The sequence below is a fragment of the Nocardioides sp. 1609 genome, assembly GCF_004522105.1.
Taxonomy (GTDB): Bacteria; Actinomycetota; Actinomycetes; order Propionibacteriales; family Nocardioidaceae; genus Nocardioides.
In genome coordinates, this window is sequence record NZ_SPUJ01000003.1 from 170983 (window position 1) to 228412 (window position 57430).

52 protein-coding genes, 1 tRNA gene and 1 riboswitch (2 of these 54 running past the window's edge) are annotated in these 57430 nt (G+C 73.8%); of the genes, 26 read left to right on the plus strand and 27 right to left on the minus strand.

What is annotated here, in order from left to right; genetic code table 11:
• Positions 1-111: the 5' portion of a WYL domain-containing protein gene (locus tag E4623_RS07090; RefSeq protein ID WP_134765833.1), read on the minus strand. Its footprint begins 891 nt before the window's first position; the window shows 111 of its 1002 coding nt (coding positions 1-111); the start codon lies at positions 109-111; its stop codon lies off the left edge, out of view.
• A 103-nt stretch (positions 112-214) separates the two neighbouring features.
• On the opposite strand from E4623_RS07090, the gene E4623_RS07095 reads away from it, so the two are divergent.
• Positions 215-646, plus strand: coding sequence for a VOC family protein (locus E4623_RS07095; protein WP_134765834.1), 432 nt, complete (start codon positions 215-217; stop codon positions 644-646).
• Here the strand turns inward: E4623_RS07095 and E4623_RS07100 are convergent.
• Positions 606-1913 (minus strand): FAD-dependent oxidoreductase, encoded by a 1308-nt coding sequence (locus E4623_RS07100; protein WP_209020560.1) that lies wholly within the window; start codon positions 1911-1913, stop codon positions 606-608. The two genes, E4623_RS07095 and E4623_RS07100, sit on opposite strands and share 41 nt — an antisense overlap.
• A 220-nt stretch (positions 1914-2133) precedes the next feature.
• On the opposite strand from E4623_RS07100, the gene E4623_RS07105 reads away from it, so the two are divergent.
• From E4623_RS07105 to E4623_RS07145, 9 genes are all read left to right on the plus strand, one after another.
• Complete coding sequence (locus E4623_RS07105) at positions 2134-2784, plus strand: HAD-IA family hydrolase (RefSeq protein WP_134765836.1); 651 nt, start codon at positions 2134-2136, stop codon at positions 2782-2784.
• Positions 2781-3995, plus strand: a complete 1215-nt coding sequence (locus E4623_RS07110; protein WP_209020561.1) for a sedoheptulose 7-phosphate cyclase — start codon at positions 2781-2783, stop codon at positions 3993-3995. Before E4623_RS07105 ends, E4623_RS07110 begins: the two co-directional genes overlap by 4 nt.
• Positions 3992-4786, plus strand: a complete 795-nt coding sequence (locus E4623_RS07115) for a class I SAM-dependent methyltransferase (protein WP_134765837.1) — start codon at positions 3992-3994, stop codon at positions 4784-4786. The genes E4623_RS07110 and E4623_RS07115 overlap by 4 nt, the downstream gene beginning before the upstream one ends.
• Positions 4783-6087, plus strand: a complete 1305-nt coding sequence (locus E4623_RS07120; RefSeq protein ID WP_134765838.1) for an ATP-grasp enzyme — start codon at positions 4783-4785, stop codon at positions 6085-6087. The genes E4623_RS07115 and E4623_RS07120 overlap by 4 nt, the downstream gene beginning before the upstream one ends.
• Positions 6088-6090: 3 nt before the next feature.
• A complete protein-coding gene (locus tag E4623_RS07125; RefSeq protein WP_134765839.1) occupies positions 6091-7128 on the plus strand; it encodes a D-alanine--D-alanine ligase in 1038 nt (345 codons plus the stop codon).
• On the plus strand, positions 7125-7916 hold the full coding sequence (locus tag E4623_RS07130) for a TauD/TfdA family dioxygenase (RefSeq protein ID WP_134765840.1): 792 nt from the start codon (positions 7125-7127) through the stop codon (positions 7914-7916). Before E4623_RS07125 ends, E4623_RS07130 begins: the two co-directional genes overlap by 4 nt.
• Before the next feature lie 385 nt (positions 7917-8301).
• Positions 8302-9579, plus strand: a complete 1278-nt coding sequence (locus E4623_RS07135; RefSeq protein WP_167736515.1) for a carboxypeptidase regulatory-like domain-containing protein — start codon at positions 8302-8304, stop codon at positions 9577-9579.
• Positions 9580-9649: 70 nt separating this feature from the next.
• Positions 9650-11140 carry a glycosyltransferase family 2 protein gene (locus E4623_RS07140; RefSeq protein ID WP_245154951.1) on the plus strand — a complete coding sequence of 497 codons (1491 nt, stop codon included), beginning with the start codon at positions 9650-9652 and terminating at the stop codon, positions 11138-11140.
• Positions 11137-11856: a hypothetical protein gene (locus E4623_RS07145; RefSeq protein WP_134765843.1), complete on the plus strand. Its 720-nt coding sequence runs from the start codon at positions 11137-11139 to the stop codon at positions 11854-11856. The genes E4623_RS07140 and E4623_RS07145 overlap by 4 nt, the downstream gene beginning before the upstream one ends.
• 25 nt (positions 11857-11881) lie before the next feature.
• On the opposite strand, the gene E4623_RS07150 is transcribed toward E4623_RS07145, so the two are convergent.
• The 3 genes from E4623_RS07150 to E4623_RS07160 all read right to left on the minus strand — a co-directional run bounded on the left by E4623_RS07150 (position 11882) and on the right by E4623_RS07160 (position 14640).
• Positions 11882-12814 carry a response regulator transcription factor gene (locus E4623_RS07150; RefSeq protein WP_134765844.1) on the minus strand — a complete coding sequence of 311 codons (933 nt, stop codon included), beginning with the start codon at positions 12812-12814 and terminating at the stop codon, positions 11882-11884.
• 55 nt (positions 12815-12869) lie between these two features.
• Positions 12870-13856, minus strand: coding sequence for a glycoside hydrolase family 6 protein (locus E4623_RS07155; RefSeq protein ID WP_134765845.1), 987 nt, complete (start codon positions 13854-13856; stop codon positions 12870-12872).
• A gap of 85 nt (positions 13857-13941) precedes the next feature.
• Complete coding sequence (locus E4623_RS07160; RefSeq protein ID WP_134765846.1) at positions 13942-14640, minus strand: SDR family NAD(P)-dependent oxidoreductase; 699 nt, start codon at positions 14638-14640, stop codon at positions 13942-13944.
• Between the two features lie 101 nt (positions 14641-14741).
• Here E4623_RS07160 and E4623_RS07165 point away from each other — a divergent pair, with 101 nt between their 5' ends.
• The gene (locus E4623_RS07165) at positions 14742-15614 is read left to right on the plus strand and encodes a helix-turn-helix transcriptional regulator (protein ID WP_134765847.1); all 873 of its coding nucleotides are present in this window, start codon (positions 14742-14744) and stop codon (positions 15612-15614) included.
• Positions 15615-15638: 24 nt separating this feature from the next.
• Here E4623_RS07165 and E4623_RS07170 read toward each other — a convergent pair whose 3' ends face one another.
• Positions 15639-18308: a glycosyl hydrolase gene (locus E4623_RS07170; RefSeq protein WP_134765848.1), complete on the minus strand. Its 2670-nt coding sequence runs from the start codon at positions 18306-18308 to the stop codon at positions 15639-15641.
• Between the two features lie 207 nt (positions 18309-18515).
• Positions 18516-18589: transfer RNA gene (locus E4623_RS07175), tRNA-Pro, on the minus strand.
• A gap of 217 nt (positions 18590-18806) precedes the next feature.
• Positions 18807-19023: riboswitch (cobalamin riboswitch) on the plus strand.
• Positions 19024-19158: 135 nt separating this feature from the next.
• Here E4623_RS07175 and E4623_RS07180 point away from each other — a divergent pair.
• The 3 genes from E4623_RS07180 to E4623_RS07190 are packed head-to-tail and all read left to right on the plus strand — an operon-like array spanning position 19159 to position 23211.
• Complete coding sequence (locus tag E4623_RS07180) at positions 19159-21765, plus strand: ribonucleoside-diphosphate reductase subunit alpha (protein ID WP_134765849.1); 2607 nt, start codon at positions 19159-19161, stop codon at positions 21763-21765.
• A 26-nt stretch (positions 21766-21791) separates the two neighbouring features.
• Positions 21792-22766 carry a ribonucleotide-diphosphate reductase subunit beta gene (locus E4623_RS07185; RefSeq protein ID WP_209020601.1) on the plus strand — a complete coding sequence of 325 codons (975 nt, stop codon included), beginning with the start codon at positions 21792-21794 and terminating at the stop codon, positions 22764-22766.
• Between the two features lie 10 nt (positions 22767-22776).
• On the plus strand, positions 22777-23211 hold the full coding sequence (locus E4623_RS07190) for a hypothetical protein (protein ID WP_134765850.1): 435 nt from the start codon (positions 22777-22779) through the stop codon (positions 23209-23211).
• A 10-nt stretch (positions 23212-23221) separates the two neighbouring features.
• On the opposite strand, the gene E4623_RS07195 is transcribed toward E4623_RS07190, so the two are convergent.
• Genes E4623_RS07195 through E4623_RS22945 form a run of 6 tightly spaced genes read right to left on the minus strand, consistent with a single transcriptional unit; the run spans position 23222 to position 32923 of the window.
• A complete protein-coding gene (locus E4623_RS07195) occupies positions 23222-24115 on the minus strand; it encodes an ECF transporter S component (protein ID WP_134765851.1) in 894 nt (297 codons plus the stop codon).
• Positions 24112-25719 carry an ATP-binding cassette domain-containing protein gene (locus E4623_RS07200; protein ID WP_134765852.1) on the minus strand — a complete coding sequence of 536 codons (1608 nt, stop codon included), beginning with the start codon at positions 25717-25719 and terminating at the stop codon, positions 24112-24114. Before E4623_RS07200 ends, E4623_RS07195 begins: the two co-directional genes overlap by 4 nt.
• Entirely contained in the window at positions 25716-26903 is a 1188-nt protein-coding gene (locus tag E4623_RS07205) for an energy-coupling factor transporter transmembrane component T (RefSeq protein WP_134765853.1), read from the minus strand. The genes E4623_RS07200 and E4623_RS07205 overlap by 4 nt, the downstream gene beginning before the upstream one ends.
• The gene (locus tag E4623_RS07210) at positions 26896-27894 is read right to left on the minus strand and encodes a hypothetical protein (RefSeq protein ID WP_209020562.1); all 999 of its coding nucleotides are present in this window, start codon (positions 27892-27894) and stop codon (positions 26896-26898) included. Before E4623_RS07210 ends, E4623_RS07205 begins: the two co-directional genes overlap by 8 nt.
• Positions 27891-29615 (minus strand): hypothetical protein, encoded by a 1725-nt coding sequence (locus tag E4623_RS07215; RefSeq protein ID WP_134765854.1) that lies wholly within the window; start codon positions 29613-29615, stop codon positions 27891-27893. Before E4623_RS07215 ends, E4623_RS07210 begins: the two co-directional genes overlap by 4 nt.
• Positions 29612-32923, minus strand: coding sequence for a hypothetical protein (locus E4623_RS22945; protein WP_209020563.1), 3312 nt, complete (start codon positions 32921-32923; stop codon positions 29612-29614). Before E4623_RS22945 ends, E4623_RS07215 begins: the two co-directional genes overlap by 4 nt.
• A 452-nt stretch (positions 32924-33375) precedes the next feature.
• On the opposite strand from E4623_RS22945, the gene E4623_RS07225 reads away from it, so the two are divergent.
• The 3 genes from E4623_RS07225 to leuA all read left to right on the plus strand — a co-directional run bounded on the left by E4623_RS07225 (position 33376) and on the right by leuA (position 37075).
• Positions 33376-34470, plus strand: a complete 1095-nt coding sequence (locus E4623_RS07225) for a glutamate--cysteine ligase (RefSeq protein ID WP_245154952.1) — start codon at positions 33376-33378, stop codon at positions 34468-34470.
• On the plus strand, positions 34470-35144 hold the full coding sequence (locus E4623_RS07230) for an HAD family hydrolase (RefSeq protein ID WP_167736516.1): 675 nt from the start codon (positions 34470-34472) through the stop codon (positions 35142-35144). The genes E4623_RS07225 and E4623_RS07230 overlap by 1 nt, the downstream gene beginning before the upstream one ends.
• Positions 35145-35332: 188 nt before the next feature.
• Positions 35333-37075: a 2-isopropylmalate synthase gene (gene leuA / locus E4623_RS07235; protein WP_134765856.1), complete on the plus strand. Its 1743-nt coding sequence runs from the start codon at positions 35333-35335 to the stop codon at positions 37073-37075.
• A 25-nt stretch (positions 37076-37100) separates the two neighbouring features.
• On the opposite strand, the gene E4623_RS07240 is transcribed toward leuA, so the two are convergent.
• Complete coding sequence (locus E4623_RS07240; protein ID WP_209020564.1) at positions 37101-37334, minus strand: helix-turn-helix transcriptional regulator; 234 nt, start codon at positions 37332-37334, stop codon at positions 37101-37103.
• A 71-nt stretch (positions 37335-37405) separates the two neighbouring features.
• Positions 37406-38638: an Nramp family divalent metal transporter gene (locus tag E4623_RS07245; protein ID WP_134765857.1), complete on the minus strand. Its 1233-nt coding sequence runs from the start codon at positions 38636-38638 to the stop codon at positions 37406-37408.
• A gap of 414 nt (positions 38639-39052) precedes the next feature.
• Here E4623_RS07245 and E4623_RS07250 point away from each other — a divergent pair, with 414 nt between their 5' ends.
• The 4 genes from E4623_RS07250 to E4623_RS07265 are packed head-to-tail and all read left to right on the plus strand — an operon-like array spanning position 39053 to position 42492.
• Positions 39053-39994 (plus strand): ferritin-like domain-containing protein, encoded by a 942-nt coding sequence (locus E4623_RS07250; RefSeq protein ID WP_134765858.1) that lies wholly within the window; start codon positions 39053-39055, stop codon positions 39992-39994.
• A 60-nt stretch (positions 39995-40054) separates the two neighbouring features.
• Positions 40055-40951: an alpha/beta hydrolase gene (locus E4623_RS07255; RefSeq protein WP_134765859.1), complete on the plus strand. Its 897-nt coding sequence runs from the start codon at positions 40055-40057 to the stop codon at positions 40949-40951.
• Between the two features lie 19 nt (positions 40952-40970).
• On the plus strand, positions 40971-41699 hold the full coding sequence (gene recO, locus E4623_RS07260) for a DNA repair protein RecO (protein WP_134765860.1): 729 nt from the start codon (positions 40971-40973) through the stop codon (positions 41697-41699).
• 28 nt (positions 41700-41727) lie between these two features.
• Positions 41728-42492, plus strand: a complete 765-nt coding sequence (locus tag E4623_RS07265; protein ID WP_134765861.1) for an isoprenyl transferase — start codon at positions 41728-41730, stop codon at positions 42490-42492.
• Positions 42493-42657: 165 nt separating this feature from the next.
• Here the strand turns inward: E4623_RS07265 and E4623_RS22535 are convergent, their stop codons facing one another.
• The 6 genes from E4623_RS22535 to sepH all read right to left on the minus strand — a co-directional run bounded on the left by E4623_RS22535 (position 42658) and on the right by sepH (position 49023).
• Positions 42658-42795: a hypothetical protein gene (locus E4623_RS22535; protein WP_167736517.1), complete on the minus strand. Its 138-nt coding sequence runs from the start codon at positions 42793-42795 to the stop codon at positions 42658-42660.
• A gap of 140 nt (positions 42796-42935) precedes the next feature.
• Positions 42936-43937: a metal ABC transporter permease gene (locus tag E4623_RS07270; protein ID WP_245154953.1), complete on the minus strand. Its 1002-nt coding sequence runs from the start codon at positions 43935-43937 to the stop codon at positions 42936-42938.
• Positions 43934-44716, minus strand: coding sequence for an ABC transporter ATP-binding protein (locus tag E4623_RS07275; RefSeq protein WP_134765862.1), 783 nt, complete (start codon positions 44714-44716; stop codon positions 43934-43936). The genes E4623_RS07270 and E4623_RS07275 overlap by 4 nt, the downstream gene beginning before the upstream one ends.
• Positions 44707-45642: a metal ABC transporter substrate-binding protein gene (locus E4623_RS07280; protein WP_134765863.1), complete on the minus strand. Its 936-nt coding sequence runs from the start codon at positions 45640-45642 to the stop codon at positions 44707-44709. The genes E4623_RS07275 and E4623_RS07280 overlap by 10 nt, the downstream gene beginning before the upstream one ends.
• 217 nt (positions 45643-45859) lie before the next feature.
• Positions 45860-47854 (minus strand): SDR family oxidoreductase, encoded by a 1995-nt coding sequence (locus E4623_RS07285; protein ID WP_134765864.1) that lies wholly within the window; start codon positions 47852-47854, stop codon positions 45860-45862.
• 83 nt (positions 47855-47937) lie between these two features.
• Positions 47938-49023: a septation protein SepH gene (gene sepH, locus E4623_RS07290; protein ID WP_134765865.1), complete on the minus strand. Its 1086-nt coding sequence runs from the start codon at positions 49021-49023 to the stop codon at positions 47938-47940.
• Positions 49024-49109: 86 nt separating this feature from the next.
• On the opposite strand from sepH, the gene E4623_RS07295 reads away from it, so the two are divergent.
• Positions 49110-49730, plus strand: coding sequence for a trimeric intracellular cation channel family protein (locus tag E4623_RS07295; RefSeq protein WP_134765866.1), 621 nt, complete (start codon positions 49110-49112; stop codon positions 49728-49730).
• Positions 49731-49738: 8 nt separating this feature from the next.
• On the opposite strand, the gene E4623_RS07300 is transcribed toward E4623_RS07295, so the two are convergent.
• The 4 genes from E4623_RS07300 to E4623_RS07315 are packed head-to-tail and all read right to left on the minus strand — an operon-like array spanning position 49739 to position 53457.
• Positions 49739-50842, minus strand: a complete 1104-nt coding sequence (locus E4623_RS07300) for a hypothetical protein (protein WP_134765867.1) — start codon at positions 50840-50842, stop codon at positions 49739-49741.
• Positions 50839-51390 (minus strand): SigE family RNA polymerase sigma factor, encoded by a 552-nt coding sequence (locus E4623_RS07305; RefSeq protein WP_134765868.1) that lies wholly within the window; start codon positions 51388-51390, stop codon positions 50839-50841. Before E4623_RS07305 ends, E4623_RS07300 begins: the two co-directional genes overlap by 4 nt.
• A 45-nt stretch (positions 51391-51435) precedes the next feature.
• On the minus strand, positions 51436-52236 hold the full coding sequence (locus tag E4623_RS07310) for a DNA-formamidopyrimidine glycosylase family protein (protein ID WP_134765869.1): 801 nt from the start codon (positions 52234-52236) through the stop codon (positions 51436-51438).
• A gap of 18 nt (positions 52237-52254) precedes the next feature.
• Positions 52255-53457, minus strand: a complete 1203-nt coding sequence (locus E4623_RS07315; protein ID WP_134765870.1) for an MFS transporter — start codon at positions 53455-53457, stop codon at positions 52255-52257.
• A 32-nt stretch (positions 53458-53489) separates the two neighbouring features.
• Here E4623_RS07315 and E4623_RS07320 point away from each other — a divergent pair, with 32 nt between their 5' ends.
• The 3 genes from E4623_RS07320 to E4623_RS07330 all read left to right on the plus strand — a co-directional run bounded on the left by E4623_RS07320 (position 53490) and on the right by E4623_RS07330 (position 55878).
• Positions 53490-54620, plus strand: coding sequence for a ferrochelatase (locus tag E4623_RS07320; RefSeq protein WP_134765871.1), 1131 nt, complete (start codon positions 53490-53492; stop codon positions 54618-54620).
• A complete protein-coding gene (locus E4623_RS07325; protein ID WP_134765872.1) occupies positions 54617-55447 on the plus strand; it encodes an inositol monophosphatase family protein in 831 nt (276 codons plus the stop codon). The genes E4623_RS07320 and E4623_RS07325 overlap by 4 nt, the downstream gene beginning before the upstream one ends.
• Positions 55448-55587: 140 nt before the next feature.
• The gene (locus E4623_RS07330; RefSeq protein WP_134766419.1) at positions 55588-55878 is read left to right on the plus strand and encodes a DUF4193 domain-containing protein; all 291 of its coding nucleotides are present in this window, start codon (positions 55588-55590) and stop codon (positions 55876-55878) included.
• 240 nt (positions 55879-56118) lie between these two features.
• Here the strand turns inward: E4623_RS07330 and E4623_RS07335 are convergent, their stop codons facing one another.
• A complete protein-coding gene (locus E4623_RS07335; RefSeq protein ID WP_134765873.1) occupies positions 56119-56436 on the minus strand; it encodes a DUF4235 domain-containing protein in 318 nt (105 codons plus the stop codon).
• Between the two features lie 9 nt (positions 56437-56445).
• Positions 56446-56964 carry a DUF3093 domain-containing protein gene (locus tag E4623_RS07340; protein WP_245154954.1) on the minus strand — a complete coding sequence of 173 codons (519 nt, stop codon included), beginning with the start codon at positions 56962-56964 and terminating at the stop codon, positions 56446-56448.
• Between the two features lie 53 nt (positions 56965-57017).
• On the opposite strand from E4623_RS07340, the gene dut reads away from it, so the two are divergent.
• Positions 57018-57430 carry the 5' portion of a dUTP diphosphatase gene (gene dut, locus E4623_RS07345; RefSeq protein ID WP_134765874.1) on the plus strand. Its footprint extends 58 nt past the window's final position, so the window shows 413 of its 471 coding nt (coding positions 1-413); it begins with the start codon at positions 57018-57020; its stop codon lies beyond the right edge, outside the window.

Here is a 57430-nt window from a genome sequence, read left to right on the forward strand (position 1 = left end):
CACCGTCCGCGTGCTGACGTCGAGGCGTCGGGCCAGCACCTCGCCCGACCAGTCCCGCCGGGTCTGGAGCAGCGACAGCAGCGCGAGGAGACGGGACGACGTCGTGGGCACGGGGACCATCCTGGTCGATGTAGCGGACACATCCTGTCCTCTACGTTCGAGAGCCTTCTCGGAGGCGGTCAACCGGACCGTCCACCACCTCACGAGGAGCACCATGACCATCCAGACCGTCACCCACGTCAACCTGCGCGGGACTGCCCGGGAGGCGCTCGAGCACTACCGCTCCGTCTTCGGCGGCGAGCTCAGCGTCTTCACCTTCCGCGACGCCGGCAGCGTGACCGACGAGGCCGAGGCCGACCAGGTCATGTGGGGCCAGGTGGTCTCCGAGGCCGGGTTCCACGTGATGGCCTTCGACGTCCCCGCGGCCAGGGCGTGGGAGCCCGGCGTCGCGCCGTACTTCGTCTCGGTGCGCGGCGACGACGCCGACGAGCTCACCGGCTACTGGGAGCGGCTGTCCGCCGACGGCACCGGCGCCACCGTCGTGGTGCCGCTGGGACCGGCGGGGTGGGCCGCGCTCTACGGCATGGTGACCGACCGCTTCGGCGTCACCTGGGTCCTCGACGTCCCGGCGCCGTACCAGGGCTGAGGGGCGACCGCGGCGTCGGCGCGAGCGAGGCCACGACCGCGGCCGCGGCGCGGCGGCCACTGACGAGGGCGCCCTGGATGGAGGCGGTGTCGCGGTGGTCGCCGCAGACGAAGCGCCCGTCGCCGAGCGCGACGGGGCGACGGGCCGAGAACGGCGAGGGCTGGGCCGGGAGGGCGCGGGCGACGTCGTGGCGGGCCACGAGCTCCCAGCCGGCGGGGTCGACGGCGAGGATCTCGGCCGCGTGCCGCCGCAGCGCGTCCTCGGAGGTGGCCCGGCCGGGGGCGAGGAGTGCCGAGGCCTGCACCAGGTGGCGACCGGACGGCGCGTAGCTGGGTGCGGCGTCCGACACGACGGCGCAGTTGACCACCGGTCCGCCGGGTTCGGTCCGGGCGTCGACGTGCAGCAGGCCGTGGGTGGGTCGTCGTTCGGGCGCCGACCACCAGGCGGTGGTCACCCCCCGCGTCCTGGGGACCTCGGTGCGGAGGAGACCGGCCGCCTCCTCGCCACCGGTGGCCACCACCACCGCCCGTGCCGTGTACGTCGTCCCGGCCGTGCGCACCCGCCGCCCGGAGACCGCCTCCGCCGCGGTGTCGAGGACGACGGGCCGCGCGAGCCGCGACGCCAGCTGGTGGGGCAGGGCGCCCATGCCCTCGCGCGGCAGTCCGGGCGTCGCCCGCACGAACATCCACAGCAGCAGCTGGGCGTAGTCGTCGGCGGTCGACCCGTCGTCCTCGAGCAGGACGCCGGCCAGGAACCGGTCGACGGCGCGACGCAGGACGCCGCTGGCGCCAGCCCGGTCGAGGGCCTCGCGCCGCGTCCGGTCCGGACGTCTCGCCAGGACCTCGGCCAGGGGACGGTGACGCCGAGGCGTGGCGAGGGGACGCGCCCAGCGGAGGATCCCGGCGACCTGGCCCGGGCGCCGGCCGCCGGCGAGGAGGGTCGACCCGAGCAGGCCGGGGGCGTGGAGGGGATGACCGAGACGCAGGTGGGCGGGCCCGTCGGCCAGGGCCACGACGCCGGCACCGAACGGCTGGAGCCCGAGGGCCGCGACGTCGACGACGCCCTCGAGCTCGGGGTAGGCCGGGTTGAGGAGCTGGAACCCGCGATCGACGAGGAAGCCGTCGACCGCCTCGGTGCGGATCCGGCCGCCGACGGCGTCGGCCGCCTCGAGGACCACCACGTCGAGCCCGGCCAGCTCCAGCTCGAGGGCACACCGCAGGCCGGCCAGGCCCGCGCCGACGACGACGACGTCCGTCTCCTGGTCCACACCGGCAGTCTGGCACCGCGCCGGGCCGCCCGTCTCACCCCGCGACGGGCGAACCGGATCGCGCCACCGAGGGGTGGGGCGTCGACCGGCCCGCCCTGGCACCGTCGTCTCGACGCCGGATGACCTCAGCCATCCCGGCGGCGACCAGGGCGAGTCTGCACGCCCGGTCACCCTCTCCGACCCTCGACACCGGCGCGACGACGCGCGGAACGGACGACTCATGACGGCGATCCTCTTCGGCTCCATCAGCACCCTGGCCGACACCTCCGAGATCCAGCGCGACGCGTTCAACCGCGCGTTCGCCGAGCACGGCATCGACTGGCAGTGGGACCGGGAGGAGTACGCCGGCCTCCTGGCCTCCAGCGGCGGCCGCGACCGGGTCGCTGCCTACGCCGAGGAGCGCGGCGAGGACGTCGACGCCGACGCGGTGCACGCCACGAAGTCCCGGATCTACCAGGAGACGCTCGCCGCAACCGAGATCGCGCCGCGCGAGGGCGTCGTCGAGACCATCCGCGCGGCGCGCGAGCAGGGGTTCCAGGTCGGCCTGGTCACCACGACGTCGGCCGACAACCTGGCCGCCCTCGGCACCGCTCTCGCCGACAGCGTGGTCTTCGACGACTTCGACGTCGTCGTCGACGTCTCGAAGGTGGGCGCCCGCAAGCCGGACGCCGAGGCCTACACCTACGCGCTGCAGCAGCTCGGCGCGGACGCCGCCGACGCCGTCGCGATCGAGGACAACCTCGGTGGGGTCGCGTCGGCCCGGTCGGCGGGCGTGGCGGTCGTCGCGTTCCCGAACGGCAACACCGTCACCCACGACTTCGGGTCCACCCGCCGGGTGGAGGCCCTCGACCTCGCGGACCTCCGCTCGTGAGCGCCGCGCCGACGGCCCGGCTGACCGCGACCGGGACGACGTTCCGGGTCGAGGCCTACGAGAAGATCGACTACACCCTCGAGTACGTCGCCGGCGTGTTCGACGTCGACAACCTCGAGCTCGCGGACGCCTTCCGCGAGCAGGGGCGCTGTCTCATGGTGGTCGACGAGAACGTCCTGCGGCTGCACGGCGACGCGGCCCGGGCCTACTTCGCGACCCACGGCATCGACCTCGCCGTCGTCCCGGTGCGGATCGCCGAGACCGCGAAGTCGCTGCGCACGCTGGAGGGCATCGTCGACGCGTTCGCCGACTTCGGGCTCAACCGCAAGGAGCGGGTCCTCGTCGTCGGCGGCGGCCTGACCACCGACGTCGCCGGGTTCGCCTGCGCGGCGTACAAGCGGAGCACCGACTACGTGCGGATCCCGACGACCCTCATCGGGCTGATCGACGCCAGCGTGTCGATCAAGGTCGGCGCCAACCACGGGAAGCACAAGAACCGGCTCGGCGCCTACCACGCCTCGAAGCAGGTGTTCCTGGACTTCTCGATGCTCCGCACCCTGCCTCTGGACCAGGTGCGCAACGGGATCGCGGAGATCATCAAGATCGCCGTGGTGTCGAACCTCGGGATCTTCGAGGCCCTGGAGAAGTACGCCGACGACCTGCTCCACACGGCGTTCGGCCACGCCGAGGGGGCCGAGCACCTGCGCGAGGTCGCCGACCGCATCACCTACGACGCGATCCACACGATGCTCGAGCTCGAGGTGCCCAACCTGCACGAGCTCGACCTCGACCGGGTCATCGCCTACGGCCACACGTGGAGCCCGACGCTCGAGCTCACGCCCGACCCGCCGCTGTTCCACGGCCACGCGATCAGCGTCGACATGGCCTTCTCGGCGACGCTGTCCGAGCGGCTCGGGTTCATCAGCACCACCGAGCGCGACCGGGTGCTCGGACTCCTCAGCGCCGTGGGGCTGGCGATCGACAGCCCGCTGTTCACCCCGGACCTGCTCGAGCGCGCGACCCCGTCGATCATGCAGACGCGCGACGGCCTGCTCCGGGCGGCGGTGCCGGCACCGATCGGGACCTGCCACTTCGTCAACGACCTCACCGTCGCCGACCTGGTCAGGACGCTCGTGGCGCACAAGGAGGTCTGCGCCGCCTACCCGCGCGGCGGCGAGGGCGTGGACCAGTACACGGCGCCCGAGCAGTGACGGCGCGGCCGGCGGAGTCGGCGCGGCCGGTCACCCCGGTGGCGATCGCGGCCGACCTGGTGCGCTCCGCGGTCGCCCGGCTCGACGGCGCCGACCCCGACGTCCTGGCCGACCTGGCGCGGGCCGGCCGGCTGCTGGCCGGCCTCGACGAGTACGTCGGGCGGTGCACGACGCCGGCGTCGTCGGCGCTCGAGGCGCTGGAGGAGCGCACCCGGTCCGAACCCTGGGGGAGCGGCTTGGAGCAGGAGATGCTCTCGGGCCACGCCGAGGGGGCCTTCCTCGCGATGCTGGTGGCGATCACCGGCGCCCGGGACGTGCTCGAGATCGGGATGTTCACCGGCTACTCGGCGCTGGCCATGGCCGAGGCGATGCCGGCCGGCTCCCGCCTGGTCGCCTGCGAGGTCGACGAGCGGGCGGCGGCGATCGCGCGCGAGGCCCTCGGCGCCGCACCGGCGGGGACGCTCGTCGACGTCCGGGTCGCACCGGCGCTCGACACCCTGCGCGACCTCGGTGCGGCCGGCGACCGGTTCGACCTGGTCTTCGTCGACGCCGACAAGGCCGGGTACGCCGGCTACCTCGACGCGCTCGTCGACCTGGGGCTCCTCGCGCCGGGTGCCGTCGTCGCCGTCGACAACACCTTGATGCAGGGCGAGCCCTGGGCCTCGGCGACGCCGACGGCGAACGGCGCGGCGATCGCGGCCTTCAACGCCCGACTGGCCGCCGATCCCCGGTGGGAGCAGGTGCTCCTCCCGCTGCGCGACGGCGTGACGCTCGCCCGGAGGGCCGGGTGAACCGGCTGCGGTCGGTCGGGGCGATCGCGCTGCTGCAGGCACTGCTGCCGCTCGACCTGCTGCTGGTGGGGGCCGCCGTGCTGCGCCGCGGCCCCCGGGCCCCGCGACCGGGGCCGCCGGCGGGAGGGCGCCGCACGATCCTGGTCAGCGGCGGCAAGATGACCAAGGCGCTGGTGCTGGCGCGCCTCTTCCACGCCGCCGGGCACCGCGTCGTGCTGGTGGAGACCGCGCGCTACCGCCTGACCGGGCACCGGTTCTCGAACGCCGTCGACGCCTTCCACGTCGTGCCCGACCCGACGTCGCCGGAGTACGCCTCGGCGTTGCTGCGCGTCGTCGCGGCCGAGGACGTCGACGTGTGGGTGCCGGTCTCGAGCCCGGCGTCGAGCCTGCCGGAGGCCCGGGCCGCCGAGCTGCTCGCCGGTCGCTGCGAGGTCGTGCACCTGCCCACCGACGCGCTGCGCCGCGTCGACGACAAGCACGCCTTCGCCGAGATGGCCGAGGAGGTCGGTCTGGCCGTGCCGGCGACGCACCGGATCACCGACCCGCAGCAGGTGCTCGACTTCGACTTCGCCGCGCACCCGGGCCCCTGGGTGCTGAAGAGCATCCCCTACGACCCGGTGCGCCGCCTCGACCTCACCCCGCTGCCGCGGCCGACCCCGGCCGCGACCGCCGCGTTCGTGCGCGCCCTGCCGATCTCGCCGGACCAGCCGTGGATCCTGCAGGAGCTGCTCACCGGCACCGAGTGGTGCACGCACGGCACGGCCCGCGACGGTCGGCTGCTGGTCTGGGCGTGCTGCCGGTCCTCGGCGTGGCAGCTGACCTACGAACAGGTCGAGCACCCCGCGATCCGGGCGTGGGTCGAGCGGTTCGTCGCGGCCCACGCGCTGACCGGCCAGGTGTCCTTCGACTTCATGGAGGACGCCGACGGCTCGGTGCGCGCGATCGAGTGCAACCCGCGCACGCACTCCGCCATCACACTGCTGGCCGGGCGCCCGGAGGTCGCCGCCGCCTACCTCGACGACGACGCCGACCCGGTGCAGCCCGCTGCCGGGGCGCGGCCGACGTACTGGCTGCACCACGAGCTGTGGCAGGCCGTGCGCCACCCGTCGACGGCCCGGTCGCGGCTGCGGACCGTCCGCCGCGGCACCGACGCGGTGCTCGACGGGCACGACCCCTGGCCGTTCCTCGCGCTGCACCACCTGCACCTCCCGTCGCTGCTGCTGCAGAACCTGCGCGCGGGCCGGCCCTGGCTCAAGATCGACGTCAACATCGGCAAGCTCGTCGAGCCGGCGGGGGACTAGACGATGCGGATCCTGCACCTGACCGGCTCGGCCGTCGACGCGCTGCTCGACGACGTCTCCCGGCTCTACGCCCGCGGCTGCCTGGACGCGGTCGCCGGTGGACCCGACGAGCACGTCGTCGCCCACGTCGCCCCGGGCGGCCGGTGGCGGTTCCCGGCCGGGCTCGGCGAGGCCGACCTCGCGGCGGCGACGCCGATGCCGCTGTCCGCCGCGGTGGCGCGCCTGGACGCCCTCGACCTGGACGTCGCGCTGCCGCAGATGTTCTGCCGACCCGGGATGACGGCGTACCGGGGGCTGCTCGACCTGGTCGGGATCCCCTACGTCGGCAACCCGCCGTCGGTGATGGCGCTGGGGGCCGACAAGCCGCACGCGTCGGCGGTGGTGGCCGCCCGGGGGGTGGCCGTCCCCGACGCCCAGGTGGTCCGGCCCGGCGACCCGCTGCGGCTCGCGCTGCCAGTGGTCGTCAAGCCGGCCGACGCCGACAACTCGCTCGGTGTCGCCCTCGTCCGTGCGCCGGAGGAGTACGCCGCCGCCGTCCGGGAGGCGTGCCGGCACAGCGACCGGGCGCTGGTGGAGACCTACGTCGAGCTCGGCCGCGAGGTCCGCTGCGGCGTCGTCGACCTGGGGGCCGGCCCGGTCTGCCTCCCGCTGGAGGAGTACGCCGTCGACACCGCCACCAAGCCGGTGCGCGACCACGCCGACAAGCTCCGTCGCGACGAGGCCGGCGAGCTGGGCCTGGTCGCGAAGGACGCCGACCACGCCTGGGTCGTCGATCCCGCCGACCCGGTCACCGCCCCCGTGCACCAGGCGGCGCTGCTCGCCTACGAGGCGCTCGGGTGCCGCCACCACGGGTTGTTCGACTTCCGCGTCGACCCGCACGGGACGCCGTACTTCCTCGAGGCGTCGCTCTACTGCTCTTTCGCCCCGACCTCCGTGGTCGTGGTGATGGCCGAGGCGGCCGGCATCACGCTGGCCGACCTGCTCCGTTCGTCCCTGTCCCTGGCGCTCGCCGCCCCCGACCTCCCTGAGGTGATCTCGTGAAGACCGATGTCCTCGACCCCGTGGGGGTCCGCCTGACCGGCGTCCAGGTCGCCGACGACCCGACCGCCCTCGTGCCCGTGCTCCGCGGGCTGCTCGCCGAGCACGGCGTCGCGGTGCTCCCCGGCCAGGTGCTCGACGACCCGGCCTTCCTGGCGTTCCTCCGTGGCTTCGGGCCGCTGACCTTCACCGCCGGCGAGGACCCGCTCGACGGCTTCGCCGACCTCAACGTCATCAGCAACGTCGGCCGCTGGGGCACCGACACCCCGCCGAAGAGCTCCTTCCACGTCGACACCAGCTACGTCAGCACGCCCCCGGCGTACACCGCGCTGCGCGCCGTGACCGTGCCCGCCCGGGGTGGCGCCACGCAGTTCACCAACCAGTACCGGGCCGCCGAGACCCTGCCCGACGACCTGCGTCGCCGGGTGGCGGGCCGGAGCATCACCCACGTGGTCACCGGGGTGGACCCCGACGCCGCCGGCGAGACCGAGGCCGAGCACCCGATCCTGCGTCCCCACCCCGTCACCGGCCGCGAGTCGCTGTACCTGACGACGCCGGCGCGGTGCTCCTCGGTCAGCGGCCTGGTGCAGGACGAGGCCGACGCGCTGGTCACGGCGCTGTACGAGCACTCGACGCGCGCCGACAACACCTACGCCCACGCTTGGGCACCCGACGACCTGGTCATCTGGGACAACGGGTGCGTGCTGCACCGCGCCGACCACGCCGGCGTCGTGGGCGACCGGGTCATGCACCGCGGGATGGTCGCCGGCTACGGCGACGTCGAGCAGTAGGTCCCACTGGGCCCGGCCCGGCCGGGGTGGCGGACGCGGATACCTCGGGTTGGATCGATCCAGGCGTCCCCGCAGGGGTGAAAGGGCTCCGGAGGGCATGGCGGGGTCGAGGCTCCACGCCTACCGTGGGTGGCGGTCCCTGTGGACCTGAGTCCCCGTGGGGCGCCACCCGAGTCGGCCGCGCACCGTGGGGACGCTGGCAGGGCTCGAGCAGGACTGCTGGATCCATCTCGGACGGCGGGCCTGCTCGAGTCCGGCGGCCGGCGCCTCCCGGAGCGGTGGCGCCGACCGGGCGCCCCCTCCAGGACGTGTCGGGTGCGCCACAGCGGCGCCCTGATTGAGGGGTTCCGGAGCGGTCGCGTCGTCGATGACGCATCATCGTCGGGTGAGGACTTCTCGGTCGACCCGTCTCCTGTCCGCGCTGCTGTCGGTCGTGGTCGTGGTGGCGGCCCTGCTGCTGACCCCGGTCGCGCCGAGCTCGGCGGCGCCCGACACCGGTCGGGTGCGGGGCGAGATCCTGCAGGTCGGTCCCGGACCGGCGCCGAAGGTGAAGGTGCTGTGGTTCGCCTCCGACTGGACCTACCTCGGCGCCCGACGGGCCACGGGTGGGTACTCGCTGACCCTGCCGACCGGGCGCTACTTCCTCCAGTTCGTCGACCAGAAGCCGAACTACGACGTCACCAAGAACCGTCCGACCACCGTCTCGGTCACCATCAGGTCGGGCAGCACGACGGTGAAGACGGTCCGGATGCGCCGCGGCGCGGCGATCGGCGGCACCGTGCGCACCGGCGGGAAGCCCGGCAGCGGTGCCCGGATCGTGGCCGCCAACACCGACCAGCAGTCGTTCGAGGTCACCGCCGACAAGCAGGGCAGCTACGCCCTCGGCGGCCTCCCGCCGGGCAGCTACTCGGTGTTCACCTACGACCGGCGCGAGCGCTTCGTCGGTCGCAGCACCTACCTGCGCCGGGTGCGCGGCTCGGCGTTCACCAAGGTCGACATCGCCCTGAAGCGACGGGCCGGCTCGCTGCTGGTCGACCTCTACGCCGGGGACCAGCGCTACCCGGGCACCGCCTACGTCACGGCCGTCAGCCGCACCACCGGCCAGTTCTGGACGGCGAAGTCGAAGAAGGGCACGGTCACCTTCGCCGGCCTCCACCCCGGGCGCTACGAGCTGCAGGTGCCGGGCACCGGTGCGTGGCTCGGAGCGACCGTGCGACCGACCGCCACCGTCCGGAGCGGCCGGACGGCGTTCGGCTCGGCGCGGCTGACCAAGCGTGGCGCCTCGGTGACGGGCCGGGTGGTCGACGCCAACCGGCCGGGCAACCCCCTGGCCGGCGCGAGCGTCCGGCTGCTGGACGCCTCGGGCGGCGAGCTCGCGCGCACGACGTCGACGACCAGCGGCGGCTTCGTCCTGACCGGACAGCTGCTGACCCAGAGCGGGGTGAGTGTCGTCGTCGGGCCGGGCCCGTACTCGTCGTACCTCGGCACGGGCGTGAGCTACTGCAAGTACGCCTCCCGCAGGATCTCGGGGGTGGCCCTGTCCACCGGGCGGGCCACCGACGTGGGCACCCTGGGGCTGCCGCACCTGTCCGACGCCGAGCAGGACGGCGAGCAGTGCCGCACACCTGCCCCGACCCGGGTCCCGGTCAGCGCGGGCCGCTGACGCGGGTGTGAGTCGGATCATGTTGCGGCGAAAGCCGCCGCCCGGGCCCCGCATGCCTCAGACTGGTGGGGTGCCTACCCCCCACGACGAGGCGCGCCATGCTGCGCGCGTCGACTTCCCGCCCGCGCCTGCGGCCACCGAGTACGTGCGGCGGCCCGATCCCGACCTCTCGGCCTACGCCGACCAGTACCTGGACGAGGTCTCCTCGATCCCCGAGCAGCGGGCGACGGTGGGATGCGTCATCCCGGCCTACAACGAGGCCGAGACCATCGCGGGGGTGCTCGACTCGCTCCTGATGCAGACGCGGCTGCCCGACGTCATCCACGTCATCATCAACAACACGACCGACGACTCCGTCGAGGTGGCCAGCCACTACGCCGGGCCGCACGAGCGGGAGACGGCCGCCGGCACCCAGCGCACGACCATCTACGTCCACGACATCGGCAAGAACCCCGACAAGAAGGTCGGGGCGCTCAACTACGGCTACGCGCTGGTCGAGCACATGGACTTCCTGCTCGGCGTCGACGGCGACACCACGCCCGAGCCGGACGCGGTCGAGCACCTCGTCGAGGAGATCACCAGCGACGACCGCATCGGCGGGATCTCGGCGATCTACTCCATCGACGACAGCGCGCTCGACGGGCCGATGGCCAAGTTCCTCATCGCCGGCCAGCGCGCCCAGTTCTCGGCCTTCAACATGCAGAACCTGTTGAAGGGCCGCAACATGGCGGTGCTCGGCGGTCAGTTCTCGATCTTCTCGACCCGCGCCCTGCGCGAGGTGCTGAAGGACAGCCACCAGCGCACCCCGTGGGTCAACGACAGCGAGGTGGAGGACTCGCTGCTGTCGTTGCAGATCAAGAGCACGGGCTACCTCACCAAGATCAGCGCCCGGGCCCGGGCCCACGTCGGCGGGATGACGACCCTGCGCGGACTCGACGCCCAGCAAGTGAAGTGGAACTTCGGCGCCATCGACCTGATGTGGCCCGGCCAGCGCGGCGACACCCGCGGTCAACCGCTGCACCCCAACCTGCGGCTGCGGTGGTTCGAGCACCTGTCGATGGTCGTCAACATGGTGACGCGGCTGGGGTTCCTCCTGCTGCTCCTGGGATCGCTGACGATCGACGCGTTCGTCTTCCAGCTCTGGTGGGCCCTCCCGCCCGTCGCCGCCATCGCGCTGAACGCGAAGGTCGCCCACTCGATGGCCTTCGCCAACCGACGCGACTACCTGTTCGCCGTCCTGCTGGCGCCCGCCGAGGTCTACATGTGGATCCGGATGGGGCACTTCGTCCGCGCGTGGCTGAAGTTCTTCAGCCACCAGCAGACCGACAACTGGGCGGCCCAGGCCAAGGCCGAGCGCGGGAAGGGCACGGCCTACCTCTACCCGTACGTCGCGCTCCTGCTCTTCCTCGTCCTGTGCGGCGTCTGGTGGTCCCAGCTGTCGGTCTCGTTCCGTTCCGACGTGCTCTCGGTCGGGTGGCCGGTGCTGGGCGTCGTCACCCTCCTGCAGACTGCGTGGATGCTCGTGAAGATCATGAAGCCGCACCGCGGGTTCAAGGCATGAGGGCGCGTCTGGCCCGCGGCGTCGCGGTGGCGTCCCTGGCGCTCGCGCTCACCGCCTGCGACCTGGTCGGCAGCGACGAGGACGCTGCGCCGTCCGGCACGCCGGCCGGCACGGCCTCGGCCGCGCCCGACCTGACGATCGACTCCGAGTTCACCTCGAGCGGCACCTTCCAGTCCCACTCGTCGGTGCGCGGCGCCCGGGGCATCGACCTCGTGCTCACGCTCTACCCGACGAAGGCCACGCCCCGCACCAACGAGTGGTACCCCGGGGGCTCGAAGTTCTTCACCTTCACCTTCCAGGGCTACGACCTCGCCCAGCCGCTGCAGGCGCCGTTCGACACCAAGCGGCTGATGTACCTCGACACCATCGAGGTCACCTCGGCCACCATCACCGCCGACGGCGGGGGGACCGAGCGGCCCTACTCGCTCGACGCCGAGGCGGCCGAGGTGACCTTCGACCCCGAGCCGGCGCGCAGCCGCTACGGGATGTTGATCACCTCGCCCAAGGGCGCGCTCGAGCTCCGCAACCAGGAGATCGGCTCGATGAGCGCCGACACCCGTGGCGTCGAGCTGACGTTCCGGGCCGTCGTCCACATCGAGACGCGGCCGGGGTCGGGCAAGTACCTCGAGCGCACGGTCGAGCAGGTCGTGCCGATCGCGATCTTCGCCTCCGACGACCCCACCGTGGCCACCGAGATCCCCGAGAACGCCAGCTGAGCAGCGCGGGGGCGGCCGGGGCGGCTCAGCCCGGCTCGGTCGCCATCCGGTAGCCGACCCCGCGCACCGTCTCGATGTAGCGGGTCGCGTCGTCGTCGCCCAGCTTGCGACGCAGACCGGCGACGTGGCCGTCGACGGCGCGCTTGTCGGCCTCGTTGACGAAGTGCGAGGTGACGTACTGCTGGCCCCGGAGCGTGAGGACCAGGTCTGCCTTGCTGCGGACCCGCCGACCCGTCCGCATCAGCGAGTGCAGGATCTCGGCCTCCGCGGAGGTGAGGTCGAGCCGGCGTCCGCCCAGACCGGCACCGCCGCCCGCCGGGTCGAAGGTGAGGGCCCCGAACCGCAGCACCTGGTCGCTGGGGGCCGGCTCGAGCGGCAGCGTCGGCCGCACCGCCGACGTCGTGGTGGAACCCCGGGCCGGCTCGTGGGTCTCGGCCACGGGTGCCGGCGTCTCGGCGACACCGTCGATCCCGACGGCGAGGTGGTCGCGGAGCTCGCGGGCAGCGACCGCCGCCCACGACTCGGGTTGCGGCACGGCCGGGTCGGGACCGGACGCGTCCGGGGAGACACGCTCCGACTCCGCCGCGAAGGCGACCCGGCGCAGCATCGCGTCGGCGCGGGCGCGCAGCTCGCGCGGGCGGAACGGCTTGACCAGGTAGTCGTCGGCGCCGGCCTCGAAGCCCCGCACGATGTCGATCTCCTCGGTCAGCGAGGTGATGATGATCATGTAGGTCCGGCTGAACTCGCGCACGCGCTTCGCGACGGCGAACCCGTCGATGCCGGGGATGTTGATGTCGAGCGTCGTGAGCAGCGGCTCGTGCTCCCGGATGGCCTCGATGGCGCTGTCGCTGTCGTCGGCCAGCACCGTGGTGAAGCCGGACTGGGTCAGGATCAGCTGGATGAGGTCGCGGGTGTCCGGGTCGTCCTCGACGATCACTGCGTTGCGGCTGGCTGGCACCCCCGCATGCTAACAACGCGGGCGCGTCACCTCCGTGCATCCCCGCACTTCGGGATCACCAGCCCGCGGCCTCCGCGAGCGAGACGGCCCGGTCGATCCAGACCTCGCCGGCCGGTGGTCCGCCGTGGCAGGTGCCGTCGCTCTCCGCGGGGGGCTTCACCCACAGCAGGGCGTCGAGCGCGGTGCCGTCGTCGACGTACCCGGGTTCGTCACCGAGGGCCTGGCCGGGCGGGTTGCACCAGTCCGTGACCGGGAGGCCGGTGGCGCTGGCGGCTCCGGACCGACTGGTGTCGACGACGTAGTGCGCGCCGCCGAGCAGGTCGCTGACCTGCTCGGCGTAGCGGCGCTCGCTCTGCAGCGGCTGGTAGTTGGCGACGTTCGTGGCGAAGCCCCGGGCCCGGTCGACGTCGACCTCCTCGAGCAGCGAGGCCATCTCCTCGGCCGGGACCCAGTCGGAGTGTCCGGCGTCGACGTAGGTGGCCACCCCGGCGTCGTCGAGGGCGTGGACGGCGTCGCGGAGCAGGCCGACCCGGGACTCGACCCCCTCACAGCTGACCGACCCCGCGAGGGCGTCCGGCTCGAGCACGACCACGGTCCCCGCTCCGGCCGCCGTGGCGATCTCGCCGACCCAGGGGAGGTACTCCTCGGCCGGCAGCCCACCCGCCGACAGCTGTCCCGTGCAGTCCCGGTCGGGGATGCCGTAGACCACGAAGACCGGCACGGTGTCGGCGCCGGCCGCGACGACCGAGGACACGTAGCCGCCGACGGACCCGAGCGGGTAGCGCTCCGGGGTCAGCCAGATGCCGGTCGGCACGTCGGACAGCCGCTGCAGGACGGCGGCCCGCTCGGTGTCGCCGTCGGTCGTGGCCTGCATGGCCGCCGCCTCGAGACGGGGGTTGGCCACCGCAGCCTGCGGCCGCTCCCGCAGCAGGTTCCCGCCGGTGTCGGCGGTGTCGTCGTCGGAGCCGCAGCCCGACACGCCGCCCAGCACCAGGGCGGCCAGGGCGAGGGGGATGGCCGCGCGGGGACCGAGGGGGAGCACCCGCCCAGTCTGCCCGACCGCGGGGCCGGTCCGGCGACCGGCGCGGTCGAAGGTGCGGGGGGCCGGAGGGCGGGGGTGGGGCCGGTCAGGACCAGGAGGTCTCGCCGTGCCGGTCCACGAACCGCCCGGACCCGTGGCCGGGCCCCTCGGTGGCGAGGCCCACGACGGCGTCGGTGCCCTCGACGACGGTCTGCGGGCCGGTGTGGGCGTTGAGGTCCGTGGCGGTGTAGCCCGGGTCGGCGGCGTTGATGCGGATGTCGGGGAAGGCCTTGGCGTACTGCGTGGTCAGCATGGTCAGGGCCGCCTTCGAGGCCGTGTAGGCGGGCGCGACGACCTGCGACTCGGGGCGGGAGGGGTCGTGGGTGTGCTCGAGGGATCCCATCCCGCTGCTGACGTTGACGATGACGGGGTCCGCCGACCGGCGCAGGAGCGGCAGGAAGGCGGTGGTGGTCCGGACGACGCCGGCGACGTTGACGTCGAGCACGTCGAGGACGTCGGCCCCGGTCAGGTCGGCGGGGTCGACGTGGGTGCCGGCGACGCCGGCGTTGTTGACGAGCACGTCGACGTGACCCTCGTGGCTCTCGACGTCGGCGGCGGCCGCGTGCACGGAGGCGTCGTCGGTGACGTCGACCTGGACGAAGCGGACGCCGAGGTCCGCGGCGGCCGCGGCCCCGCGCACGGGGTCGCGAGCGCCGAGGATGACGGTGTGGCCGAGCTCGGCGAGCCGGCGGGCGGTCTCGAGGCCGAGGCCCTTGTTGGCCCCGGTGATGAAGGTGGTGGTCATGGCTCGATCCTGCGGGGCCCGCGGCCGGTCCACCAGGGACGCCTCGACGGTAGGAGTGGCCGTACCACCACCGCGAGCGGTTCCCGGGGGATGATCGTGGGGTGACGACCACGACGGACCTCGGCTCGACCATCCGTGCGTGGCGCGACCGGCTCGCCCCGTCCGCTGCGGGTCTGCCGGCGCGTCACGGCCGGCGCACCTCGGGACTGCGGCGCGAGGAGCTGGCCGAGCTGGCCGGCGTCTCGGTCGACTACGTCGTGCGCCTCGAGCAGGGACGCGCCACCACGCCGTCGGCCCAGGTCGTCGCCGCGCTGGCGCGGGCCCTGCAGCTGAGCACCGACGAGCGCGACCACCTCTTCCGGCTGGCCTCGCTCGCGCCGCCCACCAGCGGGCGGGTGTCCGAGCACGTGTCGCCGAGCGTCCACCGCGTCCTGTCGCGTCTCGGGGACGCCGCGGTGGCCGTGTTCGCCGCCGACTGGCAGCTGATCTGGTGGAACCGCAGCTGGGCCGCGCTGCTCGGGGATCCTGCCGCGGTGCCGGTGCCCGTGCGCAACTTCGCCCGCTGCGTCTTCCCGGTCGCGGCGGACGGCCCGGCGATCGCCCAGTGGCCCGTGGTCGTGCAGGACCAGGCCCACACCGAGGCGGCGGTGGCCTCCGACCTGCGTCGCGCCACCGGCCGCTTCCCCGACGACCCACGCCTGGCCGCCCTGGTCCGCAGCCTGCTGGCCGGCAGTGCGCGCTTCGCCGAGCTGTGGGCCGCCGGCACGGTCAGCGCCCACCGCGAGGACCGCAAGGTGGTCCACCACCCGGCCGTCGGCCCCGTCGCCGTCGACTGCGACACCCTGACCGACGGCGAGGCCGACCTCAAGATCGTCGTGATGACCGCCGCCCCCGGCACCGACGACGAGAGTCGGTTCCGCCTGGCGCTGGTGGCCGGCGTCCAGGACGCCGTCGCACCCTCGCCCACCGGGTGACCGCTCCGCGACACGCCGGGTCGCTCAGCCGGGCGCCGTCACGCGGACCCGGTGGCCGGTGCTCTGCCCGCCCCACGTCCAGTCGGTGCGCGCCGCGACCACGCGCCACCGCGCGCCGGTGCGCGGGACCACGACCCGCACCGCAGCCCGGCCGAGCCGGTCGGTGCGGACCAGCGCGGCCCGCTGCCACGTGCGCCCGTCGACCGAGCGCTGGAGGCGCAGGGCGCCGTCGACCGCCGCGCCGGACGCCGTCCGCCAGCCGACCCGCAGCACGACGCGCCTGCCCGCACGTGCGCGGTGCGGGCCGCCCACCGTCAGCACCGACCGACGGCGCACGAGCGTGCTGGTGACCGCGGTGCTCGTGCTGGCGGTGAAGGCCGGGTCGCCGGCCCAGCGGGCACGGAAGACGTTGAGGCGCGCCGACCGCGCCCGGACCAGGCGGGTCGTGGCCCGGCCGCGCTCGTCGGTGACGACGGCGCCGGCCGGCTCCCACCCGCCGTCGCGGCTCCGCTCGACGACGACCCGCGCACCGGGCACCGGCGAGCCGTCGTCGGTCTCGAGGGCCAGGCCGAGGGCCACCAGGTCGTCGGCAGGCCCGGCCGGCGCGCTCAGTCGCAGCCGGGTGGCGGCCGGCGCGCCGACGGCCGACTCGGCGGCACCCGCCATGATCACGGCGTAGAGGTAGCTGCGCGTGTTGCCGTTGTCGACGCGCGGCAGGCCCTGCGCGATGGCCAGCGCCCGCTCGGGGTCGGCCAGGCCGAGCAGCGCGGCGTTCCAGTCGATGAGCGGCCGGTTCGCGTAGTCGCCCTCGAACAGCGGTTCGGTGACCGCGCGGATGCGCTCCTCCCCGAGGCTGGAGAGGAACCCCAGCTGGCTGGGGCCCATCGGGATCACGATGATCGCCGTCTTCGCGCTGGCGTCGCCCGAGAACCACGTCTCGTAGGTCGACTTGCCCTGGAAGACCATCGAGACGATCGGGGCGCGCAGCGTGCTCGCCCGGTAGGGGTTCCACCAGTAGGCCCGGGCGGTCGCGGCCTCGAAGGCCAGCATCCACCGGGCGTGCTCCTGCTGCGCCTCGTCGCCGCTGACCTCGCTCCACAGCGCGAGCCCGGCCCAGGCGTTCATCGCCTCCGAGGTCGACTCCTGGTCGTTGCCGTCCATGCCGCCGCCGGTGCCGTTGGCCCACGAGTGGCCGCGCCAGTCGTCGAAGGCGCGACGCTGGATCGTCGAGTCGGTCGTCTGCAGGGCGGCGATGTCCTGCGCCAGGACGTCGGCGGTCTCGCGGTAGCGGTCGACCAGGGCGGGGTCGTCGCGCGCCAGGACGCCGACGGCGTAGAGGAAGTAGCCGTAGTGGAAGTGGTGGTCGTTGACCGACGACGACACCCCGAAGGCGTCGCCGTCGGGCACCACGGTGCGGGTGACGGCGTCGTAGCCGAAGCAGCGGTCGCGGCGCTCGGTGGCGCAGCGATCGGCGTCGAGCCAGACGTCGAGCTCGGCGGTCATCGCGGCCTCGATGCGGGCCGCCTCGTCGGGGAGGCCGAGCTGGCCGGCCAGCAGGTACAGGTTGGCCGCGCGGTACAGCGCCTTGCCACCGAAGTAGGTGTCGGCGGGGAACTCGAGGACGCCGTCGACGTCGGAGCGCACCTGGTCGCGCAGCAAGGTGAGCTGGGCCTCGTCGAGCCCGGACAGGTCGAGCCGGCTGGCGACGTCCCACACCTTCGCGGTGGTGGTGAACGACGTGCCGACCGCGCCGTGCGCCCACCCGGTGGCGTTCTCCCAGCGCCCGGTGAGCGTGGGCAGGCCGTAGTCCTGGTGGGGCATCTGGGTGAGCACGGTGGGCCGTCCGCCGGTCTGCAGCACGAAGGTGGCGCGGGCGAGGCCGCCGCTGACGTCGTGCTCGGTGCGGGTGCCCAGCACCGGCACCGCGCCGTCGACCAACGCGGTGACGTCGGCGGCGGTCGCCCCCTGCGGGGTGCCGAAGACGTGCACGCTCTGGCCGGCGTCGAGCGCGATCCCGCCGCCGCCGACCGTGCCGGCCGTGACGACGTTCAGCACCTGACCGGTGCCCGCCTGCCAGGTGTGGCGACCGCCGGACGCGCTGAGCGCCCGGTTGACGGCGACCGACTGGTCGGTCGCGGCCGTGTACATCACGTACGGCCAGCCCTCGACCGCCCGCAGTGTGCCCAGCTCGGTCTGCCCGGCGTACCAGGTGAGGTCGGCCGAGAGGTCGTCCCACCGCGTGAGGCGGTAGGTGGTGGCGCCCGGCGGGGTCAGCCGGAGGGCCTGGGCGTCCTCCCACGACTGCAGCAGCGCGTAGTCGCCGAAGCCGCGCACGACGGGGAGGGCGACGCCGAAGCCGTCGTCGTGCGAGCGGAAGGCGAGGCCGCCCCCGACCCAGGTGGGCGGGTCGGGAGCGTCGGCCTCGGGGCGGGCGTAGACCGCGCCGCTGATCCACGAGTTGGTCGGGGGCACGACCCCCGGGCCGACCCGCGGCGGCACCGGGACCCGGGTGGCGAACTCGGGCAGGACGTCGGCGGCCGCGGCGGCCGCGGCGGGCGCTCGCGGGGACGCCCGCCCCTCGGTCGGCGCACCTGTCGTCGTGGCCGTGGCGGTGCCCGCGGCCGGCGCGCCGGCGAGGACCAGCAGCGCCGCCAGGGCCACGAGGGCCGGACGACGTCGTCGACGGTCGTTCATGGCGGCTGCTCCTCGTCGGGGGTCCGAGCTGGTGCTTCCGGCGGGCGCCGATCGACTTCGGACCAGCGCCCGCCAGAAGTGGGGTGAGCGTAGCGCCGCTGTGAGGTGGGACACAACGGGTGTCGTCGGACCCGACGAAGGGCCCGCACCGGTCGTCCGGTGCGGGCCCTTCGGCTCTGACCTGCGAGGACTCCGCAGATCCTTCGGTCGGGCTGACAGGATTTGAACCTGCGACCCCTTGACCCCCAGTCAAGTGCGCTACCAAGCTGCGCTACAGCCCGAAACCTTGCGAGCAAGGCGAGTGGACTCTATCGCAGCCGGACCGCGGGCCGGAATCGAGGGTGCCGACACGCCGGCCGGGTGGAGCATCGAGCCCCGGCCGCACGGCGTCGGGGAGGGCCGTCGCGGCCCGCCGCACGGCGGTACCGGATCCTCGGCCGGGCCGACCACCGCGCCCACCACTACATCTGGGTAGTTACAACGGCGTGACTCCCGTATATGGTGGTGCACGCAGCTGGTTCGGCTCCTCATCCAGGGGAGTCGTCGCAAGAGGGAATCCGGTGAGACTCCGGAACTGCCCCGCAGCGGTAAGTGGGAACGACCTCCGTCACAAGCACTGGGTCCGGCGTACGTGCCGGGCCTGGGAAGCGACGGACAGTAGGAACGCAGCACCTGCCCACGAGTCCGAAGACCTGCCAGTGCCCACCGCGATCGGTGGGGTCCGCGACCTCGAGGGAGGGTCAGGGGATCGAACGCGCACGGCGGGCCCGACCCGTCGACCGCGCCCGCCGTCTCCTGCTCGCCTCGCCCCCGGACGCTTCACCGCACGAGTCCACGAGGGGTGGAACCGATGAGCAGCACCATCACGGTCGTCAAGCGCGACGGCAGCCGCGCGCCGTACGACGGGTACGAGATCGCCCGGTCGATCCAGGAGGCCGCCGCCGGCCTCGACGACGAGGTCGCCCGGGCGACGCAGCTGCGCTCCGAGCTGGAGATCACCCTCTTCGACCAGATCACCAGCGAGCAGCTCGACGAGGCCGTCGTCCAGGTCGCCCTCCAGAACGTCAAGGACGACCCGGCCTACGACACCATCGCCTCCCGGCTGCTGGTGAAGAGCCTCTACAAGTCCATCTTCGGCGAGGGCGTGACGCGCGACGAGGTGCAGGCCTTCCACGCCGAGGCGTTCGTGGCGTTCGTCGAGCGCGGTGTCGAGCTCGGCCTGCTCGACCCGCGGCTGGGCACCCACTTCGACCTGCAGCGCCTCGGCGCCGCGCTCGACCCCGGTCGAGACGACCTGCTGCGCTACATCGGCGTGCAGACCATGCGCACCCGCTACATGATCTCCGCACCCGACGGCCGGCCGATGGAGATGCCCCAGTTCTTCTGGATGCGGGTCGCGATGGGCCTCTCGCTCAACGAGACCGAGCAGGACGGACCGGGCGCCAACGCCGCCGCCGAGCGCTTCTACGACAAGATGTCGCGCCTGGAGTACCTCGCGGCCGGCTCGACCCTGGTCAATGCCGGCACGTCCTACGCCCAGCTCTCCAACTGCTTCGTGATGCAGATGGAGGACGAGATCGAGCACATCGCCAAGTCCGTGCGCGACGTCATGTGGCTGACCAAGGGCACCGGCGGGATCGGCATGTCCGTCACCAAGCTGCGCGCCGAGGGCTCGGCGATCAGGTCCAACAACACCAGCTCGACCGGGCCGATCCCGTTCATGCACACCATCGACTCGACGCTGCGCGCGGTCAGCCGCGGCGGCAAGAAGTTCGGCGCGCTCTGCTTCTACATGGAGAACTGGCACCTCGACTTCCCGGCGTTCCTGGACCTGCGCCAGAACTCCGGTGACCCCTACCGTCGGACCCGCACCGCCAACACCGCCGTGTGGATCAGCGACGACTTCATGAAGCGCGTCGAGGCCGACCAGCCGTGGTACCTCTTCGACCCGGCCGACGTCCCGGACCTCGTCGAGCTCACCGGAGCGGCGTTCTCGCGGCGCTACGCCGAGTACGCCGCCCGTGCCGAGGCCGGAGAGCTGCGGCACAAGAAGATCGGCGCGCGCGAGCAGATGCGCGCCATCCTCACCTCGCTGCAGTCGACCTCGCACCCGTGGCTGACGTGGAAGGACACGATCAACACCCGCGCGCTCAACCACAACACCGGGACGATCCACCTCTCCAACCTGTGCACCGAGATCTGCCTGCCGCAGGACGTCGACAACGTCTCGGTGTGCAACCTCGCCTCGATCAACCTCGCGCGCCACGTCACCGGACGCCGCCGCAGTGCCGGGGGAGACGGGGCGAGGATCGACTGGGACCGGCTCGCGGAGTCGGCCCGGCTCGCGGTGCGCCAGCTCGACAACCTCATCGACATCACGATCTCGTCGGTGCCGGAGTCCGAGCGGAGCAACGAGCTCAACCGGGCGCTCGGCCTCGGCGTCATGGGGTTCACCGACGTCGTCGAGCGGTTCGGGTACTCCTACGAGTCCGAGGAGGCCTACGAGCTGATCGACCGGCTGATGGAGTTCATCAGCTGGCACGCGATCGACGCCTCCGCAGACCTCGCCCGCGAGCGCGGCTCCTACGCGAACTTCGAGGGCTCGCGCTGGAGCCAGGGCCTGGTGCCGGTCGACTCCCTCGACCTGCTCGAGGCCGACCGCGGCGTGCCTGTCGAGGTCGACCGCACGACCCGGCTCGACTGGGCCGCCCTGCGCACCAAGGTCGCCGGCGGCATCCGCAACTCGACGTTGCTGGCGATCGCGCCGACCGCCTCGATCGGCCTCGTCGCCGGGACGACGCCCGGGCTCGACCCGCAGTTCAGCCAGATCTTCAGCCGCGCCACCAGCTCGGGCAAGTTCCTCGAGGTCAACCGCAACCTCGTCGAGGACCTCCAGGCGCTCGGGCTGTGGGAGCGGGTGCGCGAGGACCTGCTGCGCCACCAGGGCGACCTGTCCCAGGTGGCCGAGCTGCACCCCGTCCCGGCCGAGCTGGTCGAGATCTACCAGACGTCGTTCCAGCTCTCGGGCCGCGCCTACCTCGAGGTCGCGGCGCGGGCGCAGAAGTGGATCGACCAGGCGATCAGCCGCAACATCTACCTGGCCGACCGCAACGTCGCCAACATGGTCGACCTCTACTCCGCCGCCTGGCGGATGGGCGTCAAGACGACCTACTACCTGCACATGATGCCGCGCCACACCGCCGAGCAGAGCACGGTGAAGGTCAACAAGGCCGAGGCGATCGCGACCGGCGGCAGCGGTGGGGGCGGTGCCCCCCGCCGCGGGTTCGGCGCGGCCGCGCCGGCCGGACGGGGGTTCGGGGCGGTGGCGGCGCCGGTCGTCGAGGCGGCGGCGGCGGAGCCCGTCGTGCCGGACGACGTCCAGGAGCTCGAGCAGGTCGACGGGGCCGAGTGCCCCATCGACCCGATGGAGCGTCTGCAGTGCGAGTCGTGCCAGTGAGCGCCGGCGACGGGACCAGGCGGGGGATCCTCGGCACCGGCATCGAGCAGGGCCTGCTCCTCAAGCCGGTCACCTACCCGTGGGCGATGGAGCTCTACGACCAGGCGGTCGCGAACACCTGGTTCCCGAACGAGGTGCAGCTGGGGGAGGACCTCGGTGACTTCGAGCGGATGAGCGACGACGAGCGCCGCGCGCTGACCTTCCTGATGAGCTACTTCAACCCCAACGAGCTGCTCGTCAACAAGGCCCTGGCCTTCGGCGTCTACCCCTACGTCAACGCCGCGGAGTGCCACCTCTACCTCGCCAAGCAGATGTGGGAGGAGGCCAACCACTGCATGAGCTTCGAGTACGTGCTCGAGACGTTCCCGATCGACCGGGAGGCGGCGTACGCCTCGCACGTGACGGTGCCGTCGATGGCGGCGAAGGAGGAGTTCGAGATCCGCTACATCAAGCGGATGACCGAGCAGACCCTCGACATCACCACCACCGAGGGCAAGCAGGACTTCGTCCGCAACCTGATCGCCTACAACGTGATCCTCGAGGGCATCTGGTTCTACTCGGGCTTCATGGTGGCGCTGAGCTTCCGGCAGCGGAACCTGCTGCGGAACTTCGGCTCGCTGATCGACTGGATCGTGCGCGACGAGTCGCTGCACCTGAAGTTCGGGATCAACCTCGTGCTCACGGTGCTCGAGGAGAACCCGGACGTCGCCACCGAGGAGTTCGCGGCCGAGATCAAGCAGATGGTGCTGGACGCCGTGGAGATGGAGGAGGCCTACAACCGCGACCTCCTGCCGAACGGGATCCTCGGGCTGAACGCCGACTACATCAACACCTACGTGCGCTACCTGGCCGACCGGCGCCTCGACGAGCTGGGCTTCGGCGCGCACTACGGGGTGGCGAACCCGGCGAAGTGGATGGCGACGGCGAACGACACGCTCCAGCTGGTCAACTTCTTCGAGTCGATCAACACCTCCTACGAGGTCAACGCCCGGCAGGGCTGACGGTGGCCTGATGTCCTGCCTGGGTTTCCTCACCGAGCAGCAGCGGGCGGCCCTGGCCGCGTCCAGCAGCACGGACGCGGCCGGGGTGCCGCTCTCGGCGTTCACCTCGCCGCCGGCCAGCGACGGCAAGACCGCGCGGGTCCGAGCGCTCGCGGCGTCCGCCGACCCACGCATCCGCGAGAGCGCCGCGCTCTCGTACCGCGCGCCGGACGACGTCCTGGTCGAGCTGGCCGGCGACGCCGACGCCGCGGTGCGCCGCTGCGTCGCCCGCAACGAGCGCACCCCCGTCGCGGTGCTGCACCGCCTGGTCGACGACCCCGACCCGTTCGTGCGGGGATGGGTCGCGGCCCACCCCGCCGTCCCCTCCCACGTCCTCGACCGGCTGGGCGCCGACCCGGACGCCGCCGTCCGTGCCGTCGTCACCTGGGCGCGCGGCTGGGCCTGATCGCGACGCGTCACCGGGACGCGGTCGTCCTCCCGCCGAGGTCGCCGGGGTCCTCGAAGCTGCCGGCGACGCCGTAGGAGGCCTTGCGGGAGGCCCGGCGCAGGGTGTTCAGGACGGCGGGGCCGAGCACCAGGATCGCGAGGGTGTTGGTGATCGCGCGGCCGGTGTCCCAGCCGGCGGTGGAGGTCAGCAGGGTGAAGACCGCGAACCGGTGCAGGTTCTCCAGCACCGGCGCTCCGGCGACGTAGGAGATCGCGCCCTCGTGGTAGGCGACCTCCGCGCCGGTGACGAACGGCCAGAACCACAGGTTCATGACGAAGCCGAAGGCGTAGGACACCACGATGCCGTAGCCGACGAGCATGGCGATCTCGGCCCTGCCCGTGACCCGCTTCGGTAGCAGCCCGGCGCCCATCCCGATCCACGCCGAGGCCAGCATCTGGAACGGCAGCCAGGGCCCGACGCCGGCGGTGAGCAGTGCGGAGGCGAACAACGACGTGCACCCCAGCACGAAGCCGAACCCGGCCCCGAAGACCCGGCCCGACAGCACGAGCAGGAAGAAGACCGTCTCGATGCCCGCGGTGCCCGCCCCGAGGGGGCGCAGCGCGGCGTTGATCGCGGACAGGACGCCGAGCATCGCGAGCGCCTTGGAGTCCATCCCGCCCTCGGAGAGCTCGGCCAGCACGATCACGATCAGCACCGGCAGGATCGCGAGGAAGACGAACGGCGCGTCGACACCGTGCTGCAGCGAGGAGGGGTCGACGCGCACCAGCAGCGGCCAGCAGAACATCAGGAGGCCGCCGAGCGAGGCCAGCGCCAGCACGAGGGCCGAGCGCCTGCCGATCCGGACGGCGCCGGCGTCGTCCCAGGCCCTGACCGGTGCGGAGACGGGCCGGACGTCGCTCACGGGGTCCTCCCCAGCGCGGCGCCGACCTCGTCGACGGTGAGCCAGCCCGCCCCGAGGATCTTAGCGACCTGGGTGGCGAAGGCGGGGGAGCCGCCGAGGACGTCGCGGGTCGGGCCCTCCGAGACGATCTCGCCCTCGGCCATCACGACGGCGCGGTCGGCGACCTGGGCGACGAACTCGACGTCGTGGGACGCCACCACGATGGCCCGGCCCGCCGCGGCGAGCCGGCGGACGACGGCCACGAACGTCGCCTTCGCGGTGTAGTCGAGCCCCCGGGTCGGCTCGTCGAGCAGCATCACCTGCGGTGCCGCCGTCAGCTGGAGGGCGAGCACCAGCGCGAGCCGCTGTCCCTCGGAGAGGTCGCGTGGGTGCCGGGCGTGGTCGACACCCGGCGCGATCGACTCCAGCAGGGTCGCGCAGGTGCCCGGCTCGGCGCCTGCCTCGACGTCGCCGGTCGCGCACTCGGCGCCGACCGTCTCGAGGTAGAGGAGGTCGGCCGCCGACTGCGGGACCAGCCCGACGAGCTCGCGCGCCCGGGTGGCGGAGAGCTCCTTCGGGTCCTTCCCCGCGATCGCGACCCGGCCGCCCTGGCGCGGGCCGGAGCCCTGGACCGCCCACAGCAGCGAGGACTTGCCGGAGCCGTTGCGGCCCATCAGCGCGGTCACGGTGCCGGGGCGCAGGACGAGGTCGACGCCGCGCACCGCGACCTTCGGTCCGTAGCGGACGACGACGCCGGAGGCCTGGAGGAGTGGGGGCGCCGTGCTCGCGGGCGGGTCGACCGGAGCGCCGGCGACCTCGAGCCGCTCCCGGACGGCGCCGGCCCGGCGTCGTGCGTCACGGACCGACAGGGGCAACGGGTCCCAGCCGACCTCGCGGCCGAGCCGGACGATCGGCGGCGCGATCGGCGTCCGGGCGAGCAGGGCGGCGGGCTCGTCGACCTCGACGCGGCCGTCGGCGTCCACGAACAGCATCCGGTCGGCGAACGGGACCACGCGCTCCATCCGGTGCTCGGCGAGCACCACGGTGGTGCCGAGGTCCTGCACCAGCCGGGCGATGGTTGCGAGCACGTCCTCGGCGGCGGTGGGGTCGAGGGCCGACGTCGGCTCGTCGAGCACCAGCACCTGCGGGTGGGTGGTCAGCACCGCGCCGATCGCGACGCGCTGCTGCTGGCCCCCGGAGAGGGTGCGCAGGGCGCGTCGGCGCAGCTCGGCGATCCCGAGCAGGTCGAGGGTCTCCTCGACGCGGCGGCGCATCACGTCGGCGCGGACGCCGAGCTGCTCCATCCCGTAGGCGAGCTCGTCCTCGACGGTGTCGGTGACGAACCCGGCGAGCGGGTCCTGACCCACGACGCCGACCAGGTGCGCGAACTCGCGGGGCGGTCGCTCGTGCGTGCTGACGCCGGCGACGGTGACCCTGCCCTGCAGGTGGCCGCCGGTGAAGTGCGGCACCAGTCCGTTGAGGGTGCCGAGCAGGGTCGACTTCCCGGCGCCGGTGCGGCCGGTGAGCAGCACCAGCTCGCCCTCCTCGAGCGTCAGGTCGACCTCGTGCAGGGTGGGTCGCTCCTGGCCGTGGTACCAGAACGAGACGGCGTCGAGGGTGATCATGCGCGGCTCCCGACGGGCTGGTCGTCCCGGTCGTGGTCGTGGGTCGGTAGCCGGTCGTCGGGGACGTCGTCCAGCTCGTCGTGGGGCGGCACCGGCGGCGGCGACAGGAACGCGGGCACCAGCCCGATCCAGACCGCGGCGAGCGGCGCCCAGGCCAGCAGCGGCCACGACAGCTCGAGGAGCGAGGGGTTGAGGGCGGCCGGGTCGGCGCCGCCCGAGGTGAGCACCAGGGCCGCGACCAGGACGCCGGAGCCGGCGGTGACGACCTCGGCGAGGTGCCAGCGGTCGGGCCGGTACCGGGTGCGCTGCACCCGTCGTCCGGCCAGGGCGAAGCCGGTCATCCCGATCACGAGTCCGCCGGCGAGCATCGGCCCGCCGAGGTACCCGGGGGTGGTGGCGTCGAGGGTGCCGTAGATGCCGACGCAGAGCCCGACCAGGCCGGTGACCATGAAGAACCCGGTGGTCGCGCGCTGCCGTGGGGTGGCGTCGCCGGCGCGGCCGTAGCCCCGGGAGTCCATCGACGCGGCGAGCCGCAGCGAGCGGTCGAGGGCGTCCTCGAGCACCGGGATGACGACCGAGCGCAGCGCCCGGCGACCCGTCGACGTGCTGCCGCGCAGCCGGCGGGCGCGGTTGACGCGGAGCACCGACTCGGCGAGCTGCGGGAACACCGACAGCGCGACGACGACGGCCGTGCCGACCTCGTAGAGCGCCGACGGCATCGACTTGAGCAGCCGCTTGGGGTTGGCCAGCGCGTTCGCGGCGCCGAGGCAGATCACCATCGTCGCCAGGCGCAGACCGTCGTAGAGGCCGCCGAGGAGCGACTCGGCCGACACGTCCCCGAACAACCGGATCCCGGCGGCCCAGGCGGGCAGCGGGACCTCGGGGAGCCGCAGCACGATCGACGGTCCCTCGGCGCCGCCGAAGACGACGCGGAACAGCACCCGCGCCACGACGATGAACGCGCCGAGGTAGACGTAGAGCCGGAACGACATCGCCCACGGCTCGCTGCCGCGCCGGACGACCACGACGTGACCGACGACGGCGAGCATGCTGGCGAGCAGCCACGGGTTCGTCGTCCTGCTGGCAGCGGTGGCGATGCCGAGCGCCCACACCCACCACGCGACCGGGTGCAGGTCGCGCGGCAGGAAGTACGTCGAGACGACCCGCACGGCGCGGTCACGCACCGTCGCGGGCCCGCCGTCGTCGTCGTGACGTCAGCACGGCCGACGCCGCGAGCAGCAGCATCGCGCCGGCCGCGACCCACGGCGCCAGGTCGCTGGCGCCGACCTGGTCCCCGACCGTGTCGCGGACGTCGGGCGCGGCCTCGCCGCCGGTGAACTCCACGTTGTCGGCCGGGTCGTCGGCGGTGCCGGCCGCGCCGGCGGTCGGGGCCGGGTCGCGGGGCCTCGGCGCGGGGAGGTCGTCGCTGCCGGCCGAGCCGCCCGGCGCGACCGGCGGGTCCTGGCCCGCGCCGGTGCCGGGGGTGTCGGCGCCGGTGGGTGCGGGGCCGGTGGGGGCCGGGGCGTCCGGTCGTGCCTGCTGCGCGAGCGGGTCCTCGCCGGTCGGCGCCGCCTCCCGCGACTCCGTGCACGGCCCGCCCTCGGTGCCCGGCCGGACCGCGGCGACCCGCGGCCGGGGGTTGTCACCGCTCCCGGCGTTGAGCGAGAACGACCAGCCCTCGAAGCCGCCCGCCACGAAGTCGCGGTTCTTCACGCCCCACTGGCTGTAGGTCCAGGCGCAGTTGTTGCCGGCGTGCCAGTAGGACCAGTAGCCCGACGCGGGCGGGGTGTCGAGGCACCCCTCCCGGTAGTCCTCGTCGCCCTCGATGGCGAGGGTCTCGACGGCCGAGGGCCGGTTCTCGACCCGGCAGACGAACGCCAGGCCCCACCGCTGGACGCCCTCGACCTGGATGCCGCTGCCCTGGAGCGCGTCGAGGCCGGTGCCGCGGGTGCTGGTGGGGTTGCACCGCACGATCGGGTCGCCGCCGAGCTGCTGGAAGTCGACGACGACGGTCACGCCGGTGTCGTCGGGGCAGAAGCCCGGGGTGCCCTTGCTGGTGTCGACGGCCGCGACGGCCCCGACGGCCGTGGCGGGGGCCGCGGCGGGCACCCCGGCGACCAGCACGCCCGCGAGCGCGAGCAGCAGGGCACCCGCGGCGGAGGCGAGTCTCCTCACCGGCGGACCACGCGGAAGGTCGCCGCGCCCGAGCGGACGGCGTACGCGCCGGTGGCCCGCACCCGGGCCGTGCCGAACGGCCTGGTGACGCGGACGGTGCGGACCAGGACGCCCGCGGCGGTGGCGCGACCGCGCAGGACCCTGCCGCGGACCCGGAGGGTGACGGCCTCGCCGGCGGCCAGGCCGCGCACGGTGATCCTCTGCTGCGTGCCGGGCCGCAGCCTCGCCGCCCTCAGACGGACCGCGAGCCGCTTCGCGGCGAGCACCTGGATGGTGCCGGCGCCGGTGCGCTCGGAGGTCGACCCGGTGACCACCACCGCGCGGGTCCCGGGCGGGGTGGCGGCGGGGACGACGACGGCGGCGGCGACGGCGCCGGTCGCGGACGCCGTCCCGGTGGCGGCGCTGCGCCCCCCGACGGTGACCCGGTAGGCCTCGCCTCCGGCGAGCCCGGTGGCGCGGACCGCGATCGACCGGCCACGCAGGACGTACCCGGTCGGTGCCGTGACGGCGAACCGGGCGGCGCGCGGGGCGGTCAGGTCCCAGAAGCCGACCTGCGCCAGGCCGAGCGAGGCCTGCGCGGTCGCGCGGACCCAGGTGTCGGGCGAGCCGATGCCGTCGGTGCGGGCCGCGTCGTGCTCGGCCGGGGTGTAGGCGATCGCTCCCACGTCGCCGGCGAGCGCGGTGCCGGCGTCCGCGGCGGTGGCCTGCGCGGACGTGAGGTAGGCCTCGCCGTCCGCGACCGCGCCCACCGGTGCGCCGGCGTCCGCGAGGGCCTGGACGACCAGGCCGGTGCTGTTGGTGTTGGGGGCCTCGGTGCCGACGCCGCCGCCCCAGCCGCCCCCGGCGTCCTGCTGGTCGAGGAGCCAGTCGACGGTCCCGGCGATCTCGTCGTCGAGGCCGCCGACGCCCGAGCGCTGGGCGGCCAGCATCGCGGAGAGACCGAGACCGGTGGCGTCGCGGTCCGGCGCGGCCGACGGGCTCTGGTCACAGCTGCGCGGACCGTCGTAGTAGATCCGGAAGAACCCCGCACCGCAGCGCTGCCACAGCAGCTTGTCGACGACGGGGCCGGCGAGACGGCCCGCGCGGGCGAGCCCGATGACGGCCAGCGTCTGCCCGAAGCTGTTGGCGTTGTTGTAGGTGACGTCGGGCCCGAAGTCGACGACGCGACCGACGTCGGTCACCGAGATGCCGCCGTCGGCGAACTCGCCGCCGGCTGCGAACCGGCCGCCCGGGGCGACGTCGGCCGCCGTGACCACGGTGCTCAGGGTGCGGGCCACGAGGTCCTGGCCCCCGAAGTCGCGGGTGTCGCGTCCCCCGACCTGCGCGGCGACGAGGGTCTTGGCGGTCGCGCCCGCCACGTGCTCCTCGAGCCCGTGCTCGGCGTCCCACTCGACGGCGCTGTAGAAGTTCGCCGCCAGCCCCTCGTCGTCGAGGGCGGTCAGGATCGGCTCGGCGAGCTCGCCGTCGCCGGAGGCGTGCATGGCGTAGATCGCGTCGATCGACAGCCCGTAGTCGGGCCGGGGACCGAACGGTCCCGGGAGCAGGCCGTCGACGAGCTGCGAGGCGAGCCACGCCGAGCTGGACGACGCCGCCGGCAGGTCGCGGCCGGCGGTGGGTGCCGGGGTGGGAGCGGCGGTCGCCGGTGACGGTCCGGTCACGGCGAGGGCGAGGGCCAGCGCGGCGATCGGGACGGCGGCGGGGCCGGTGGTGCGGAGCTTCACGGGGTGCTTCTTTCTTCAGGGGCGAGGAGGCGAGGGAGCGAGAGCAGGAGGACGACGGCGGCGAGCGCGAGGGCAGCCCAGGCCGGCCAGTCGAGGCCGGGCTCCACCGGGCCGGCGGCGGCGTCGGACCGGACGGGGTCGGACGTGTCGGCGTCCGGCTCGGCGGCGAGCGGCAGCAGGACCTGCGCCTCCAGGGGCGACGCGGACGACGTCAGCCACGACGTCCCGGCCACGGCGGGGGCGGCGGCCGCGGAGGTGGAGAGGTCGCTGACGGTCACCGGGGTCGCCCCGAGGGTCGCGGGCAGGCCGCCGTCCGTGCGTTGGGTGCCGACCAGGACGTCGCGGGTCCGGGTGCTGTCGAGGCCGACCGCCTGGCGCGCGATGGCCACCGCCGCCAGCGCGGACACGCGGTCGTCGTCGAGGGTGAGTCCGCCGTCGACGGTGACCGCGGACCGGAGTGCCGCGCCGGCGCCGGCCAGGGCGGCCGTGCGCTCGCCCGGCCAGGCCGCCGGCGCCCGGTCGGCCGGTGCGTCGGCCGGGCCGCTGTCGGGCGGACGGACCGTCGCGTCGAGGGCCTGGACGACGAGCGCGGTGGCGACGGGGTCGCCGGTCGCGCACCCCGCACCGCCCGCGACGGTCGTGGGGAAGAGGCCGTCGTCGCACGGGGCGCCGACCAGGGTGGCGACCGCCCCCGCGGCGGCCTCGGGCCGGCCCGCGGCGGTCAGGGCGAGGACCGCCCACGCCGACCGGGTGGTGGACGCGACGTCGTCGTCCGCGCCGCCCGCGGCGAACCCGGTGGGGTCGGCCCGGCCGGCGAGCCGGTCGGCGAGGGCGGACGCGCGGGCGGCGTCCGCGGGACGGTCCGAGGCGAGGGCGACGAGGACCAGCCTCGCCAGCGGCTCGACGTAGGTGGCGGCACGCTCGTAGGGCGCTGCGCCGACGTACGCCGCGACCGAGCGCCGGTCGAGCAGGAACCGGGTGGCGCGGCGCGCGGCACCGGGTTGCTCACCGCTCTGGCGCAGGGCCAGGACGACCTCGGCGGTGAGGTCGTAGTCGACGTACGCCGTCGCGTCGACGGTGACCTCGACGTGGTCGCCGTCGACCAGGCTCGCCGCGAGGTGCGCGCCGAGCCGGCCGCTCGGCGTGGCCGCCGCCGGCGCGACGGGCGGGGACCCGGGGACGGTGAGGGCCGGCTCGCCACCGGTGCCGGAACCGGTCGCGGAACCGGTGCTCGACGGCGGCGCGGGGGAGCCGGGCGCCGTCGTCCCGGTCGCCGGCGGGGTCGCGGGTGTCGGCTCGTCGCCACGGTCGGGCGCCTCGGGCTCACCACGCGGCGCCCGTTCCCCGAGGGTGACGAACGAGACCGGGGCGAGGGCGAAGATCGCCTGGGTCGTCGCACGACGCCACTGGTCGCGGCCGGTGATGCCCGTCGCGCGCGCCGCCGCCAGGGAGCCCGCGTCGTAGGCGATCGCCCCGCGCTCGGTGGCCAGCGGCCCGGTGCGCGGGGCCGGGACGACGCTCAGCGACCGTACGAACGCCTGGGCGCGCCGGAACGCGGGCCGGCGCCCGGCGGCGGCGAGGGTCTGTGCGACCAGGCCGGTGCTGTTGGTGTTGGAGCCCTCGGTGCTGGTGCCGCCGCCGAACGAGCCGTCGCGGCGCTGGACGCGGACCAGCCACGCCACGCCGCGGTCGATCTCGTCGTCGAGCCCGGCGACGCCGTTCGCGCGGGCGGTCATCAGGGCCTGGAGGCCCATGGCGGTGCCGTCGCCGTCGGCCGCGTCGGCGTCCTGGTCGCAGGTGCGGTCGCTGCGGTCGAACATCCGGAAGTAGCCGGCGGCGCACTGCTGCCGGACCAGGTAGTCGACGGCGACCGTGGGGACGCCACCGGAGCGTGCCAGGGCGATGACCGCGAGGGCCTGGCTGAAGGTGTTGGTGTTGTCGATGCCGACCCCGCTGTCGCGCACCCGGCCGACCTGGGGTCCCCGACGAGCCACCAGCGACAGGGTCTCGCGGCGCAGGTCGTAGCGGCCGGCGGTGAGCGAGCCGTCGGCGCGCATGACCCGGCCGAAGGACCGCGGGTCGCGGCCCGCCACGACGGCGGCCAGGAGCACCTTGGCGGTCGGCCCGGCCCGGCGCACGTCGGCGTCGCCGAACAGCCGGACCCCGAGGTAGTCGCCGGCGTCGCGGTCGAGCGCGTCGAGGATCGTCCGCGTCGCCTCCCGTCCGGTGCCCGCGGCGTACAACGCCCAGAGGGTGTCGACGGTCAGGCCCCAGTCGGTCGATTCGGCCGACGTCGGGATCGGTGCCGGCATCGTGCCGTCGACGAGCTCACCGACCAGCCAGCCGCTCACCTGCCGCGCGGCCGGGTCGACCGGGAGGTCCTGCTGGCCACCGGGGGCCGGGTCCGGCGCCGGGTCCGGACCGGGGTCGGGGCCGGCGCCGACGACCTCGAGGGTGAGCACGTCACGCACCTCGGTGCCGTCGGCCGAGCGCGCGGTGACCTCGTAGCGGTGGGTGCCGGCGGTGGTGGGCCGGACGGTGCGCGCGCCGCCCGGCCGGGCGAGGTCGCCGGTCCACGCCCCGCTCGCGGTCAGCCGGTCGGCGTTGCGCGACGTCCACCTCAGCGTGGTGCTCCCCCCCAGCACCAGGGTCGCGTCGAGCCGGTCGGAGGTCAGCGCGACCTGGGGCGCGTCCGGGTCGACGGCCGGGTTGACGGGCAGGTGCCGCGGCGGCGGGTTGGACTCGGCCGTCGCGTCCAGCGCGAAGGACCAGCCCTCGAAGCCGCCGGGGACGACGTCGCGGTTCAGGACGCCGTGCTCGGAGTAGCGCCAGTCCTGACCGCCGCCGTCGGCGTACCAGTAGGACCAGTACGCCGCCGCGGGCGGCGTTTCGGTGCAGCGCTCCCGGTAGCGCGGGTTCGACCGCACCGGCAGCGTCTCGGACAGGGCCGGGCGGCCGTTGATCCGGCACACGAACGCATCGCCCCACCGGTCGACGCCGGTCGGCGTCAAGCCGGCGTCGACGAGCGCCTGGTGCCCGGTCCGCGGGGTGACCGTGCCGTCGGCGGCCACCGTGCCGGGGGAGCAGCGCACGATCGTCGGCGCCGCCGTGCCGCCGTTGCCGTCGAGCTGCTGGAAGTCGACGACCACCGTGACCCCGCTGCGCGCGTCGTCGCCCGTGCAGGCGCCGGCGTAGGACGGCGACGCGGCGGCTGCGGCCACGACGCCGGCGACCAGCGCGAGGGTGGTGGCCACGAGCGCGAGCGCTGCGGCGCCGGCCGCGACCCGGCGGTGCGTCCCGATCGGCATTGCTCTGCATCTCCCCGTTGGGCGGGGAGGCGCCGGGTGGGCGCTGACCCCACCCGTAGTCCACGACGGTGTGTTGTGTGTATCTGCTCCACGGGCCAGTCCGGCTCACCGCGGCGCCGGGGCGCCGCGATCTACGGTTGCGGGTCAGCGCCGGGATCGAACCGGCTTTGAGCACCGCGGAGGTGTGTTCGGTTGTGGTGCCCGGGCCAGCCGGGCACCGCAGTGTGCGCCCTGCCGACGCGCCCCTGCAACTCGTCGCTCCACGTCCCCGGCGCACGTCGTCCGAGGTGGGCGCCGCGCCGCTGCCCGGTCCACGGGCGCCGGGGCCGACCATCCTGCGGGAGGTGGTGCGACCGCGGGGCCGGCCGTTGACTGGGCTCACGAGGAGGTGCCGAGATGCCAGCCGGGATGTCAGCCGAGACGCCAGCCGAGACGCCGCGACGCGTGGCCGGGTGACGCGTGGCGTGCGCAAGGTCGGGGTCGAGGAGGAGCTCTGGGTCGTCGACCCCGCGTCGCGGCGGGCGGTGCCACGCGCGCCCCAGGTGCTGCGCCTGGCCGACGGCGACGTCGAGCGCGAGCTCTTCCGCCACCAGGTCGAGATCCACAGCGCCCCGTCCACCGACCTCGACGACGTCGGGCGCGACCTGCGGGCGGCCCGGTCCGGCGCCGGGCAGGCGGCCGAGCGGCTGGACCTGGCGCTCGTGGCCTCCGCCGTCCCGGTGCTCTCCTCCGACGTCGCCGTCGTCAGCGACGACGACCGGTACCGCGACATGGTCGCGCGCTACGGCGACGTCGCCCGCTCCGCCGGTACGTGCGGCATGCACGTCCACGTCGACATCGCCTCGGACGACGAGGGCGTGGCCGTCATCGACCGGATCGCGCCGTGGCTGCCGGTCGTGCTCGCGGTGAGCACGAACTCGCCCTTCGCCGACGGTGGCGACACCTCCTACGCGTCGTGGCGCAGCGAGCAGTGGTCCCGCTGGCCCAGCGCCGGCCCGACCGACCCCTTCGGCGACGTCGCCGGGTACCGCGCCGCCGCGCAGGCGCTGGTGCGCTCGGGTGCCGCACGCGACGACGCGATGCTCTACTTCGACGCCCGGCTCGCCGCGGACTACCCGACCGTGGAGGTCCGCGTCGCCGACGTCGCCACCGACCTCGACGACACCCTGCTGGTGGCGGCGCTCGTCCGCGCGCTGGTGCACACCGCCGCCGGCGGTGCGCTGCCCGCCCTGCCGTGGCGCTCCGAGCTGGTGCGGGCCGCGCGCTGGCGGGCCGCCCGGTACGGCCTCGCCGGCGACCTGCTGCACCCGGCCCGACCGGACGCCGAGCCCGTCGGCGCCGCCGACGTCCTGACCGACGTCGTGGACGCCGTCCGCGACGCGCTCGACTCAGCCGGCGACACCGCGCGCGTCGAGGACGGCGTGGCCGGGGTGCTCCGGGGCACCGGCGCCACCCGCCAGCGTGCCGCCCTCGAGCGCACCGGCGACCTCGACGGCGTCGTCGACGACCTCGTCGCCCGCACCCGCGACTCCTGGAAGGAGCCATGATGTCCACACCCGAGGTGACCACCGTGGTCCTCGATCTCGACGGCACGCTCGTCGACTCCGTCTACACCCACGTCCTCGCGTGGCACGCCGCGTTCCAGGACGTCGGCGTCGAGGTGCCCGCCCGCCGGCTCCACCGGCTCATCGGCATGGGCGGCGACCGGCTGGTCGCCGAGGCGGCGGGCGACGCCACCGAGCACGCGCTCGGCGACGAGCTCCGCCGGCGCCACCCGCGCCACCTCGACCGGCTGTTCGGGTCGATCACGCCGACCGACGGCGCCCTCGACCTGCTGGAGGCGATGCGCTCCCGGGGCCTCGACGTCGTCCTGGCCAGCTCCGGTGACCGCGAGACCACCGAGCGGCTGCTCGACCTCCTCCCGGGCTCGCGCGAGCTCCTCGGCCGGATCGTGACCGGCGCCGACGCCGAGCTGAGCAAGCCCAGCGGCGAGCTCGTCGAGGTCGCCCTCGGCGACGCCGAACGCTCGCGCGCCGTCCTCGTCGGCGACGCCGTCTGGGACGTGCGGGCCGCGGCGGACGCCGGCGTCCGGTGCCTCGCCGTGCTCACCGGCGGCCTGGCCGAGACCGAGCTCCGCGACGCCGGGGCGCACGACGTCGTCGCCGACGCGGCGGCCCTCGCCCGGCGGGTGACGGAGACCGGGTCGCTCCTCAGGTCGTGAGGTCCTCGGCCGGCGCCGGCGGGTCGCACGTCGAGACGGCTTGCCCGGCACCGGAGCCGTCCGGCTAGAGTGGTGCGCGTCATGACGTACCGACTCCTCCTTCGCTGCCGCAGCGAGGTCTGAACCGCCGACCTCCTCGCTGCGGAGGTTCTGTGCGCCGGCGCCCCAGCCACCAGCAGGAGAACACCATGACCAGCAGCACCCCGACCGGCAGCCCCGCTCCGACCGGAGACCAGCAGCCCAGCGGCATGCCGCACCGGCGCTACGAGCCGTTCATCCCGCTCGACCTGCCCGACCGCACATGGCCGACGAAGCGGATCCGGACGGCGCCGCGCTGGTGCGCCGTCGACCTGCGCGACGGCAACCAGGCGCTGATCGACCCGATGTCACCGACCCGCAAGCTGGCGATGTTCAAGCTGCTCGTCGAGATGGGCTACAAGGAGATCGAGGTCGGCTTCCCGAGCGCCAGCCAGACCGACTTCGACTTCGTCCGCCAGCTCATCGACGATGACCTCATCCCCGACGACGTCGTCATCCAGGTGCTGACGCAGGCGCGCGAGGAGCTCATCGAGCGCACCTACGAGTCGATCCGTGGCGCGAAGCAGGCGATCGTGCACCTCTACAACTCCACCTCGACGCTGCAGCGGCGCGTGGTGTTCGGCCTCGACGAGGACGGCATCGCCGACATCGCCGTCCAGGGCGCGCGGTTGTGCAAGAAGTACGAGGAGGGCGTGCCGGAGACCGAGGTCTTCTACGAGTACAGCCCCGAGTCCTACACCGGCACCGAGCTCGAGTTCGCCGTCCGCGTGTGCAACGAGGTGCTCGACGTCTTCGAGCCGACCGCCGAGAAGCCGGTCATCATCAACCTGCCCGCGACCGTCGAGATGGCCACCCCCAACGTCTACGCCGACTCGATCGAGTGGATGAACCGGCACCTGCGCCACCGCGAGCACGTCGTGCTGTCGTTGCACCCCCACAACGACCGTGGGACGGCCGTCGCGGCGGCCGAGCTCGGCTACCTGGCCGGCGCGGACCGCATCGAGGGCTGCCTGTTCGGCAACGGCGAGCGCACCGGCAACGTCTGCCTGGTGACCCTCGGCCTCAACCTGTTCACGCAGGGCATCGACCCCGAGATCGACTTCTCCGACATCGACGAGATCCGCCGCACGGTCGAGTACTGCAACCAGCTGCCCGTCCACGAGCGTCATCCCTACGGTGGCGACCTCGTCTACACCGCCTTCTCCGGCTCCCACCAGGACGCCATCAAGAAGGGCTTCGAGCACCTCGAGAAGGACGCCGCCGCGGCCGGCCACGGCGTCGACGAGCACCCGTGGGCCGTGCCGTACCTGCCGATCGACCCCAAGGACGTCGGCCGCTCCTACGAGGCCGTGATCCGGGTCAACAGCCAGTCCGGCAAGGGCGGGGTTGCCTACATCCTCAAGACCGAGCACAAGCTCGACCTGCCGCGCCGCGCGCAGATCGAGTTCAGCCGCGTCATCCAGCAGCGCACCGACGCCGACGGCGGCGAGGTGACGCCCGGTGAGATCTGGACCGCCTTCCGCGCGGAGTACCTCGACCGCGAGGCCCCGCTGCGGCTCGACTCGGTGCACACGAGCTCGGCGGCCGGCGAGAAGGACGCCCTGGCCGTCAGCGTCTACGTCGACGGTGAGGCCCGGACCCTCGAAGGTTCGGGCAACGGCCCGATCGCGGCCTTCGTGACGGCGATCAACGAGCTCCCGCAGGACTTCGACGTGAGGGTGCTCGACTACCACGAGCACGCGCTCAGCTCCGGCGGCGACGCCATCGCGGCGGCGTACGTGGAGTGCGCGGTCGGCGACCAGGTCGTGTGGGGCGTCGGTCTCGACGCCAACATCGTGACCGCCTCGCTGAAGGCCGTCACCAGCGCCGTGAACCGGACCGCCGGGCTCTGACCCACCCGCGCGGACGCGCGGCCGCTCAGCCGGCCGCGCGTCCGCCGCGGCGCTCGAGGGCCCACTCGATCGCGTGCTCCCGCTTCTCGACGCCGATCTTGCGGTAGGCCGAGCGGATGAACGACTTGATCGAGTTCGGCGAGAGTGCGGTGGTCTCCGCGATCTGCTTGTTGCTGAGCCCCTCCGCGATCAGGTCGATCATCTCGGCCTCCCGTGGCGTGAGCGAGTCCTGGTCGGGCGTGGGTCCTTGCTGGTGCACGGTCTCTCCCCAGGGTCGTCGGTCACGCGAGCACCAGGGGTTCGTCGCCGCGGCCCCGACGGATGGCCCGCTCAGGCGAAGGTCAGGTAGACCAGGGTGAGGTTCAGCGCGATGACCACCGCCGCCACCGCCCACGCCACCTGCGTGGTGACCCCTCGGTTGACCAGGCGGCCCATCACGTCGGGACGCCTCGTGAAGAGGATCAGCGGCACCAGGGCGAACGGGATGCCGAAGGACAGCACGACCTGGGAGACCACCAGCGCCCGCGTCGGGTCGACCCCCAGGGCCAGGACGACGAGCGCCGGTGCGAGCGCGACGAGGCGGCGCACCACCAGCGGCATCCGGACCTCGAGGAAGCCCTCCATCACGACCTGGCCGGAGAGCGTGCCGACGCTGGACGAGGCGAACCCGGAGGCCAGCAGGGCGAGGGCGAAGAGGAGTGCGGCGGCGGGTCCGAGAGCGGCACCCAGCCCGGCGTGCGCACCCTCGATCGTGGTCACGGGATCGCCGCCGCGCAGCACCGAGGCCGCGACGACGAGCAGCGCCAGGTTCATCAGCCCGGCGATCGTCATCGCGACGACGACGTCGGTGCGCTGGCTGCGGAGCAGCGCGAGTCGCTGGCCCTCCGTCGTGCGCACGTAGCGCCGGCTGGTCAGCGCCCCGTGCAGGTAGATCGCGTGCGGCATGACGGTGGCCCCGAGCATGCCCGCGGCGAGCAGCACGCTGTCGCTGCCCTCGAACCTCGGGACGGTGCCGTCGAGCAGCGCCAGCGGTTCGAGCCCGCTGCGCAGGACGTCGTACAGGAAGCCCACGAGGATCACCAGCAGCAGGCCGGTGATGGCGATCTCGAACGGACGGTGACCGCGGGTCTGCAGGGCCAGCAGCCCGAACGCGACGCCGGCGGTGATCAGGCCGCCCGCGAGCAGCGGGATGTCGAAGAGCAGCCTGAGGGCGATGGCGCCGCCGACCACCTCGGCCAGGTCGGTGGCGATGGCCACCAGCTCGCCCTGCACCCACAGGCCCCGGGTGACCGGGCGCGGGAAGTGCTCGCGGCACAGGGCGGGCAGGCTGCGGCCGGTGGCGATGCCGGCCTTGGCCGACAGGTACTGGATGAGCATCGCCATCAGGTTGCTGACGACGGCGACCCAGACCAGCAGGTAGCCGAAGGTCGAGCCGGCCGTGACGTTGGTGGCGAAGTTGCCCGGGTCGACGTAGGCGATGGCGGTGACGAACGCGGGCCCGAGCAGCGGGAGGGGACCGCGGACGCGGGCCCGGGCCTCGACCTTCGGGGACTGCTGGTACACGCAGGAGCTCGATTTCGTCGTCGGGCGAGGAGGGGGACGTCAACAGGGGAGGAGCGCGCCGGACACGTCGCCCGGGAGTCAATGAAGCGCCGATCCGTGTTCGGCGCAACACCCTCGCCGGATTGCCTGTCGGCGCTGCTTCACCCCGTCGGATGGAATCGCGGCACGGCCGATCGGGGGTGGTGACACCGACGGGACCGAGGTGCTTCCGTTGAGGAAGTCGGGTGACTCGTCACCGTCCCCTCGGCGCCCTCGGCGCAGGAAATGAGGCTGACCACCGCCGCCGGTCGTTGCGGTCGGAGCACGGACCGAGCCCTGCCGAGAACGGCAGGGCAGGGCGTGACAGCCCGGCCGCGGACGAGCGCGCCCGAACTCAACGCGATCCAGGTCGCACTCACCGCGAAGGAGCACCACATGTTCGGCAAGACAGTCGTCAAGCAGATGATCGAGCGCAGTTCCGAGAACGAGGCCGACCGTCGGCTCTTCCTCAAGTCCGCCGGCGTCGGCGGGCTCGGCGTGCTCGGCGCGGGCGCCCTCGGCGGGATCCTCCCGGACTCGGCCTCGGCCGCGGCCGCGGCGGCACCGAGCGACGGTGCGATCCTCAACTTCGCCCTCAACCTCGAGTACCTCGAGGCGGAGTTCTACCAGCAGGCCGCGTTCGGCAGGAGCCTCTCGGACAAGCTCACGTCCGGCAAGGGCGACAAGGGTGGCGTGACGGGCGGCCGTGAGGTCAGCTTCGCCACGCCGGCGATCCGCAGCTACGCCCGCGAGATCGCGATGGACGAGCTCGACCACGTCCGGTTCCTGCGCACGGCGCTGGGCGGGGCCAAGGTGGCCCGACCGCAGATCAACCTGCGGCAGAGCTTCACCGCGGCGGCCCGGGCGGCCGGGTTGATCGGTGCGGGCCAGACGTTCGACCCGTTCGCCAACGAGAACAACTTCCTGCTGGCCGCGTTCATCTTCGAGGACGTCGGCGTGACCGCCTACAAGGGGGCCGCGCCGCTCATCACCAACAAGACGTACCTGGACGCCTCGGCCGGCATCCTCGCCGTCGAGGCCTACCACGCAGGCATCGTCAGGACGCTGCTGGCCACCAAGGGGCTGAACAAGGAGGCCGGTGCTATCTCCGACGCCCGCGACTCGCTCGACGGCCGCAAGAGCCTCGACCAGGGCATCGGCCGCAAGAAGTGGCTGTCGAACCTGGTCCCGACCGACCGGAACGGCATCGCCTTCTCCCGGACGCCCGGCCAGGTGCTCAACATCGTGTACCTGACCCCGGAGAAGTCGCGGAAGGGCGGGTTCTACCCGCGCGGGGTCAACGGCAGCATCAACACCTCGGGCAACAACGCGGGCTGAGTGTCCGGAACGTCGAACGGCGTCCGTGGGGACCGCCCGTCGGTGTCGTAGCCTGCCCCCATGCTGGTCTCCGAGCGCATCGGTCAGTTCTTCCTCGAGAGCGGGTCGGGCCGCGACCGCCTCGAGTACACCGAGTACGGCGGCGGCGACGCCTGGGTGGTGCTGCTCCCCGGACAGCTGTTGCCGCGCCGGATGCAGCAGCCGCTCGCGCGGGCGCTGGCCGCCGAGGGCATGCACGTCGTCACCCTCGACCTGCTCGGCCACGGTCGCTCCGACCGGCCCGCCGACCCGCTGGTCTACTCGATGACGGCGTTCGGCGAGCAGGTCGTCGCGCTGCTCGACCACCTCGGCGCACCCGAGGCGGTGATCGGCGGGACGTCGCTCGGTGCCAACGCCTCGCTCGAGGTCGCCGCGATCGCGCCCGAGCGGGTGCGCGGGCTGCTCCTGGAGATGCCCGTCCTCGACAACGCCGTCGAGGCGGGCATCCTGGTGTGCGCGCCGCTGATGTTCGCCGCTCGGTTCCTCCCGTTCACGGTGACCGCGCTGCGCCGGGCCACCAGGCCGGTGCCGCGCGGACTGGTGCCCTTCTGGGCCGGGATCGCGCTCGACGCCTGCAACCAGCGCCCCGACGCGATGGGCGCCGTCGTCCACGGGGTGTTCTTCGGCCGGATGGCGCCGTCGTCGAAGCAGCGCCGCGCGATGACCATGCCGGCGCTGGTGGTCGGGCACCCCTCCGACCCGATCCACCCGGCCGCCGACGCGGCGATGCTCGCCGAGGAGATGCCGGACGCGCGGTTCGTCCGCGCCCACCACATCCTGGAGTGGCGGTTCTGGCCGGAGCGGCTCGACCGCGAGGCCGTCGCGTTCGCGCAGGGCTGCTGGGCCCCGGCGTCGCGGACGGCGTCCGGCCCGGTCCGGGGGCCGCGGCGTGCGCGGCGTACCGGCTCGGTCACCTGAGCCCTGTCAGACTGGGTCGGTGCCCGTCTACCGCGACGAGGCGGTCGTGCTGCGCACCCACAAGCTGGGCGAGGCCGACCGCATCATCACCCTGCTGACCCGGCACCACGGACGGGTCCGGGCGGTCGCGAAGGGCGTGCGGCGCACGTCGTCGAAGTTCGGGTCGCGGCTCGAGCCGTTCACGCACGTCGACCTCCAGCTCGCCGAGGGCCGCTCCCTCGACATCGTCACGCAGGCCGAGACCCGGTCGTTGTTCCACGCCGGCCTCGGCAACGACTACGAGCGCTACACCTCCGGCACCGCGATGCTCGAGACCGCCGAGCGGCTGGTCACCGAGGAGAAGGAACCGGCGCTGCAGCAGTTCCTGCTCCTCGTCGGCGGGCTGAGGGCCCTCGCCCTGCCCGAACGACGGCCCGGCCAGGTGCTCGACTCCTACCTGCTGCGCTCGCTCGCCGTCGCCGGCTGGGCGCCGTCGTTCGACGGGTGCGCGCACTGCGGCCGCGAGGGTCCGCACCGTTGGTTCAACCCGTCGATGGGCGGCGTCCTGTGCAGCACCTGCCGGGTGCCCGGCTCGGCCGCCCCGGCCCCCGAGGCGCTGGTGCTGATGGGTGCCCTGCTCGCCGGCGACTGGGGGCACGTCGACGCCGCCGATCCGCGCCACCTGCGCGAGGCCAGCGGCCTCATCTCGGCGTTCCTCTCCTGGCACCTCGAGCGGCAGCTGCGCTCGATGGAGCACGTCGAGCGGTAGGCCGCCCGCCCGTCTAGGGTGGGCGATCGTGAAGCGCGCCGTCCGACCACCCACGCCGCACCCGACCGGGGCGCGGCCGCCGGAGCTCCCGAAGGAGCTCGTGCCGCGGCACGTCGCCATCGTGATGGACGGCAACGGCCGGTGGGCCAAGGACCGCGGCCTGCCCCGCACCCGGGGTCACGAGATGGGCGAGGCGTCGCTGTTCGACGTCGTCGAGGGCGCGATCGAGATCGGCGTCCGGGCGATCTCCGCCTACGCCTTCTCCACCGAGAACTGGACCCGCTCGCCCGACGAGGTGCGCTTCCTCATGGGCTTCAACCGCGACGTGATCCGGCGCCGGCGCGACCAGATGCACGAGCTCGGCGTCCGGGTCCGCTGGGCCGGCCGTGCCCCGCGCCTGTGGAAGTCGGTGATCAAGGAGCTCCAGGTCGCCGAGGAGCTGACCCGCGGCAACGACGTCCTCACGCTCACCATGTGCGTCAACTACGGCGGCCGCGCCGAGCTCGCCGACGCCGCCCGCTCCATCGCCCGCGAGGTCGCCGCCGGCCGGCTGAACCCCGACAAGGTCGACGAGAAGACCTTCGCCAAGCACCTGTACGTCCCCGAGGTCTCCGACGCCGACATGATCTGGCGCACCTCGGGGGAGCAGCGGCTGTCCAACTACATGCTCTGGCAGGCCGCGTACGCCGAGATGGTCTTCACCGACGTCCTCTGGCCCGACGTCGACCGGCTCGCGCTGTGGCGGGCGATCGAGATCTACGCCGAGCGGGACCGCCGCTACGGGAGGGCGTGAGGAGGGACCCAGGAGCGCAGCGACTGGGTGCCCTCCTCGAGGGTGGTCGAGCAAGCCGTCGTGGTGCGAGCCTGCGAGCACCACGAACCGGCGTGTCGAGACCCCGCGAGCGGACACGGGGCCGTGGGAAGACCCCGCGAGCGGGACGCGGGACCGCCGGAGTGCTCAGCCGCCGGCGTTCCGGACGAACCAGCCGTCCTCGACGAGCACCATGGCGGGCTCGAGGATCGGCTCGTCCTCGGAGGTGACGGTGTCCTCGAGCCGGACTTGCTCCGGGAGGCGGGCGAACCTGGGCTCGGTCATGCCCTGACGGTACGCCGGGCCGGGTGGGTCGGCCAGGGGCGGCGGCGATTCCTGGTCGCGTTCCTGGGATCGCTCGGTCGTGCCGCTTGCTCGACCACCATCGACGAAGGTTCGCGCTCGCTGCGCTCGCGCGACCTTCGTCAGTGCTCGTCGTAGTGGGCGCCGTGCGGGGCGTGCCGGTGCCCGTCGTGCACGTAGTCGACGTGGTCGTCGTGCGGGACGGCGACGTGACCGCACGCCGGCCCGTGGTCGTGCGGGTGGGTGTCGGTGACGTCGTGGCCGACCGGTTCGTCGGCGAACGGCGCGTGCAGCCGGGCCCGGTGCCGCAGCCAGGCGCCGATCGGCCAGGTGACGACGAAGCCGGCCAGCGAGAGCAGCACGATCGTCGGGCCCGGGGCGACCGTGGCGTGGTACGACGCGAACGCCGAGATGGTCAGTCCACCGACCGAGGCCAGGCAGCCGAGCGCCATCGCCGAGACGAGCGTGGCGCGGAAGGTGCGCGACAGCTGCTGCGACGTCGCGACCGGCACGACCATCAGAGCCGAGACGAGCAGCAGGCCGACGGTGCGCATCGCGACCGTCACGCTGACCGCCGCCAGCACGGCGACCAGCACGTTGTAGACCCGCACCTTCAGGCCTGCGACCCGCGCGAACTCCGGGTCCTGGGCGACGGCGAAGAGCTGCGGGGCGAGCCCGACGCAGACCAGGATCACGAGCGCGGCGAGGACCATCGTGACGATCACGTCGCCGGCCGAGATCGTGGTGATCGAGCCGAAGAGGTACTGCTGCAGCTGGGCCGCGCTCTGCCCGCCCAGCCCGGTGACCAGGACGCCGCCCGCAAGCCCACCGTAGAAGAGCAGCGCGAGCGCGACGTCGCCGTTGGTGTGCCCGCGCTCGCGGATGACCTCGATCAGGACCGCGCCGAGCACGGCGACCACCACGGCCGTCCACGTGGGCGACCACCCGGTCACCAGCCCGAGCGCGACGCCGGTCACCGCGACGTGGCCGATGCCGTCGCCCATCAGCGCGAGCCGGCGCTGCACGAGGTAGGTGCCGATCGCCGGCGCCGCCAGCCCGGTGAAGAGCGCGGCGAGCAGCGCGCGCTGCATGAACGGGTAGCTGAGCAGCTCGGACGCGTTCACCGACCGCCGCCTTCCAGGGGTGAGCGCACCAGCGGCGCGTGGTCGCCACGCTGGTCGGCGGCGAGGTGGTCGTGGTGGTGCTGGCCGAGGACGTCGTCCTCGGCCAGCGGGGCGCCGTCGTAGACGATCCGGCCGTCGCGCATCACGATCGACCGCTCGACGAGCGGCGCGAGCGGGCCGAGCTCGTGGGCGACCAGGACGATGGTGGAGCCGCGGTCCTTGAGCGCGCGCAGGGTGTCGGCCAGGACCTGCTGCTGCGGGAGGTCGACCCCGGCGGTCGGCTCGTCGAGGAAGAACAGCTCCGGGTCGCCGGCCAGCGCCCGGGCGATGAGCACCCGTTGCTGCTGGCCGCCGGAGAGGGTGCTGACGCCGTCCCTGGCCCGGTCGGTGAGGCCGACGAGCTCGATCGCGTCGTCGATCGCGCGACGGTCGGTGGCGCCGAGCGGGCGCAGCAGGCGGCGCCGGGTGAGCCGCCCGGACGTGACGACCTCGCGCACCGACGCCGGCACGCCGGAGGCCGCGCCGCTGCGCTGGGGCACGAAGCCGATCCGGTGCCACTCGCCGAACCGCTCGAACGGCGTCCCGAACAGGGTGAGCTCGCCGCGGGCCAGCGGTCGGAGCCCGGTGAGCGCGCGGACCAGGGTGGACTTCCCGGAGCCGTTGGGACCGAGGAGGGCGAGGAACTCCCCGGCCGGGACCGTCAGGTCGATGCCGCGCAGGACGGGGCGGCCGCCGATCGCGACCGCGCCGTCCCTCAGGTGCACGGGTGCTACCGGCACGCGTTCGCCTCCTGCAGGGCCGCCAGGTTGGACGTCATCAGCGAGAGGTAGTCGTCGTCGGCGGTCTCGTCGGTGAGGCCCTCGATCGGGTCGAGCACCGCGGTCTCGATGCCGGTGTCGTCGGCCAGGCTCTCGACGAACCGGGGGCTCGCGAGCCGCTCGTTGAAGACGGTCGTGATCCCGTCCTCGTCGATCAGCTCCTGGAGCCGGGCGAGGACGGCGGGGGTCGGTTCGGCGTCGGGGGAGAGGCCGGCCACGGGTGCCACCTCGACACCGTACTTGCCGAGGTAGCCGAACGCGTCGTGCGAGACGACGATCGTCGAGCGCTCGCAGGTGGCGAGGCCGTCGGTGTAGGCCCGGTCGACCTCCTCGAGGTCGGTGCGCAGCGCGGCCGCGTTGGCGGCGAAGTCGTCGGCGTGGTCGGGGTCGATCTCGGCGAGGGCGTCGGCGACCGCGTCACCGAGGTCGGCCATCCTGATCGGGTCGAGCCAGAAGTGCGGGTCGAGGTCGCCCTCGTGGTCGTGGCCGTCGTCCTCGGTGTGGCCCTCCTCCTCGTGCTCGTGGCCCTCCTCGGAGAACGGCTGGAGCCCGACGACCTCGGCCGCGTCGAGGACGTCGCCGGTCGCGTTCTGCTCGACGGCGTCGTCGACAGCCGGCTGGAAGTCCTTCTCGTGGACGACGAGCGCCGCCTCGGCGATCATCGCCGTCTCCTTGACGGTCGTCTCGAGGTCGTGCGGCTCCTTGCCCGCCGTCGTGAGGTTCTCGACGTCGGCGTGCTCACCCGCGACCCGGTCGGCGACGTACTGGAGCGGGTAGAACGCCGTCACGACCGACGGCGCGCCGTCGCCGCCCGCCTGGTCGTCGGCGAACGCCGAGCAGCCCGTCGTGGCGAGGAGCAGTGCGCAGGGGATCAGGAGACGTCGCATGAGAACGATTCTCAGTGTTAGTGAGAATCATTGTCAACTCGAAGGGCCCCGCCGGAGGTCGCGCGAGCGAGCGCCGCCGACACCGGCGGCGTCCACGGCTACGTCCCCGAGGTCGCTTGCGAGGTCTCGACGAGCGGGTCGCGACCTCGTTCCTCGGTCGCGCCGCTCGCTCGACCACCATCGATCGGTACCGACCTCGTCCCTCGGTCGGTACCGCTCACCAATGGATGCCCTTGAAGACCTTGGCGAGCATGACCTGCTCGGACTCCCGCGTCCCGCCCTCGGGGACCTGGCCCTTGGCCGCCGCGGAGTCCGGGAACACGTGGTAGGCCAGGTTGAGCAGCCGGAAGGCCAGCTTGGGCGCCACCGTGTGGGCGACCGCGCCGACGTTGCCGAGCAGCGTGTTGATCTCGTGCGGACGCCCCACCATCGCCTCGATGACGGTGTCGGCGGCCTGCGCGGGCGAGATCGTGGGGAACTTGTCGTAGAGCTTGGTCGGCGCGATCATCGGCGTCCGCACCAGCGGCATGTGGATGCTGGTGAAGGTGATGCCGTTGCCGACGACCTCCGAGGCGACGACGTTGCTCCAGGCGTCGAGGGCGGCCTTCGAGGCGACGTAGGCCGAGAAGCGCGGCGGGTTGGTCTGCACCCCGATCGAGGAGATGTTGACGACGTGTCCGCGCTGCTGGCGCTGCATCGACGGCATCAGGCCCATCACGAGCCGGATCGCGCCGAAGTAGTTCAGCTGCATGGTGCGCTCGAAGTCGTGGAACCGGTCGGTGCTCAGCCGCAGCGAGCGCCGGATCGAGCGCCCGGCGTTGTTGACCACGAAGTCGACCGACGGGAGCTCGGAGTTCAGCTGCTCGCAGAGCCGGTCGATGGCCTCGAGGTCCGAGAGGTCGCACGGGTAGACGTGGGCGGTGCCCCCGCGCAGCTCGATCGTCGCGCGGGTCTCCTCGAGCTTCTCCTTGCCGCGCGCGACGAGGACCGGGACGCCACCGGCCTGGGCCACCTTGAGCGCCGTCACCTGGCCGATGCCCGACGACGCGCCGGTGATGACGACGTGCTTGCCGGCCAGCGCGCCGCGGATCCGGGCGTCGCGGCCGGTCGAGGGGTCGAGGTGCTCCTCCCAGTAGCCCCACAGCGTGCGGGCGTAGGACTCCAGGTCGGGCACGGCGATCCCGGAGCCTGCCAGCGCCTGCTCGGTGCGCGCCGAGTCGAAGACGGCGGCGAAGCCGGTGTGCGCGAGCACCTCGGCCGGGACGCCGAGCCGGCCGACGGTCTGGTCGAGCGCACCCTGGACGAGGCCGTTGCGCACCAGCCCGCCGATCAGGGACGACGGACGCAGCCGGGCCGGCACCGGGATGCGGGACGCGGGGGTGGCCAGCTGCGGCGCCCCGGCCGCCTTGCAGAACAGGTTGAGCGTCTCGACGGTGGGCTGCGGCTCCGGGTTGACCAGGTGGAACGCCTCGCCGTCGCGGTCGGGCAGGTGCGCGAGGTGGTCCATCGCCTTGGCGACGTAGTCGACCGGGACGACGTTGGTGTCGCCGAGGTCGACGCCCACCAGCGGCAGCCAGGAGGGCAGCCGGTCGCGCATCGCCTTGAGCAGCGGGAAGAAGTAGTAGGGGCCGTCGACCTTGTCCATCGCGCCGCTCTGCGAGTGGCCGACCACGATCGAGGGCCGGTAGACCCGCCACGGGACGCCGGCCGCCGGGCACTCCTCGCGCACGATCCTCTCGGACTCGAACTTCGTGCGGTGGTACGGCGACGGCAACGTCTGGCCCTCGTCGAACATCGTCTCGTCGAACCGGCCGCGGCGATCGCCCGCCGCGGCGACCGACGAGACCTGGTGGAACGTGCCGGCGCGCAGCCGCCCGGCGAGGGCGACCGCGTGGCGGGTGCCGCCGACGTTCATCACCTCGTTGGTGGCGTCGTCGGCCGTCATGTCGTAGATCGCCGCGAGGTGGAAGAAGTGCTCGATCGCGCCGTCGTGCTCGGCCACCCAGTCGGGGTCGACCCCGAGGCCCTCCGCCGCGAGGTCACCGACGACGGGCACGACCCGGTCGGAGCCCCAGCGCCGCTGCAACGTCTCGAGCCGGCCGAGCGAACCCGCACGGCACAGCACGAAGATCTCGCCCTCGCGGTGGTCGATGAGCTCCTGGACGAGGTGTCGACCGATGAAGCCGGTGGCCCCGGTCACGAAGTACGCCATGGGCGGAGCGTACTGCTGGAGGTCGCCGGTGCCGGGGCTCGCGAGGCGGCTGCGCGGGTCTCCCGGTCAGCCGGCGCCGGGTCCTACTGGTCCCCGCCGCCGAACATGATCTCGTCCCAGCTCGGCACGGACGCACGGCCCCGCTTCTTCTGCACCGGTCGGCGGTTGCGCGGCTCCTCGACGACGGGCTCGTCGACGGTCGGCTCCGCGGCGACGGGCTCCTCGAGGAGCGGCTGGTCGACCGACGCGTGGCCGACGACCGGCTCCGGCGCCAGGTCGGGGTCGAGCCCGTCCGCGGCGGCGGCGTCCTCGGCCTCGTGCCGCAGCTCGGGGTCGTCGGAGTCGGGGGACTCGTCGAGGAAGGCCTCGAGCGGGGTGTCGGAGACGAGCTCGATGGCGTCGTCGCCGAGCGGGAGCTCCTCGTCGTGGCGCAGCGAGGACATCCGGCGTTCGCGGACCGAACGGAGGTCGTCGCGGGCCGGAGCCGGAGCCGCGACGTCCTCGCCGACCAGCCACCGGGCGTCCTCACCGTCGAGGACGACGTAGTTGCCGGGGCCGTCGAAGACGAAGTGGGCGGTGGCGGTGCGGACCGGGAGCGCGATGCCGGCGGTGACGGCCCAGCGCCCGTCCTCCCGGCGCGAGGCGTCCCACTCGACGACGTCGGGGTCGACGTTGAGGGAGCGGAGGTGGGTGGCGACGGCGTCGCCGAGCGTGCGGCTGTGGCCCGACTCGCCGGCCGGACGACGCACGTTGGAGCGCTGGGCGCGCTCGGCGACGTGCTGGCGCTCGGCGAGGACCGGTGCCACGAAGGACATGATCTTGTCGACGCTCGTCTGGGCAGCCTCGGCGACCGCCTCGGGCGTCTCGCCGGCCCGGATCCGGGCCTGGATGTCGCGGGGCCGGAGGACGCTGTCCATCTTCTTCTCCTGACCGGGCTGGCCGGGTCGGGTGGGGTGGCTGGGGTGGGTGCCCGCGCCGCGGAGGGCGGCGCGCAGGCTGGGCGTGATGTCGAGGGTGAACGTGGCGCCGTCGTCGGCCGCGAGCAGCAGGCGGGCCTGGTCGCTGCTCACCCCGGCGAGGGTCAGGGCGAGCTCGCGCGCCGCAACGTCGGCCGCCGTGGGCTCCACGGCAGGCGCTGTCTTCTCGTACTCGTGCCCGGCAGTCGTCATCTTCCTGCTGACCCTACGCCAGCGCACGACGGCATCCGGGACGGCGCGCCCGACTCCGGGGAGCCGGTCGGGCCTACCCTGGCGGGGTGCCCGGCACCCTCATCACGTTCGACCTCGTCGGCATCTTCGTCTTCGCCATCTCGGGTGCCCTGGTGGCGGTTCGCAAGGACCTCGACGTCTTCGGCGTCCTCGTGCTGGCCGGGACGACGGGCCTCGGTGGCGGGTTCCTGCGCGACGTCCTCATCGGCGCCACGCCGCCCGCCGCGCTGGCCGACTGGCGCTACCTGCTGGTGCCGGTGACGGCCGGCCTGCTCACGTTCGTCTTCCACGCCACGCTCGGCCGGATCGAGCGCCAGGTGGAGGTCTTCGACGCCTTCGGGCTGTCGCTGTTCTGCGTCGCGGGCACCCTGAAGGCCCTCGACCACGGCCTCGGACCGGTGCCGGCGGCGCTGATGGGGATGGTGACCGGGATCGGGGGCGGGATGCTCCGCGACCTCCTCGCCGGGCGGGTGCCCGTCGTCTTCAGCGGTGACCTGTACGCCACGCCCGCGCTCGCCGGCGCCGCCGTCACGGTGCTCGGCGAGCGCACGGACCTGGCCCCCGTCGTCGTCGCGGTGGCCGGCGCCGGGGTGTGCCTGACCTGGCGGCTGCTGGCGATCTGGCGTGGCTGGCGGGCCCCGATGCCCTCGGGGCCCGCCAGCGTGTAGCGACGGACTCAGCTCCAGCCGCCGCCGGGGTAGGTCTTCCCGGTCTGGCGGTTGCCGGGGAGGGCGCCGTGGTCGGCGATGACGAGCGTGCAGGCGCCGCTCGGGACGTCGCAGGAGAACAGCTGCTCGGGGCGTCCCGAGCGCTCCTCGTTCCAGGGGACGACGGCGACCGTCACGGTGTCGGCGTCGATCCACCCGGTCGCGTCGACGAGGTCACGCTGCCTCGCGTCGACGTCGAGGCGCACCTCGTCGCCGGTGGCGGTGTCGACCACGCCGACACCGAGGTTGGGCGGGTTGGACTCGAACACGTCGGCCGCGGCGTACCACCGGCCGTCCGGGGACAGCGTCCCTTGGTCGACGGCGTCGACCTCGACCCGGCGCGCCGGGTCCTCGACCGGTCCGAGGACCGTGCCGGTCTGGTCCCACGCGGCCAGGACGCCGTCCTCGACGTCGAGCAGGTCGATGTCCCCGAGGTCGCCGGTCTCGCCGCCGGCGACGTCGACCGAGGCGCTCCCGTCGTCCCCGGTGACGTACACGGTGCCGCCGTCCACGGCCTCCACGCCGGCGCCGGCGCCCACCGTGACCGGGACGTCGAGCCGGACGACGTCGCCCGTGCGCTGGTCGAGCACGAGCACCTGGCCGCCGGCCACGTCGGTCCACGCCACCAGGTAGCCGTCCTCGTCGCCGGCGAAGGACCCGGTCGTGGTGCCGACGACGGACTCGGTGCCGTCGACGTAGGAGCGCAGGTCGTCACCGGTGCGGTAGACGAACCCGGCCCGGGTGCGCTCGAGGTCGTCGATCCAACCCTCCACCCGGATCATCCGCTCGCCGACGAAGACCCGCGTTCCGACGGTCGCCATCGGTTCGAACGCACGCGTCCGCGTCGGGAACGGGTCGGCCGGCGCCGGCGCGCCGTCGTCGTCGCCCGCGGGCAGCAGGGTCACGAGGCCGACCCCGACGGCGACGGCGAGCGCGGCGACGCCCGCGGTGGCGCCGACCCGGCGCCGGCGGGCCCGGCGGTTGCCGACGGCGACGATGGTGGCGAGGTCGGGCTGGGCGAAGGTCTCGGCCCCGGCACGCTGGTGCAGGAGGTCCATGAGGTCGTCGGTCATCGGGTCACCGCCTGGGTCTGGAGGTCGAAGGAACGGGCGGCGTCGTCGCCGACCCGGTCGGCGAGCCGGTCGCGGAGCTTGGCGATGCCGGCCGACACCTGGCTCTTGACGGTGCCGACGGCGCAGTCCATCGCCGCCGCGGTCTGGGCCTCGGTGAGGTCCTCGTAGTAGCGCAGCACGATCGCGGTGCGCTGCCGCACGGGCAGCTCCTGCAGGGCCGTCCAGAGCACCTGCTGCTGGTCGACCCGGGCGGCGTGGTCGCCCGTCGACCCCTCCGGCAGCCGCTCGGTGGCCCGCTCGTTGTTCCAGCCCTTGCGCCGGAACCACGAGATCGCCGTGGTGGTGATCGCCTTGCGCGTGTAGGCCTCGGCGTTGTGCGGGTCGCGCAGCCGCGGCCAGGCGACGTAGGTCTTGGTCAGGGCCTCCTGCACGAGGTCCTGGGCCAGGCCCACGTCGCCCACCATCAGGTACGCCGCGCGGTGCAGGGAACCCGAGCGGGCGGCCACGAAGTCCGCGAACTCCGCTCGGTCCCGAAGCTGTCGTCTCATGACCACCCAGACGCTACGACACCCCGGAATGGTTCGGAGCGGCCCTCAGCCCTGTTCTGCCGAGCACCACCACGTCGTCCGGCCGCCCACCGTGCCCCGGCACATCGGAGCGCCGCAGCGAGGACAGAGGCCACCGGCACGGCGGTGCCCGATCACCTCGCCGGTGTGGACGCCGCCGTGGCGGATCGCCGCCCTCGTCGCCGTCCGCAGGGCCCGGTGCAGGCCGGTGAGGTCGTCGTGGTCGAGCTCGGAGACCCTGCGCCGCGGGTCGATGCGCGCCTGCCAGAGGGTCTCGTCGGCCAGCAGGTTGCCGACGCCGGCGATCACGGACTGGTCGAGCAGCCGCGCCTTCACGGGTGCCGTGCCCCGGCCCACGCGCTCGCGGAAGGCGGCGACGCCCACCTCGCCGGCGTCCGGGCCGAGGGCGTCGAGGTCGGGGTCGAGCCGCACCCGGCCCAGCCGTCGGGTGTCGAAGAGCCGGAGGCTCGACCCGTCCTCGAGCACGAGGGTGAAGCGGTCCCACTCGGGCTTGAGGCCGTGCCGGTGCCGGCGTGCGGGGTCGCCGCCCTCGACCACCTCGCCGTCCGGGCCGGTGACCAGGATCCGTCCGGCCATCCCGAGGTGCAGTCCCAGCAGCGGGCCGGAGTCGGACGTCGTGCACCACAGGGTCTTGCCGCGCCGGTGGGCGCCGGTCAGGGCGCGGCCGACGAGTGCGTCGCGGATCTCGCCGGGGGAGTGCGGGCGGCAGACGTAGGTGTCGGCGTCGTCGACCTCGACGACGCGGCGGCGCAGCGCGGCCCGCTCGATGGCGGCACGCGCGGACTCGACCTCGGGGAGCTCCGGCACGGCCCCATGGTGACCGGGTCAGGCCGGCGTCCGCACACCCCGTCGGGTCGTGACCGGCCGGGTCGCGAGCGCCGCGGCCAGGCCGATAGCGCCGCCGGCCACCGACACGAGGTACGCCGGCGACGCACCCGCGGCGTCGATGACGACGCCCGCGACCGTGGCACCCGGGGCGACGCCGAAGACGATGCCGGTCTGCACGAACGCCATGCCCTCGGTGAGCCGGGAGGGTGGCACGGACTGCTCGGTCAGCGACATCGTCGCGATCAGGGTCGGGGCGATCGCGAAGCCGGCCACGAACAGCACCACGCCCATGAGCAGCAGCGAGTCGATCAGCGCGAGCGGCACCATCGCGAGCGCCATCGCCGCGGCCCCGACGCGCAGCCGCACCAGCAGGCCGCGACGCCAGGTGATGCCCCCGGTGAGGAAGCCCGCGATCAGACTGCCCGCCGCCCACAGCGCGAGCAGGACGCCGGCCATCCCCTTCGCGCCCTGCTCCTCGGCGAAGGCGACCGTGGTGACCTCCGCGGACCCGAACAGGCTCCCGAGCGCGAGCGAGACGATCGAGAGCGAGACGACCGTGCCCCACGGCATCGGCGCCCGCGCCGCGTGGTGGTCGGGGCGCGGGTTCGCCGGGGGCTCGGTGCCGCGCTGCGCGCTGAAGCCGTAGGTGCCGGCCAGGCCGGCGACCAGCGCCGTCGCGAGCCCGGCGACCGGGTCGACCGCGGTGGCCAGCACCGTGACGATGATCGGCCCGGCGATGTAGACCGTCTCGTCGGCCACCGCCTCCAGCGCGAACGCCGTCTCCCGCTCGCGGTCGTCGTCGAGCACGTGGGCCCAGCGGGCCCGCACGCAGGAGCCGACCGACGGCAGGCTGGCGCCGGCGATCGCCGCCAGCACGAAGGTCGTCCAGATCGGCCAGTCGGCCTCGACGGAGAGGACGGCCAGCGACAGCGCCACGCCCCAGACGGTGATCGCCAGCGGCAGCACCCGTGACTGGCCGAACCGGTCGATGAGCCGGCCCTGGAGGATCGCGAAACCGGCGTTGGCGACCAGCCCGGCGGCCGAGACGGCACCGGCCAGCCCGTAGGAGCCGGAGGCGTCCTCGACGAGGAGGACAGTGCCGAGGCCGACCATCGAGATGGGGAGCCGGGCGACCAGCCCGGTGGCGGAGAAGAGCGCCGTCCCGGGGCGGTTCAGGATACGTCCGTAGGTCTGCAACATGGCGACGACATGCTGCTCCCTACGATGGCGAGGTGACCAATCCCCAGGCTCCAGACGACGTCCGGGACCAGCTCCCCGACGTCTCGCCGTACGACGCCCTGCTGCTCGTCTCGTTCGGTGGCCCCGAGGGCCCCGACGACGTCGTCCCCTTCCTCGAGAACGTCACCCGCGGTCGCGGCATCCCGCGCGAGCGCCTCGAGGAGGTCGGCCAGCACTACTACCTGTTCGGCGGCCGTTCGCCGATCAACGACCAGAACCGCAGCTTCATCACCGCGCTGCGGGCCGACCTCGACGAGCACGGGATCGACCTGCCGGTCTACTGGGGCAACCGCAACTGGGACCCCTACCTGACCGACACGATCGCCCAGATGGCCGCCGACGGCGTCCGCCGGGCCGCCTGCTTCGTGACCAGCGCCTACTCGTCGTGGTCCAGCTGCCGGCAGTACCGCGAGAACCTCTACGACGCCGTCGCCGCGGTCCCCGAGGGCGTGGAGGCGCCGGTGCTCGACAAGCTGCGCCACTACGCCAACCACCCCGGCTTCGTCGCGCCGGTCGTCGAGGCCACCCTGGCCGCGCTCGCCGAGCTGCCCGACGGTGCCCGGCTGGTGTTCGTGACCCACTCGATCCCGACGTCGATGAACGACAGCAGCGGCCCGCCCGAGGCCGGCGGCGGTGCCTACGTCGCCCAGCACCTCGACGTCGCCCAGGTCGTCGTCGACGCGGTCGCCGAGCAGAGCGGCACGCGCCCCGGGCACGACCTCGTCTTCTGCTCCCGCTCCGGTGCCCCGCACGTCCCGTGGCTCGAGCCGGACGTGAACGACCACCTGGAGGCACTGGCCGCGGACGGCGTCCCCGGCGTCGCGCTGGTGCCGATCGGCTTCGTCTCCGACCACATGGAGGTCATCTACGACCTCGACACCGAGGCCAAGGAGACCGCCGAGCGCCTGGGCCTGCCGTTCCGCCGGGTCGCGACCGCCGGGGAGGACCCGCGGTTCGTCGCCGTCGTGCGCGACCTGCTCGTCGAGCGGGCCGCCGTCGAGCGCGGCCTCGAGGTCTCGCGCGCCGCCCTCGGCGCCCTCGGCCCCCGGTGGGACCGCTGCCCGGTCGGCTGCTGCGCCAACGCCCGCGCGCCGCGCCCGGCCCTGACCGGGGTGGGTGAGTGAGCCGCACCGACCCCGAGCCGCTGGCCGACCTGCTGGCCGACGTCGCCCTCGACGTCGCCCGCGAGGCGGCGGACCTCGTGCGCGAGCACGCGGCCCGCGGCGTCGCCGTCGCCGCCACCAAGACCAGCGACATCGACGTCGTCACCGAGGCCGACCGGGCCACCGAGCGACTGGTCCGCGCCCGCCTGGCCGAGCGTCGTCCCGACGACGCGGTGCTGGGGGAGGAGGGCGACGACCTGCCCGGCACGTCCGGGGTGCGGTGGGTCGTCGACCCCATCGACGGCACCGTGAACTTCCTCTACGGCATCCCGCAGTACGCCGTCTCGATCGCCGCGGAGGTCGACGGCGTCGTCGTGGCGGGCGTCGTCGTCGACGTCGCCAAGCGGGTCGAGTACGTCGGCCGCCCCGGTCCCGGCGGTCCCGGCAGTCCGACGGTGGCCCTGCGCGACGGCGTCCCGATCGCCGTCCGCGGACCCGCGCCGCTCGGGCAGCGGCTGATCGGCACCGGGTTCTCCTACCTGAGCGAGGTCAAGGCGGTGCAGGCCGCCGCGCTGGTCCACCTGCTGCCGCGCGTGCGCGACGTCAGGCGGCTCGGGTCCTGCGCGCTCGACCTGTGCCACGTGGCCGAGGGGAGGCTCGACGGCTACGTCGAGGAGGGCGTCAACCTCTGGGACCACGCGGCCGGTGGGCTGATCGCCCGGGCGGCCGGTGCTCGCACCGGGATGCGGGCCGGGGCCGGGGGTCTCGACCTGCTCCTGTGCGCCCCGTCACACGGCTTCGACGACCTCTCGGAGGCGACCCGCGAGGCGGGTTTCTGGGTGGAATAGCCCGGCACGACGCGGCGTTGAGCGCGACGTCCCCCGGACCGGTGTTCCGCTCTTTGGATAGATGGTGCATGATCTGCCGCGCCGGTAGGGGGGAAGCCCACTCAGGGCGACACGACTGTTTGAGGGGAGTGAGCGACGCGATGGCGACCGACTACGACGCACCGCGCAAGAACGAGGAAGACCAGTCCGAGGAGAGCATCGAGGAGCTCAAGGCTCGGCGCCACGACAAGAACTCGGGCAAGGTCGACGAGGACGAGACCGAGGCCGCTGAGTCGTTCGAGCTGCCCGGTGCAGACCTCTCGAACGAAGAGCTCGCCATCGAGGTGAAGCCCAAGCAGGAGGACGAGTTCACCTGCATGAACTGCTTCCTCGTGCACCACCGCAGCCAGCTGGCCGACGAGAAGAAGATGATCTGCCGCGACTGCGCGTGACGGCGCACCGACGTCGATGGTGGTCGAGCAAGCCGTCACGGTGCGAGCTTGCGAGCAGCGTGAACCGGCGTGTCGAGACCTGGTGAGGTCGACGTGAACACCGCCAAGGCCGCTGCCCCGGATCGGGGCAGCGGCCTTCGTGCGTGCGTAGAGACCCGGCCTAGCCGGACGTGACCGGCCGGACGTGCCGGACGTGACCGGCCCGGTGGCCTCGATCCGAGGCCGGCCGGCGGACCGGGGTCAGGCCTTCTGGTCGTCCTTGCGCAGGTCGGGCGGCAGCGTGCCGGTCGAGCGGTGGTAGTACGACGCGGCCTTGCGCTGGGCGAGCATCCGGGCGACGCCGACGAACGCGCCGCTGGCGATCGCCCAGGCGACGGCCTCGCGCAGCTCGACGTCGGGGTCGGCCGGGTTCTCGGGCGGCTGGCGACGGGTCGCGGCCTTCCACGAGGTGTTGAGGGCCTTCTTCGCGACCGTCGCGGCCCCGAGGGCGGCGATCACCGAGAAGGCGGACCACACCTTCGAGCTGTCCTTGGCGCCGGAGGCGCCCTTCTTTGCCATGCCCCGACCCTACTGTCGCCGGGTGCCGGCGCGTCCAGCGAGCCCGTTGACGGCGTGCGCGAGGGCCTCGGGGTGGCGGGTGCAGACGAGCCAGTAGGGCACCGGGTCGGCCGGGTCGGTGACCTGGATCCGGACCGCGCGCGACAGGTACGGGCGCAGCACCAGCCAGGCCCGGGCGTCGGCCTCGACACCGGCGGTGCGCCGGGTCTGCTCGGCGTCCAGGGCGACCGCCGCACCCAGGTGGCGGGCCTCGATGTGGGCCCGGCCGACCCGGAGCACCCCGTCGTGCACGAGGACCTGGGGCGCGCCGTAGGAGCGCAGCGCGACGGTCATCACGGCCAGGAGCACCGCGGTGGCGGCGAAGGCCACCACGGACGGTGCGGCGACGACGAGGGCCAGCCAGAGGGTGGCGATGAACATGGTGGCCTGGACCCACCAGCGCAGCGGCACGTGCAGCCGCTCGCTGTAGGCGGGCTCCCCGACCGCGGCTTCCACGGGGAGAAGCGTCGCACCCAGGTCGGCATCCACGCGACCCAGGGTACGGCGCCCCCGGGCCGGAAGGGCCCACTAGGGTGCCGCAGGTGCCCGACCTCGACATCCAGGTGGTCCGCCTCGACCCCGGCCTCCCGCTCCCGTCGTACGCCCATCCCGGCGATGCCGGGGCCGACCTGCTGACGACGGTCGACGTGACCCTGGCGCCGGGGGAACGGGTCCTGGTGCCGACCGGGCTGGCCCTCGCGCTGCCCGAGGGCTACGTCGCCCTGGTGCACCCCCGCTCGGGCCTGGCCGCCCGCCACGGGCTGTCGATCGTCAACACGCCGGGCACGGTCGACGCCGGCTACCGCGGCGAGGTCAAGGTGCTCCTCGTCAACCTCGACCCGCGCGAGCCGATCACCCTCCACCGCGGCGACCGGATCGCCCAGCTGGTGGTCCAACGGGTCGAGCGGGCGGCGTTCGTGGAGGTCGACCGCCTCCCAGGGAGCGTCCGTGGCGC

Excerpts from the sequence above, each read along its gene's own strand:
- E4623_RS07095 (WP_134765834.1), top strand. The coding sequence starts at position 215 with ATGACCATCCAGACCGTCACCCACGTCAACCTGCGCGGGACTGCCCGG.
- E4623_RS07105 (WP_134765836.1), top strand. The coding sequence starts at position 2,134 with ATGACGGCGATCCTCTTCGGCTCCATCAGCACCCTGGCCGACACCTCC.
- E4623_RS07125 (WP_134765839.1), top strand. The coding sequence starts at position 6,091 with ATGCGGATCCTGCACCTGACCGGCTCGGCCGTCGACGCGCTGCTCGAC.
- E4623_RS07145 (WP_134765843.1), top strand. The coding sequence starts at position 11,137 with ATGAGGGCGCGTCTGGCCCGCGGCGTCGCGGTGGCGTCCCTGGCGCTC.
- E4623_RS07160 (WP_134765846.1), bottom strand. The coding sequence starts at position 14,640 with ATGACCACCACCTTCATCACCGGGGCCAACAAGGGCCTCGGCCTCGAG.
- E4623_RS07170 (WP_134765848.1), bottom strand. The coding sequence starts at position 18,308 with ATGAACGACCGTCGACGACGTCGTCCGGCCCTCGTGGCCCTGGCGGCG.
- E4623_RS07180 (WP_134765849.1), top strand. The coding sequence starts at position 19,159 with ATGAGCAGCACCATCACGGTCGTCAAGCGCGACGGCAGCCGCGCGCCG.
- E4623_RS07190 (WP_134765850.1), top strand. The coding sequence starts at position 22,777 with ATGTCCTGCCTGGGTTTCCTCACCGAGCAGCAGCGGGCGGCCCTGGCC.
- E4623_RS07200 (WP_134765852.1), bottom strand. The coding sequence starts at position 25,719 with ATGATCACCCTCGACGCCGTCTCGTTCTGGTACCACGGCCAGGAGCGA.
- E4623_RS22945 (WP_209020563.1), bottom strand. The coding sequence starts at position 32,923 with ATGCCGATCGGGACGCACCGCCGGGTCGCGGCCGGCGCCGCAGCGCTC.
- E4623_RS07230 (WP_167736516.1), top strand. The coding sequence starts at position 34,470 with ATGTCCACACCCGAGGTGACCACCGTGGTCCTCGATCTCGACGGCACG.
- leuA (WP_134765856.1), top strand. The coding sequence starts at position 35,333 with ATGACCAGCAGCACCCCGACCGGCAGCCCCGCTCCGACCGGAGACCAG.
- E4623_RS07250 (WP_134765858.1), top strand. The coding sequence starts at position 39,053 with ATGTTCGGCAAGACAGTCGTCAAGCAGATGATCGAGCGCAGTTCCGAG.
- E4623_RS07255 (WP_134765859.1), top strand. The coding sequence starts at position 40,055 with ATGCTGGTCTCCGAGCGCATCGGTCAGTTCTTCCTCGAGAGCGGGTCG.
- E4623_RS22535 (WP_167736517.1), bottom strand. The coding sequence starts at position 42,795 with ATGACCGAGCCCAGGTTCGCCCGCCTCCCGGAGCAAGTCCGGCTCGAG.
- E4623_RS07280 (WP_134765863.1), bottom strand. The coding sequence starts at position 45,642 with ATGCGACGTCTCCTGATCCCCTGCGCACTGCTCCTCGCCACGACGGGC.
- E4623_RS07285 (WP_134765864.1), bottom strand. The coding sequence starts at position 47,854 with ATGGCGTACTTCGTGACCGGGGCCACCGGCTTCATCGGTCGACACCTC.
- sepH (WP_134765865.1), bottom strand. The coding sequence starts at position 49,023 with ATGACGACTGCCGGGCACGAGTACGAGAAGACAGCGCCTGCCGTGGAG.
- E4623_RS07300 (WP_134765867.1), bottom strand. The coding sequence starts at position 50,842 with ATGACCGACGACCTCATGGACCTCCTGCACCAGCGTGCCGGGGCCGAG.
- E4623_RS07305 (WP_134765868.1), bottom strand. The coding sequence starts at position 51,390 with ATGAGACGACAGCTTCGGGACCGAGCGGAGTTCGCGGACTTCGTGGCC.
- E4623_RS07315 (WP_134765870.1), bottom strand. The coding sequence starts at position 53,457 with ATGTTGCAGACCTACGGACGTATCCTGAACCGCCCCGGGACGGCGCTC.
- E4623_RS07330 (WP_134766419.1), top strand. The coding sequence starts at position 55,588 with ATGGCGACCGACTACGACGCACCGCGCAAGAACGAGGAAGACCAGTCC.
- E4623_RS07335 (WP_134765873.1), bottom strand. The coding sequence starts at position 56,436 with ATGGCAAAGAAGGGCGCCTCCGGCGCCAAGGACAGCTCGAAGGTGTGG.